The sequence below is a fragment of the Gordonia desulfuricans NBRC 100010 genome, from assembly GCF_001485495.1.
GTDB lineage: Bacteria > Actinomycetota > Actinomycetes > Mycobacteriales > Mycobacteriaceae > Gordonia > Gordonia desulfuricans.
Genome location: NZ_BCNF01000002.1, coordinates 1 through 57671, shown reverse-complemented (window position 1 = coordinate 57671; position 57671 = coordinate 1). Strand labels below are relative to the sequence as shown.

The 57671-nt window shown below is 69.3% G+C and carries 53 protein-coding genes, 3 tRNA genes and 1 other RNA gene (1 of these 57 running past the window's edge); 23 read left to right on the top strand and 34 right to left on the bottom strand.

Annotated elements, in window-relative coordinates; all coding sequences use genetic code 11:
* Positions 1–106, bottom strand: partial view of an ATPase gene (locus GD1_RS00355; RefSeq protein ID WP_059034919.1) — the start only. The gene continues 494 nt to the left of window position 1, outside the view; only the first 106 of its 600 coding nucleotides appear in the window; it begins with the start codon at positions 104–106; its stop codon lies off the left edge, out of view.
* Positions 103–555, bottom strand: coding sequence for a TA system antitoxin ParD family protein (locus GD1_RS00350; RefSeq protein ID WP_083533758.1), 453 nt, complete (start codon positions 553–555; stop codon positions 103–105). Before GD1_RS00350 ends, GD1_RS00355 begins: the two co-directional genes overlap by 4 nt.
* 372 nt (positions 556–927) lie before the next feature.
* Between GD1_RS00350 and GD1_RS00345 the strand changes: the two genes are divergently transcribed.
* A tRNA-Ile gene (locus tag GD1_RS00345) sits at positions 928–1001 on the top strand.
* A gap of 167 nt (positions 1002–1168) precedes the next feature.
* Positions 1169–1241: transfer RNA gene (locus GD1_RS00340), tRNA-Asn, on the top strand.
* 260 nt (positions 1242–1501) lie between these two features.
* Here the strand turns inward: GD1_RS00340 and efeO are convergent.
* The 4 genes from efeO to GD1_RS25320 all read right to left on the bottom strand — a co-directional run bounded on the left by efeO (position 1502) and on the right by GD1_RS25320 (position 5836).
* Positions 1502–2677: an iron uptake system protein EfeO gene (gene efeO, locus GD1_RS00335; RefSeq protein WP_157079332.1), complete on the bottom strand. Its 1176-nt coding sequence runs from the start codon at positions 2675–2677 to the stop codon at positions 1502–1504.
* Positions 2678–2722: 45 nt separating this feature from the next.
* Positions 2723–3619 carry an iron uptake transporter permease EfeU gene (efeU, locus tag GD1_RS00330; RefSeq protein WP_059034914.1) on the bottom strand — a complete coding sequence of 299 codons (897 nt, stop codon included), beginning with the start codon at positions 3617–3619 and terminating at the stop codon, positions 2723–2725.
* Between the two features lie 152 nt (positions 3620–3771).
* Positions 3772–5136, bottom strand: a complete 1365-nt coding sequence (gene efeB / locus GD1_RS00325; RefSeq protein ID WP_059034912.1) for an iron uptake transporter deferrochelatase/peroxidase subunit — start codon at positions 5134–5136, stop codon at positions 3772–3774.
* Between the two features lie 151 nt (positions 5137–5287).
* Positions 5288–5836 (bottom strand): hypothetical protein, encoded by a 549-nt coding sequence (locus tag GD1_RS25320; protein WP_059034948.1) that lies wholly within the window; start codon positions 5834–5836, stop codon positions 5288–5290.
* Between the two features lie 166 nt (positions 5837–6002).
* Here GD1_RS25320 and GD1_RS00315 point away from each other — a divergent pair, with 166 nt between their 5' ends.
* On the top strand, positions 6003–6431 hold the full coding sequence (locus GD1_RS00315) for a pyridoxamine 5'-phosphate oxidase family protein (protein ID WP_053777611.1): 429 nt from the start codon (positions 6003–6005) through the stop codon (positions 6429–6431).
* A 203-nt stretch (positions 6432–6634) separates the two neighbouring features.
* Here GD1_RS00315 and GD1_RS00310 read toward each other — a convergent pair whose 3' ends face one another.
* On the bottom strand, positions 6635–7375 hold the full coding sequence (locus GD1_RS00310) for a GntR family transcriptional regulator (RefSeq protein WP_083533757.1): 741 nt from the start codon (positions 7373–7375) through the stop codon (positions 6635–6637).
* Positions 7332–8471, bottom strand: a complete 1140-nt coding sequence (locus GD1_RS00305; protein WP_059034910.1) for an acyl-CoA dehydrogenase family protein — start codon at positions 8469–8471, stop codon at positions 7332–7334. Before GD1_RS00305 ends, GD1_RS00310 begins: the two co-directional genes overlap by 44 nt.
* A gap of 132 nt (positions 8472–8603) precedes the next feature.
* Between GD1_RS00305 and GD1_RS00300 the strand changes: the two genes are divergently transcribed.
* Positions 8604–9431 (top strand): Rv1363c family protein, encoded by an 828-nt coding sequence (locus GD1_RS00300; RefSeq protein ID WP_059034908.1) that lies wholly within the window; start codon positions 8604–8606, stop codon positions 9429–9431.
* Positions 9432–9502: 71 nt separating this feature from the next.
* Here GD1_RS00300 and GD1_RS00295 read toward each other — a convergent pair whose 3' ends face one another.
* Positions 9503–10717, bottom strand: a complete 1215-nt coding sequence (locus tag GD1_RS00295) for a TetR/AcrR family transcriptional regulator (RefSeq protein ID WP_307190328.1) — start codon at positions 10715–10717, stop codon at positions 9503–9505.
* 197 nt (positions 10718–10914) lie between these two features.
* Between GD1_RS00295 and GD1_RS00290 the strand changes: the two genes are divergently transcribed.
* The 5 genes from GD1_RS00290 to GD1_RS00270 all read left to right on the top strand — a co-directional run bounded on the left by GD1_RS00290 (position 10915) and on the right by GD1_RS00270 (position 16412).
* Positions 10915–11724, top strand: coding sequence for an enoyl-CoA hydratase-related protein (locus GD1_RS00290; protein ID WP_059034942.1), 810 nt, complete (start codon positions 10915–10917; stop codon positions 11722–11724).
* A gap of 116 nt (positions 11725–11840) precedes the next feature.
* A complete protein-coding gene (fadD5, locus tag GD1_RS00285) occupies positions 11841–13445 on the top strand; it encodes a fatty-acid--CoA ligase FadD5 (protein ID WP_020793112.1) in 1605 nt (534 codons plus the stop codon).
* Between the two features lie 221 nt (positions 13446–13666).
* On the top strand, positions 13667–14797 hold the full coding sequence (locus GD1_RS00280) for an NDMA-dependent alcohol dehydrogenase (RefSeq protein ID WP_059034906.1): 1131 nt from the start codon (positions 13667–13669) through the stop codon (positions 14795–14797).
* 40 nt (positions 14798–14837) lie between these two features.
* A complete protein-coding gene (locus GD1_RS00275; protein ID WP_338018347.1) occupies positions 14838–15665 on the top strand; it encodes a serine hydrolase domain-containing protein in 828 nt (275 codons plus the stop codon).
* Positions 15666–15893: 228 nt separating this feature from the next.
* Positions 15894–16412 (top strand): DUF3145 domain-containing protein, encoded by a 519-nt coding sequence (locus tag GD1_RS00270; protein ID WP_059034904.1) that lies wholly within the window; start codon positions 15894–15896, stop codon positions 16410–16412.
* Between the two features lie 167 nt (positions 16413–16579).
* Here GD1_RS00270 and GD1_RS00265 read toward each other — a convergent pair whose 3' ends face one another.
* From GD1_RS00265 to aceE, 5 genes are all read right to left on the bottom strand, one after another.
* The gene (locus GD1_RS00265) at positions 16580–17851 is read right to left on the bottom strand and encodes a KasA/KasB family beta-ketoacyl-ACP synthase (RefSeq protein ID WP_059034902.1); all 1272 of its coding nucleotides are present in this window, start codon (positions 17849–17851) and stop codon (positions 16580–16582) included.
* Entirely contained in the window at positions 17848–18153 is a 306-nt protein-coding gene (acpM, locus tag GD1_RS00260) for a meromycolate extension acyl carrier protein AcpM (protein WP_059034900.1), read from the bottom strand. The genes GD1_RS00265 and acpM overlap by 4 nt, the downstream gene beginning before the upstream one ends.
* Positions 18154–18281: 128 nt before the next feature.
* Positions 18282–19190: an ACP S-malonyltransferase gene (locus GD1_RS00255; protein WP_169798169.1), complete on the bottom strand. Its 909-nt coding sequence runs from the start codon at positions 19188–19190 to the stop codon at positions 18282–18284.
* A 195-nt stretch (positions 19191–19385) separates the two neighbouring features.
* Positions 19386–20657 (bottom strand): PucR family transcriptional regulator, encoded by a 1272-nt coding sequence (locus tag GD1_RS00250; RefSeq protein ID WP_059034937.1) that lies wholly within the window; start codon positions 20655–20657, stop codon positions 19386–19388.
* Between the two features lie 128 nt (positions 20658–20785).
* Positions 20786–23590, bottom strand: coding sequence for a pyruvate dehydrogenase (acetyl-transferring), homodimeric type (aceE, locus tag GD1_RS00245; RefSeq protein WP_157079330.1), 2805 nt, complete (start codon positions 23588–23590; stop codon positions 20786–20788).
* Between the two features lie 222 nt (positions 23591–23812).
* Between aceE and GD1_RS00240 the strand changes: the two genes are divergently transcribed.
* From GD1_RS00240 to GD1_RS00230, 3 genes are all read left to right on the top strand, one after another.
* Entirely contained in the window at positions 23813–24517 is a 705-nt protein-coding gene (locus GD1_RS00240) for an Rv2240c family protein (protein ID WP_238403494.1), read from the top strand.
* 137 nt (positions 24518–24654) lie between these two features.
* Complete coding sequence (locus tag GD1_RS00235; protein ID WP_059034897.1) at positions 24655–25095, top strand: DUF3052 domain-containing protein; 441 nt, start codon at positions 24655–24657, stop codon at positions 25093–25095.
* A complete protein-coding gene (locus GD1_RS00230; protein WP_053777538.1) occupies positions 25092–25586 on the top strand; it encodes a peroxiredoxin in 495 nt (164 codons plus the stop codon). Before GD1_RS00235 ends, GD1_RS00230 begins: the two co-directional genes overlap by 4 nt.
* Before the next feature lie 96 nt (positions 25587–25682).
* On the opposite strand, the gene GD1_RS00225 is transcribed toward GD1_RS00230, so the two are convergent.
* The 5 genes from GD1_RS00225 to GD1_RS00205 form a co-directional block, all read right to left on the bottom strand.
* Positions 25683–28400 carry an acyltransferase family protein gene (locus GD1_RS00225; protein WP_083533756.1) on the bottom strand — a complete coding sequence of 906 codons (2718 nt, stop codon included), beginning with the start codon at positions 28398–28400 and terminating at the stop codon, positions 25683–25685.
* Positions 28401–28630: 230 nt separating this feature from the next.
* Entirely contained in the window at positions 28631–29503 is an 873-nt protein-coding gene (locus GD1_RS00220) for an SGNH/GDSL hydrolase family protein (protein ID WP_059034895.1), read from the bottom strand.
* 114 nt (positions 29504–29617) lie between these two features.
* Entirely contained in the window at positions 29618–31729 is a 2112-nt protein-coding gene (locus tag GD1_RS00215) for a protein kinase domain-containing protein (RefSeq protein ID WP_059034893.1), read from the bottom strand.
* Between the two features lie 58 nt (positions 31730–31787).
* Complete coding sequence (locus GD1_RS00210) at positions 31788–34178, bottom strand: protein kinase domain-containing protein (protein ID WP_169798168.1); 2391 nt, start codon at positions 34176–34178, stop codon at positions 31788–31790.
* A gap of 239 nt (positions 34179–34417) precedes the next feature.
* On the bottom strand, positions 34418–35116 hold the full coding sequence (locus GD1_RS00205) for an alpha/beta fold hydrolase (RefSeq protein WP_059034889.1): 699 nt from the start codon (positions 35114–35116) through the stop codon (positions 34418–34420).
* 110 nt (positions 35117–35226) lie between these two features.
* Between GD1_RS00205 and GD1_RS00200 the strand changes: the two genes are divergently transcribed.
* Positions 35227–35796, top strand: coding sequence for a TetR/AcrR family transcriptional regulator (locus tag GD1_RS00200; protein WP_059034887.1), 570 nt, complete (start codon positions 35227–35229; stop codon positions 35794–35796).
* A 115-nt stretch (positions 35797–35911) separates the two neighbouring features.
* On the opposite strand, the gene GD1_RS00195 is transcribed toward GD1_RS00200, so the two are convergent.
* Positions 35912–36841 carry a DMT family transporter gene (locus GD1_RS00195; protein WP_059034886.1) on the bottom strand — a complete coding sequence of 310 codons (930 nt, stop codon included), beginning with the start codon at positions 36839–36841 and terminating at the stop codon, positions 35912–35914.
* A gap of 79 nt (positions 36842–36920) precedes the next feature.
* Here GD1_RS00195 and GD1_RS00190 point away from each other — a divergent pair, with 79 nt between their 5' ends.
* Entirely contained in the window at positions 36921–37760 is an 840-nt protein-coding gene (locus GD1_RS00190; protein WP_059034883.1) for a LysR family transcriptional regulator, read from the top strand.
* A gap of 13 nt (positions 37761–37773) precedes the next feature.
* On the opposite strand, the gene GD1_RS00185 is transcribed toward GD1_RS00190, so the two are convergent.
* The 10 genes from GD1_RS00185 to GD1_RS00145 all read right to left on the bottom strand — a co-directional run bounded on the left by GD1_RS00185 (position 37774) and on the right by GD1_RS00145 (position 45750).
* Positions 37774–37977 carry a hypothetical protein gene (locus GD1_RS00185; protein ID WP_059034881.1) on the bottom strand — a complete coding sequence of 68 codons (204 nt, stop codon included), beginning with the start codon at positions 37975–37977 and terminating at the stop codon, positions 37774–37776.
* Positions 37978–38069: 92 nt separating this feature from the next.
* On the bottom strand, positions 38070–39095 hold the full coding sequence (locus GD1_RS00180) for an asparaginase (RefSeq protein WP_059034879.1): 1026 nt from the start codon (positions 39093–39095) through the stop codon (positions 38070–38072).
* A gap of 72 nt (positions 39096–39167) precedes the next feature.
* Entirely contained in the window at positions 39168–39989 is an 822-nt protein-coding gene (locus GD1_RS25825; RefSeq protein WP_500683569.1) for a GTP-binding protein, read from the bottom strand.
* Between the two features lie 13 nt (positions 39990–40002).
* On the bottom strand, positions 40003–40110 hold the full coding sequence (locus GD1_RS25595; RefSeq protein WP_162128896.1) for a GTP-binding protein: 108 nt from the start codon (positions 40108–40110) through the stop codon (positions 40003–40005).
* Positions 40107–40418 (bottom strand): hypothetical protein, encoded by a 312-nt coding sequence (locus GD1_RS00170; RefSeq protein ID WP_059034875.1) that lies wholly within the window; start codon positions 40416–40418, stop codon positions 40107–40109. Before GD1_RS00170 ends, GD1_RS25595 begins: the two co-directional genes overlap by 4 nt.
* Before the next feature lie 26 nt (positions 40419–40444).
* Positions 40445–41347, bottom strand: a complete 903-nt coding sequence (locus GD1_RS00165; RefSeq protein ID WP_059034873.1) for a polysaccharide deacetylase family protein — start codon at positions 41345–41347, stop codon at positions 40445–40447.
* A gap of 489 nt (positions 41348–41836) precedes the next feature.
* Positions 41837–41911 (bottom strand) — tRNA-Val (locus tag GD1_RS00160).
* Positions 41912–41998: 87 nt separating this feature from the next.
* Positions 41999–42985 (bottom strand): helix-turn-helix transcriptional regulator, encoded by a 987-nt coding sequence (locus GD1_RS00155; RefSeq protein ID WP_059034870.1) that lies wholly within the window; start codon positions 42983–42985, stop codon positions 41999–42001.
* 60 nt (positions 42986–43045) lie between these two features.
* Positions 43046–44752 (bottom strand): serine/threonine-protein kinase, encoded by a 1707-nt coding sequence (locus GD1_RS00150; RefSeq protein WP_059034868.1) that lies wholly within the window; start codon positions 44750–44752, stop codon positions 43046–43048.
* An 11-nt stretch (positions 44753–44763) separates the two neighbouring features.
* Entirely contained in the window at positions 44764–45750 is a 987-nt protein-coding gene (locus GD1_RS00145) for a CE1 family esterase (RefSeq protein WP_244882437.1), read from the bottom strand.
* 165 nt (positions 45751–45915) lie between these two features.
* Between GD1_RS00145 and GD1_RS00140 the strand changes: the two genes are divergently transcribed.
* The gene (locus GD1_RS00140; RefSeq protein WP_059034866.1) at positions 45916–46740 is read left to right on the top strand and encodes a maleylpyruvate isomerase family mycothiol-dependent enzyme; all 825 of its coding nucleotides are present in this window, start codon (positions 45916–45918) and stop codon (positions 46738–46740) included.
* Positions 46741–46884: 144 nt separating this feature from the next.
* On the opposite strand, the gene GD1_RS00135 is transcribed toward GD1_RS00140, so the two are convergent.
* Positions 46885–47706, bottom strand: a complete 822-nt coding sequence (locus GD1_RS00135; protein WP_059034864.1) for a spermidine synthase — start codon at positions 47704–47706, stop codon at positions 46885–46887.
* A gap of 72 nt (positions 47707–47778) precedes the next feature.
* On the opposite strand from GD1_RS00135, the gene GD1_RS00130 reads away from it, so the two are divergent.
* Both GD1_RS00130 and GD1_RS00125 read left to right on the top strand, forming a co-directional pair.
* Entirely contained in the window at positions 47779–48411 is a 633-nt protein-coding gene (locus GD1_RS00130; protein ID WP_059034862.1) for a Type 1 glutamine amidotransferase-like domain-containing protein, read from the top strand.
* A gap of 17 nt (positions 48412–48428) precedes the next feature.
* Positions 48429–49376, top strand: coding sequence for a cobalamin biosynthesis protein (locus GD1_RS00125; RefSeq protein WP_059034931.1), 948 nt, complete (start codon positions 48429–48431; stop codon positions 49374–49376).
* Here GD1_RS00125 and GD1_RS00120 read toward each other — a convergent pair.
* The 3 genes from GD1_RS00120 to GD1_RS00110 are packed head-to-tail and all read right to left on the bottom strand — an operon-like array spanning position 49354 to position 51568.
* Positions 49354–50373 carry an SURF1 family cytochrome oxidase biogenesis protein gene (locus GD1_RS00120; protein ID WP_059034930.1) on the bottom strand — a complete coding sequence of 340 codons (1020 nt, stop codon included), beginning with the start codon at positions 50371–50373 and terminating at the stop codon, positions 49354–49356. The genes GD1_RS00125 and GD1_RS00120 overlap by 23 nt on opposite strands.
* A 45-nt stretch (positions 50374–50418) precedes the next feature.
* Entirely contained in the window at positions 50419–50892 is a 474-nt protein-coding gene (locus tag GD1_RS00115; protein ID WP_059034860.1) for a low molecular weight protein-tyrosine-phosphatase, read from the bottom strand.
* Entirely contained in the window at positions 50885–51568 is a 684-nt protein-coding gene (locus GD1_RS00110) for an HAD hydrolase-like protein (RefSeq protein WP_059034928.1), read from the bottom strand. The genes GD1_RS00115 and GD1_RS00110 overlap by 8 nt, the downstream gene beginning before the upstream one ends.
* A gap of 33 nt (positions 51569–51601) precedes the next feature.
* On the opposite strand from GD1_RS00110, the gene cobC reads away from it, so the two are divergent.
* The 6 genes from cobC to GD1_RS00085 all read left to right on the top strand — a co-directional run bounded on the left by cobC (position 51602) and on the right by GD1_RS00085 (position 57325).
* A complete protein-coding gene (gene cobC, locus GD1_RS00105) occupies positions 51602–52663 on the top strand; it encodes an Rv2231c family histidinol phosphate aminotransferase CobC (RefSeq protein ID WP_059034927.1) in 1062 nt (353 codons plus the stop codon).
* A gap of 42 nt (positions 52664–52705) precedes the next feature.
* Positions 52706–53845 carry a Nif3-like dinuclear metal center hexameric protein gene (locus GD1_RS00100; protein ID WP_059034859.1) on the top strand — a complete coding sequence of 380 codons (1140 nt, stop codon included), beginning with the start codon at positions 52706–52708 and terminating at the stop codon, positions 53843–53845.
* Between the two features lie 129 nt (positions 53846–53974).
* Positions 53975–54712, top strand: a complete 738-nt coding sequence (locus tag GD1_RS00095) for a zinc ribbon domain-containing protein (protein WP_059034857.1) — start codon at positions 53975–53977, stop codon at positions 54710–54712.
* On the top strand, positions 54712–55431 hold the full coding sequence (locus GD1_RS00090; RefSeq protein ID WP_169798167.1) for a bifunctional RNase H/acid phosphatase: 720 nt from the start codon (positions 54712–54714) through the stop codon (positions 55429–55431). Before GD1_RS00095 ends, GD1_RS00090 begins: the two co-directional genes overlap by 1 nt.
* Positions 55432–55466: 35 nt before the next feature.
* Positions 55467–55871, top strand: an RNA gene (rnpB, locus tag GD1_RS00375) — RNase P RNA component class A.
* A gap of 35 nt (positions 55872–55906) precedes the next feature.
* Positions 55907–57325: an RNB domain-containing ribonuclease gene (locus tag GD1_RS00085; protein WP_059034855.1), complete on the top strand. Its 1419-nt coding sequence runs from the start codon at positions 55907–55909 to the stop codon at positions 57323–57325.
* The last annotated feature ends 346 nt before the right edge of the window (positions 57326–57671 follow it).

Here is a 57671-nt window from a genome sequence, read left to right as displayed (position 1 = left end):
CGGCATTGACGAACGGTGTGTGCAGCAGGGGGAGAAGGTGGTGCTCGACGAGGGTGGTCTTGCCCGCCCCGTTGCAGCCCACGACCAGGTCGAGTCGGGCGTTCACTCCAGGACGACGATGCTGCCGTCGGGGCGGTACTCGACCATGCGTCCGGCATCGTCGACGGCGACCGACGCGAACCCGGCGGCACTGCGTTCGGCGACCAGGTCGGTCCGATCGAGACGCTCCTCGAGGAGGGCGTCGATCTCGGAGTCGAAGACGACGGTCTCTTCGTCGGTGAGGTCGGTGATCGGCAGTGTGCCGGCCAGGGCTGCCTCGACGCGGCGGCGCGCACCGCTGGTGCGCACGGAGACGCCGCGTCCGACGCGGGCCCAGTGTTCGAGTTGCTGGCGGGCCGAACGGTGCTCACGGGCGCCCTCGGCGCCTGCGGCGTCCACGAGTGCCGCCGAGAACCGGGTGACCTTGTCGGCCGTCGCCACCTTGTCGGCCGCCACCTTGTCGGCCGCCACGTTGTCCGTCGCCACCTTGCTGGTCGCCGCCTTGTTCGTCGTCATGGCCGCCTCCGTGTGTTGCATTCTGCTACACCGTCGAGCGTAGCAGAGTGCTACGGGTCCTGCGGGCGAGGTTTCGGCGACCGGGCGGCGTGGTGCAGAACGCAGCGCACCCGGCCCGACGCGAGAACGTCGGGCCGGGTGCGGTGTTGCTGTATCAGTCCTTGTTGCCAGGGATTCCGACCGCGAAACCCCATCCGATGACCACGCACGAAACCAGTGCCACGAGCGGCATAACCCACATTGCGTCCATGTCGGGGACGCTACGCGCGCGGTGGTCCGGCGGGGAGTGGTTTGGGCGATATCGGGACCTCCGGCAGCGAGGTCGGGACCTTGGTCGCGGCGAGGGCCGCTGCGATAGTGTTGTCGCCGCACGGGGAGTTAGCTCAGTTGGTTAGAGCCGTCGACTCATAATCGATTGGTCGCGGGTTCAAGCCCCGCACTCCCTACGCGTGGGCCCGGTCTGTGTCGCAGGACACCAGACCGGGCCCTTCTCGTTCGGATGGTCGGAAAAATGGCTTTGACCAGTCGTTTTGTGGTTGTTGCGAACGTTGCGCTAAAGTTCATTCTCGTTCGGGTGATGCCCCACAAGGGCCCCGCCGGAGCAGCCAAGCGGTCCCCCATAGCTCAATTGGCAGAGCATTCGACTGTTAATCGAACGGTTACTGGTTCGAGTCCAGTTGGGGGAGCAACGAAGGCCCCGCCACCAGCAGAGATGCTGGTGGCGGGGCCTTTCTCGTGAGATCCACCGGCCTGTGGAGGCAGCCGTGACCGGGCGTTCGGTTCGGGCACGGCACACTCGGTTCGCCGGTCGGTCGAGACCGATGGCGAACAGGTGTGCCTCGAGCAAGGTGTGCAGTGGAGAGCAGGGAGCCCGCCACCGACGTGGCGGGCTCCCTGTCGTCCTCGATGATCACTGGCCTCGACGATCACTGCCGGTGACCCCGGATCAGGACCCCAGGACGATGCCGGGTACCTCCGAGAGGGTGGCCGACAGGGCGTCGATCTTGTCCGACAGCGACTTTCGCTGCTCTGGGGTCACCTCGGTGTAGGGGACGTAGCCGTCCCCCTCACGGAACTGGTTGATCGCGGTGCGCACGTCGGCGAACTGCTCGGTGATCTTGTTCATCAGTTCCGGGTTCTTCGCGGAGATGATCGGCTGCATCTCGGCGATCAGCGTCTCGGCACCGTCGACGTTGGCGGCGAAGTCCCAGAGGTCCGTGTGCGAGTAGCGATCCTCCTCGCCGCCCACCTTGGTGGCGGCGATCTCGTCGATCAGCGCCTGCGGCCCCTGGACGAACTGCCGGTCCTCGAAGGTGAAGTCGGGCTTGTTCACCTCCTCCTTCAACTTGTTGACGTTGGCCAGCAGGTCGTCGGCGATCTTCTCGATGTTGGCCGCGGTGTCCTCGGTCTTGGCGTCGGCGGCGTCGGCCGGGGCGATCTGACCCTCACCGTCGCCGATCTCCTGCGGCTGCGGCGGCCACAGGTAGCGCTCGATGCGGTGGAAGCCGGTGAACGGATCTGCGCCGTCGCCGGTGTCGTCCCACCGCATGTCGATCGCGGGATCGAGCTCCGGGAAGGACTCGGCGACCGGCTCGACCCGCTCGTAGAAGGTGCGGACCTGACCGAACTGTGCCCGGGCGGCGTCGAGGTCGCCGGCCTTCACATGGTTGACGAAGATCTCGGTCTGGGCGGCCAGACCGTCGATCTGTCCGCGGACGTAGTCGAGGTAGCGTTCCTTGGCCGCGTTGACGTCGGCCGGGGCCTGCGACTTCTCCTTCTTCTCACCGGTGACGGTGATCTGCTTCTGGATTCCGGTGCCGACCATTCCGGGCTTACAGGCGACCGTGTAGGTCCCCGGGTCGACGACCTCCACCGTCAGGTTTCCCGACAGGCCAGGTCCGATGTTCTCCACCTCGCCGAGAACACGATTGTTCTGACCGTAGAGGTAGAACTCGGTGATCTTCGAGCCGTTGTTGGTGACCTTGAAGTTGATCAGCCCGGTGGTGGCCTCGGTGCTCGCCAGCTCGCAGGAGTCGTTGGTCGAGGTGACCGCGATCGCCTCGTCGTCGCTCTGCTTGGCGGTGCAGCCCGCAAGGACGACCGGCGCCGTCACCGCCAACATCAGCGCCGGGACGGTGATTCTCTTGTTCACCTTTGTGTATTCCTTTCAGATACCGGCATCGGGAGTTGCCGGGGTTTGCGACGGCGCATCGGACGGCCGGGCTGCTGGCCGAATCCGATTCGCACGGAGGAACAAAGTCAGTACGACCACCACGTAGAGGGTCCACGCCACGACCTGCGCGACCGTGGGATCGGGCCGGAAGTTGAAGATCCCGGCGACCAAGGTGCCGTACCAGGACGACTGGTCGTAGTGGGCGGAGATGTCGAAGGCGAGGTTCGCGCCGCCGGGCAGCCACCCGACGGTCTGCAGGGCGTGCACGCCGTAGCCGAGGATTCCGGCCGCGACGAAGATCAGGAAGATCCCGGTGTACAGGAAGAACTTGTGGAAGTTCAGGTGCACGGCTCCTCGATAGAGCAGCACCGTCACGCCGATGGCGACGAGTACACCGAGGAGCAGGCCCAGCAGCGGCCACAATCCGCCCGACACGCTCTCGGCATAGCCCACCATCAGCAGCGCGGTCTCGAAACCCTCACGCCCGACGGCCAGGAATGCCATCCCGGCGACCGCCCATCCGCCGCTGAGCAGCGCCGTGGACATCCCCGCCTTGAGATCCGACGAGATGTGCGCGGATGCCTTGCTCATCCACAGCACCATGAAGGTGACGATGGCGACGGCGAGCAACGACGCCAGCCCGGCGATCAGCTCGGCGGTCAGGGTGCTCACCGTCGACGTACCGAAATGGATGATCAGGAAGATCGCGACGACCATCGCGACGGCCCCTGCCACGCCGAGCCAGATCCATTTCACCGCATCCCGGCGATCGGATTTCACCAGGAATGCGATCAGGACCATCACGACGATCCCGGTCTCCAAACCCTCACGGACACCGATCAATCCGCTGCCGAACAACTGGGCAGGGATGGATGGACTGGCAAGTATCATCGCCGGTGGCATTCCTCTCGTGGTCTCGCCGGGAATTCATGCGGGTGGGAATTCTCACGGGTGGGCATACATACGGTGCGCATACATACGGTGGGCATTCATACGGATGCCCCCGCGCGCACGAGGGCATCCGCGAAAGGCCTTGCCGGTGTTCAGGACTCGAAGAGGGTCTGTCCCCACCAGTGCCCCGGAGCGACACCGGGCGGGCAGGCGAACAGGGCCGACCCGTTGTGGGTGATGTACTCGCCCAGGGCGTCCTTCGCGGCGAGTGCTTGCTGCATGGGGACGAACTGGTCGGCCGGATTGCGACAGAACGCGATGAAGAACAGTCCGGCGTCGAGGTGCCCGAAACCGTCACTGCCGTCGGTGAAGTTGTATCCCCGGCGCAGGATCTGGACGCCGTCGAGGTTGTCGGCGTGGGCGAGGCGCACGTGTGCGTCGCGTGCGATCACCGGGCTCCGACCATTGGTGAGATCGAAGTTGGGGGCATCGAACTCGCCGGACTGTCCGAGCGGTGCACCTTCTCCCTTGGACCGGCCGATCACCCGCTCCTGCTCGAACAGCGAGGCCCGATCCCATCGTTCGATGTGCATCCGGATCCGCCGGGCGACGAGGTAGCTGCCGCCGGTCATCCACTGTGCGGCGGCGGGATTGTCGGCGGGCTGGACCCACACCCATGTGTCGAGCTGCTCGGGTTCCTCGGCCTTCAGATTGGCCGTACCGTCCTTGAAGCCGAACATGTTTCGCGGTGTCTGCTGGTCGACGGAGGTACTCGACGTACGGCCGAAACCCAACTGGGACCAGCGCACACTGACCACGCCGAAACCCATCCGGGCGAGATTGCGGATCGCGTGGACCGCGACCTGGGGGTCGTCGGCGCATGCCTGGATGCAGATGTCGCCACCCGAGCGTGCAGGTTCGAGCTCGTCGAGGGGGAAGACCGGCAGCGGGGCGAGGGCGGCGGGCCGATGTGCGGCGATGCCGAACCGGTCGGGCCGAGTGGGGTTCTCGGCGTCGGGACCGAACAGGCCGGGGCCGAAGCCGATCGTCAGCGTCAGCGACGAGGCGGCCAGGCCGAGCGCTTCGCCGGTGTCGGTGGGCGGCCGATAGTCGCTGAGCCCGACCGCCCCGTTCTCGAAGGTCTCCTCACCCCGCGTCATCCGTTCGGCCGCCGTCGTCCACTGCTGCAGGAGGGCGACCAGCTGTGAGCGATCGGTGGTGATCACGTCGAAGGCGGCGAAATGCAACCGGTCCTGGGCGGCGGTGATGATCCCGGCCTGCCGGTCGCCCCGGAAGGCGACCACCTGCGACGGCGGCTGCGGGGTGCGCGTGCCGGCGATTTCCGTCGCGGTGACGCCGGCGGCGATTCCGGCTACGCCGGCACCAGCGGCCGCCCCGAGGAGTGCGCGCCGCGAGAACCGCGGTACCCGAGACCCGCTGGGAGCGTCCGGGGCCGCGTTCTCATTCACCGGGACAACCGGTCGTGGCGCCCGTCGCTGGCCGGCGGGGCGCACCATCGAACATTGAGGCCATGAGCGCATCCTGTCCCAACCATGCTTAGGGGATGCTTAGCGAGTGTGGCCATGCCCACGTTGTGCCGTGCCGACGGCGAACGCGATTCGGGTCAGGCGAGGGGATGGGCGCGCCCGGAAACCGGGGGTGCGAGAATCACGGACCCGCCGTCCAGGTGGTGCCGCCGCACAGGATCGCCCGTCCCTGCCGATCCCGTGAGACCCGGTCGACGCTGCTGTCACACGGCTCGCCGATGGTGTGGACCGAGTCGTCGTCCTCGGCATGCCGGACCCACCGGTGGCCGGCGTCGGCTCCCAGGAAAACGCATACGAGGCTGGTGCCGTCGGCGGCGGTACCGAATGAGCGGGCCTCGGACTCGAGGCACGGACTGCCCTCGGCGGCAACCGAACCGGTGGGCACCGCGGCGGTGGCGGTCTCGGTGACCGTCTGCGTGGGTGCCGGTGTCGGGGCGGGCACAGGCGATGCGCTCGCCGGGGAAGTGTCGGTGGAAGCCTTCCGCCCGTCGGAACCGCCCTGCGACACCGTCACGGTGGTCGCCGACGACGCGGCCCGGCCGGTGTCGTCACCGCGGGTGACGAGGTAGACGATCGCGACGGTCAGCGCCGCGACGAGCCCGAACGCCACGACGCCGAGTACCCACACGGTGCCGCGACCGTGCCGCGGCGCGGGTTCGGGGTGGGTCATCGTCATGCTCCCGGATCTGGTTCTTCGCGGATCGGTCCTCGGCGCCCGCTCCGTGGACATCATCCGGCACGGACACGACATCTGCTAAGCGCGACGCTCGCACGCCCGCTGCCGATGTGGCCGAAGGCGGACCCAGACGTCGGTGGACGCGCCTACCCTCGGGCCCATGGCACTGAGCACCGACGAACGACAAGCGTTTCTGGCCGAGCCCCATATCGGTGCGCTCTCGATCGCCGCAGGCCCGGACGCGGCGCCGCTGCTGATCCCGATCTGGTACGACTACAGCCCCGGCGGTGACCTCTGGTTCCTCACCGGCGCCAGATCTCGCAAGGTGGCACTGCTCGAGGCCGCCGGCAAGTGCACGATGATGGTCGAACGATGGTCGCCCAGCATCCGGTACGTGTCGGCGTCGGGAACCGTCGTCTCGACGACGCCCGCCACCCTCGCCGACCTCTCCACGATGGCCAACCGCTACCTTCCGGCCGAGGCGGTCGGCGGATACGTCTCCGCGGCATCGGCCGGGCTACCCGATCAGGTGCGTGTCACCGTTCGGCTCGACCACTGGCTGGGCGCGGACATGGGGCGCGTCTCGTGATCGCAGCGCCTGAGCGCGGCTGATCACCGGAACGTTCCGGCGACCGGTCTGATCGTGGAAGTGGTTGCGGGCGCGGTTGTCTCATCGGTTGTCGACCGACGGCCAGTGCTCGTCGGCGCCGGCTCGGTGATCGCGTGCCGTCGCGAGGGTGACCTGCGCAACCGGCGTCGGGCATGGTCTCGCCCGATCGCCGGCGGGGCGGGTCAGTCCCAGATGCCGGTCTGCTCGAGATGGTTGACCAGGCGGGCGGCGCCATCGGTGAACTGACGGCGGGTCTGGACGATCACCTCGTCGCGATCACCGGCACGGTAGGCGGCGATCAGCTTGTCGTGACTGTCCACGGCCACCGCGCCCCACTCCGGATCCGAGGCGTAGAGCTGCGTCGGGGTGTAGCGGGTCGCCGACAGCAGGAACCATGCCAGCTTCTTGCCCGCGGCGATCAGATTGTGCTGACGGTGGAACTCGAACTCGGCATCGGTGACCGCCGTCGAGTCGCCGGCGGTCACCGCCACCCGCAGTTTCTGGTTGCACCAGGCGAGCTCGTCGAGTTGCTCGGTGGTGATCACCTCGGCGGTACGCAGTGCGAGTTTGATCGCGATCTCGCCCTGTAGCCAGAACAGGTCGTCGACGTCGATGCGGTCGAGCTCGGACACCATGTAGCCGCGGTGCGGTTCGAGGCTGACCATGCCCTCGCCCCGCAGGGTCAGCAGCGCCTCGCGGACGGGGGTGACACTGACGTCCAGACGCTCGGCGGTGTCGTCGAGCCGGATGAACTCACCGGGCCTGAAGTCGGCGGTCATGATCAGATGCCGCAGGTGTGCGGCCACCTCCTCGGACAGCTGGGGACGCCGCCGCAGCCGGGACTGCCCCCGAGTCCCGCCTGCGCGCGTCTCCGAGCCGTCAGAGCCCGAAGGTTTTCCCGATGATGTCGCGCTGGATTTCATTGGTGCCACCGTAGACCGTCGAGATGATCGCGCCACGCATCAATCGCTCCGCGTCGAATTCCGTCGCATACCCGTAACCGCCCATCATCTGCATGGCGTCGATGGTCATCCGCTTGGACGTCTCGGTGGCCTTGAGTTTGGCCATCGATGCCTCGCGGGGCAGCAGCTTGTCGGGGTGCGCGTCGGCCTGCTCGGCCACCGAGTAGACCAGCAGGCGGGTGCACTCGATCTCGGTGGCCAGATCGGCCATCCGGTGTCGTAGCGCCTGGAACGTGCCGACCGGGCGACCGAACTGCTTGCGATCGGAGATGAACGCCAAGGTGTCGGCAAAGGAGCGCTCGGCCACACCCAACTGCATCGCGGCCAGGATCAGACGTTCGGAGTTGAGTCCGGCCATCAGCTGGTTCCAGCCGTTGCCCACCCGGCCGACGACCGCCGAGTCGGGTACCCGACAGTTGGTGAAGTACAGATCGTTGACCTCGCGCCCGCCCAGGGTGTCGATGCCCTGGATCTCCAGACCGGGTGTGCCGGCGGGGATGTGGAACTGGGTGAGCCCCTCGTGTTTCTGGGGTGTGCGTTCGGTGCGGGCGACCAGCAGGATCGACGTGGCGAAATGGGCGTTGGAACACCATGTCTTCTGCCCGTTGATGATCCACCCGCCGTCGACCTTCTCCGCCCGGCAGGTCAGGTTGGCCACATCGGAACCGGCCTCCGGCTCGGACATCGAGATCGACAGCGAATCACCGTTCGCGACGCCGGTGAGGACCTCCTTCTTGAGCTGCTCGTCGGCGAACTTCTGATAGGCCGCCGCCGTGATCAGGGTGGGGCCGATGCCGCCGATCGGCGCGTTGCCGCGCATGGCCTCCTCGAGCAGGATGCACATCTCGACGTTGCCCGCCCCGGCACCGCCGTACTCCTCGGGTACCAGGATTCCGGCCCAGCCGAGCGCGGCCATCTTCTGATACAGCTCCTGCGAGTGCAGTTCGGTGCCGCCGGCGGTGAGTGCGTCGCGCTGCTCACGGGTACCGGCCTCGCGGCGGCAGAAATCGGCGACGGCCTGTGCGAAGACGGTCTGTTCCTCGGTGAAGTTACCCATTCCGGTTCCCCTCGTCTCGGTGGTGGGTGGATCGATCCGCGGCCGGCGGATCGATCGTCGTCATTACAACACATATATTTGATATGAGTTTCGGTGACGGGCGACACAGTCGGGGCCGCTACATTGGTGGCCATGCCGAAGTCAGCGCCCTCGTCAGCGCACCCGGGGACCACGTCGAGTACGGAGACCGCCGTGACCGCCGACGAGAAGACCGGCGTGGACGAGAAGACCGGTGCGGACGAGCAGTCCGGCGATGTGACGCCCCTCGACGGCGACGACTTCCTGGCCGCCAACCGCCGCAACCGGGAACGTCATCGCGACGAGGCGGCACGTAAGTCCGCCCGCAAGGCGCGTCGGGGCGCGGCGCCGGAGCCTGCCGACGACCGGGTGCCCGGCAAGATCGCCGGTCCTCCCGGACGCTCTGCAGGCAGGCGCCGGCAGATCGCGGGCAGCCGGCGGTTGTTCGTGGCGGTCGGGATCCTCGTCGTCGCCGTGGTTGCCCTGGCCATCTCGACCGCGGTGCTCGCCGTGGCACTGCACGACGCCCGGTCGACCGTGGCGTCGACCCCCGACGACGCCGCGCGCCGCACGGCCCTCGACACCGCCGAGCGGTATGCGGTCACCCTCACCACCTACGACTCGGCGAACTACGCCGATCTGGATCGTCGGATCCGGGAGATCTCCACCCCGGAGTTCGCCCGCACCTACATCCAGTCGTCGCAGGACGCACGCGCGGGCAACACCCAGGCGAAGGGGACGTCCACCGCCGTCGCCGAGCACGCCGGGATCGTGTCGATGACCCCGGATCGGGCGGTGGTGCTCGTCGCCCTGGACCAGACCGTCACCTCGCCGGAGATCGGCAAGCAGGTGCCGGACGGGATTCCGTATCAGTCGCGGGTGCAGATCACGCTGGCCGAACGTGACGGCGAATGGAAGCTCGACGAGCTGTCGACGGTGTGATCTTCTAACGCAGGGTGATCTTCTGGCGCAGGGTGATCGGGTGGCGCGGGGCGGGCCGGTGGCGCAGGGCGTCAGGCGCCCAACAGGATTCGCTGTGCCAGCGGGCCGATCCGGGCCGGCTCGGACGAGCGATCCAGGCGGACCAGATCCGAGATCGCGGCCAGCGCGGCGTGCACCAGGTACCGGGCCCGGGCCGCACCGAGTTCGGGGCGGCTGCGCACCACCCAGGTGGTCCACTCCTCGACGTTGATGCGTTGCTGTCGGCGCAGCGCGGTCCGGCGATCGGGTTCCAGGTGCCCGATCTCCGAGGCGTAGACCATGATCAGATCGCGGTTGCCGCACCACACCTCGACGTAGCGGCGGACCAGCTCGACGATCGCCTCACGCGGCGTCGACGACACGGCGAGGGCATCGGTGATGCAGGCGGTGGTACGGTCGGAGGCACGCCAGAACGCGGCCTCCAGGATCGCCGCCTTGCCGCTGAAGTGCCGATACACCCCCGATGCCGGGACACCCGACGCGGCGCCGATCTCCTCGATCGTCACATCGTGGAAACCGCGGGCGGCGAACAGTGAGATCGACTCGGCGAGAATGATCTCGCGCTTGGCCGACGGGGCGAGACCCGCAGGCGCCGGGGGCTCGAGACGGGGTACGGGCAGCTCCACGTCGACCAGTCCCGCCGCCACGTCGCGCAGCAGCGTCTGGGCGTCCCGGATCGGCAGTGACGCGCGGTGCGTGGCCGGGCTGGCCACCACACTCGTCATCGCCGAGGTGATGAGATCGGCGTCGGCACGGGACAATTCGGGCCGGATCCGGATGAGTTGGGTACGCATCCGCCGGTGCTGGGTGATCACCACCGAGCGGACCGGCTCGGCATCCGAGCGATCCAGATACTGCGACTCCCATCGGTACAGGCCGCCGGTGCGCCGGTTGTCGATCGCGGTCGTGGCGATCGTCGCGAGTAACTCCGACAACTCGGTCCGGGGATCGGGCTGATCGGACTCGACGCCGGCGATCGCCACCGCCAGCCGTTCGGCGAGGCCGGAGGTGGTCTCGCAGAACAGCGCGTACTTGTTGGGGAAGTGCCGGTACAGCGCCGCGGCGGAGATCCCGGCATCGTCGGCGATCTGGTCGAGCCGGACCGCGTGGTAGCCGCCCTCGCTGAACGCGCGGGCGGCGGCGTCGAGGATCTGCTGCCGACGGTCGGCGGGCCGGCGCCGAACGGCCGTGGAGCGGCTGCGTCGGGGTCGGCCGCCGGAGGTGGACAGATCGTTGCGGGCGGTCACTCGAATTACCTTAGTCGGGTGTGGTGTTCCTCTGTTGGAAGATCGGTCATATTCGTAAAACTGCAGTACAGAGGCAGCTTATGCGCATATAAGTAAATCGATATTCTCGTGATCTGTGTCTCAGTGTGGTAGGAATTGGACATGGCACGCAGGTGTCGAGCCGTCTCGTGGGAGTCAGGGGAGCAGTGACCGCCAACATCGATGTCAGTGAGAACGCGAACGCCGGATCGGTCGACGGGATCGTGACGACCGTCGACCGTCATGGTGTCGCGCGACTGACCATCTCGCGTCCGGAACGGATGAACGCACTCGACACCGCCGCGACCCGCACGATCATGGAACGTCTGACCGCATGGTCGTCGGATCCGGCGGTGCGCGTGATCGTGATCGACGGCGCCGGGGGTAGCTTCAGTACCGGAGCCGACGTCGTCTCGATCGCACACGGCGGTGGGCTCGACGGACTCACCGCGGAATCAGCACGTGAAATCATCTCCGCCGGAACAGATCTCGCCCGAGCGGTGCGCGCGGTTCCGGTACCGGTGGTGGCCTCGGTGGACGGTGCCGCAGCCGGGATCGGGGCATCGCTGGCCTTCGCCTCCGACCTCGTCTACGCCACCGAACGTTCGTACTTCCTGCTCGCGTTCATCAACATCGGGCTGATGCCCGACGGTGGGGCGACGATGTCGGTGGCCGCTTCGGTCGGCCGCGCCCGCGCCAACGCCCTGGCCATGCTCGGTGAGAAACTCCACGCGCAGGCGGCATTCGACGCCGGGCTGATCACCGAGACCCTCGCCGACCGGGCCGCCCTCGACGCGAAGGTCGAGGCGGTCGCCGCCAAACTCGCCGTCACCTCGCCGGCCGCACTGCGACTGACCAAGGCCGCCGTCGACGCCCACACCATGGCGGGTATGGACGCCGCGCTCGAGCGGGAGCTGCGCGGGCAGACCGAACTCCTGCAGTCCGACGAGTTCCGGGCCGCGCTCGCCGCGTTCACCGGCCGACGCTGACCACCCCTGCCCCCGTTACCACCGCTCCCGTCACCACTGTTTTCATCGCCAACCGAACTCACCATCCCGCATCACCGGACCGCACGTCCGACCCGACGACCAAGGAGATCCTGCCGATGACCGCGACACTCGACAATCCCAACGACCTCACCACCGAACCGCTGCGTTCACGTCGGAACCACTGGAACAACCAGATCCGCCGGCATGCGTTCTCCAACCCGGACGGCCCGGCGCTGAAGTTCCTCGGTGCCGTGACCACCTGGAAGCAACTCGACGATCGGTCGCGGGCCTTCGGCGCCGCGCTGTCGCGTCGCGGCGTGCAGTTCGGTGACCGCGTCCTGCTGCTGATGCTCAACCGCAGCGAATACGTCGAGGCGGTCATCGGCGCCAACCTGATCGGTGCGATCGCCGTGCCGGTGAACATCCGGATGAGTCCGGCGGAGGTCGCATTCCTCGTCACCGACAGCGGTGCCAAGGTGATCGTCACCGAGACCCTGCTGGCCCCGCTGGCCGACGCCGTCGCCGCGTCGACCGGTGCGATCGACCACACCGTCGTCGTCGGGGACACCGCCGGTGAGGGACACCTGCAGTACGAGGCGCTGGTCGCCGAGGATGCGTCGGATCTCACCGACGTCGACATCCCCGAGGAGACCGTCTCGCTCATCATGTACACCTCGGGCACCACCGGAAAGCCCAAGGGCGCCATGCTGACCCACCAGAACCTGCAGGCGCAGGCGGTCACCTGTATGCAGGCCCTGAACACCCGGACCGACGACGTCGGGTCGTGCGTGGCGCCGATGTTCCACATCGCCGGCCTCGGGGCGATGACCCCGCTGTTCTACATGGGTGCGCTGTCGGTGATCCATCCGCTCGGTGCCTTCGACCCCGACGACATGCTCGACACCCTCGAGCGTGAGGGCACCACGTCGATCTTCCTGGTGCCGGCCCAGTGGCAGGCGGTGTGCGCTGCGCAGCAGGCGAATCCGCGCAAGCTCGACCTGCGGGTGATCAGCTGGGGTGCGGCCCCGGCGTCGGACACGGTGTTGCGCGCGATGAGCGAGACCTTCCCGGAGGCGCTCAACGTCGCGGTCTTCGGCCAGACCGAGATGTCGCCGATCACCTGTGTGCTCGAGGGCAAGGACGCCCTGCGCAAGCTCGGGTCGATCGGCAAGGCCGTCCCGGCGGTCACCGCACGTGTGGTCGATCCGCAGATGAACGACGTCGCGCCGGGTGAGGTCGGTGAGATCGTCTACCGCGGCCCCAACATGATGAAGGGCTACTGGCAGAACCCGCAGGGCACCGCCGACGCCTTCGCCGGTGGCTGGTTCCACTCCGGTGACCTGGTGCGCCAGGACGAGGAGGGCTTCCTCTACGTCGTCGACCGGGCCAAGGACATGATCATCTCCGGCGGCGAGAACATCTACTGCGCCGAGGTCGAGAACGTCCTGTTCGGCCACGAGAAGATCGCCGAGGCCGCGGTCATCGGACGCGCACACGAGAAGTGGGGCGAGGTGCCGGTCGCGGTGGTCGTCCTCGCCGCGGGAGTCGACGACCTCACCCTCGAGGAACTCGAGCCGTACCTGAACGAGAACCTCGCCCGGTTCAAGCACCCGAAGGACCTCGTGATCATCGACGAGTTGCCGCGCAACGCCGGCGGCAAGGTGGTCAAGCCGTCCCTGCGCAACAGCTACGGCAGCAAGGACGCCGGCCTCGCCAACTGAGCGTCGACGCCCGATCCGAGCATGACCGGAGGGCTCCGTCGGCCGCTGCGCGGCCGGTCGGGGCCCTTCGTCGTCTTCTGAGACGTTTGACCGAAAATGTTTCGTCCAGCTACTGGACGCAGAACTGCAACACGTTACAATTTTTGTGGGGCGTGACAGGGGTCACGTTCACTTAACCAACCGGTGGGGACACGTCGGCCGGTCATGAGTGGAGGATTCAGGTGAAGACCAAGGGCGCACTGCTGCGCGAACTCAACAAGCCGTGGCAGATCGAGGAGATCGAGATCGGCGACCCCAAGGCGCACGAGATCAAGATCCGCATGGAAGCGGCCGGTATGTGCCACTCCGACCATCACCTGATGACCGGCGGTATCCCGATGGGCGGCTTCCCGATCCTCGGCGGCCACGAAGGTGCCGGTGTGGTCGAGGAGATCGGTGAGAGTGTCACCGACTTCGAGGTGGGCGACCATGTCGTGCTGTCGTTCATCCCGTCGTGTGGCAGGTGTCCGTCGTGTAAGTCGGGGATGGCCAACCTGTGCGACATGGGTGCCATGTTGCTGCAGGGGGAGGCCGTCTCCGACAACACCTTCCGGATTCACACCGCTGCCGGCGAGAACGTCTACCCGATGACCCTGCTGGGTACCTTCTCGCCGTACATGGTGGTGCACGAGGCGTCGGCGGTGAAGATCGAGAAGGACATCCCGTTCGAGGTGGCCGCCCTGTGTGGCTGCGGTATCCCGACCGGATACGGCTCGTCCACCCGCAGCGGTGACGTCCGTCCGGGCGAGGACGTGGCGATCGTCGGTGTCGGCGGCGTGGGCACCGCGGCACTGCAGGGTGCGGTGATCGCGGGCGCGCGCAATGTCTTCGCCATCGACCCGGTCGAGTGGAAGCGTGAACAGGCACTGAAATTCGGTGCGACACATGCCTTCGCGTCGGTCGGCGAGGCGGCGATGACGATCGCCGAGGTCACCTACGGACATATGGCGCACAAGGTGATCGTGACCGTCGGGGAGGTGCACGGCAGCGATGTCGACACCTGGATGGGCATCACCGCCAAGGGTGGCACCTGTGTGCTGACCGGTATGGGCAACATGCTCGAGAGCGATGTGACCCTGAACCTGGCGATGCTGACGCTGCTGCAGAAGAACCTGCAGGGCACCATCTTCGGTGGCGCCAACCCCAAACTCGACATCCCGCAGCTGCTGTCGATGTACAAGATCGGCAAGCTCAACATCGCCGACATGATCACCCGCCAGTACCGACTCGACCAGATCAACGAGGGGTACCAGGACATGCTGGACGGCAAGAACATTCGCGGGGTGATCCGCTACACCGACGCGGATCGCTGAGCGGCGCGGATCCGGCGGACTCCCGTGGGCCGCGAGTAATGTGGCCGGGGTGTCTGCGCTTGCTGCCCTCGACGACTGGCCCGTGGAGAACGTCGCCGGGGCGGTGATCACCGCCTCCGGTGACATCACCGTCCACGGTGACGCCGACCGTCCATACGAACTCGCCTCGGTCACCAAACTGCTGGTGGCCGAGGCGGTTCTGGTCGCGGTGGAAGAAGGGGCGATCGATCTCGACGATCCGGCCGGTCCGCCGGGATCGACCGTCGCCCACCTGCTCGCCCACGCCTCCGGGCTCGCCTTCGGTACCCGCGACGTCGAGGCGCCGGTCGGCACCGCGCGCATCTACTCCAGTGCCGGATTCGAGGTCCTCGCCGAGACCGTCGAACAGGCCACCGAGATCGCCTTTCCCGACTACCTCGCCGGGGCCGTGTGCGAGCCGCTGGGCCTGACCGGCACGGCCCTCGAGGGGCCGGCCGGGCACGGCGCCGTCTCCACGGTCGCCGACCTCGCCGCATTCGCCGCCGAACTGCTCGCGCCGACGGTCCTGTCCGCCGGTCTCGCCGCACGCGCGACGACGGTGAACTTTCCCGGTCTGGACGGGTTCGTCCCGGGCTACGGCAAGCACCGCCCCAACGACTGGGGGCTGGGCTTCGAGATCCGCGGCCACAAGTCACCGCATTGGACCGGCACCACCAACTCGCCGTCGACCTTCGGGCACTTCGGCCAGGCCGGTACCTTCCTGTGGGTCGACCCGGAGCTCGGCGCCGCCGGGGTGGTGCTGACCGATCGCCGATTCGGTCCCTGGGCGAAGTCGCTGTGGTCGGGTTTCAACGACAGCGTGGTCGCCGAGCTCTCTGCCGGGCGGTGACGGTGCACCCGGACGGTGACATGGCGGGGGCGCCGGTCGCGGTGTCCGCCGGAGCGGTGTCCACTGGGGCATCGTGAATCACTGTTATCTCATCGGATGACAGAAATTGACACAAGAAACTGGCGCAACACGTGCATCGTCAGGCACAATCGAACCAAGGTATGTGCTATCCGGTGTCCCGAGGTGTGTTGGGGAAGACGTTCCTCGTCGACAACCGGAGGTGAAAAGGTGCGCAATCTGAACCAGTTTGCGGACGTGACAACGGGAGTGGTGTACATCCACTCGGCGCCGGTGGCGCTGTGCCCACATGTGGAGTGGGCTCTGTCGTCGACCCTGAACGCGCGAGCGAATCTCAAGTGGTCGGCGCAGGATGCCGAACCGGGGATGCAGCGTGCCACCGTCGACTGGACGGGCCCGGTCGGTACCGCGGCCCGGCTGGTCAACGCGCTGCGCGAGTGGTCCGGACTGCGGTTCGAGGTCACCGAGAACGCCAGCGACGGCGTCGACGGCGAACGCTTCTGCTATGTGCCCGGACTGGGTCTGTGGCGCGGTTCGATGGGCGCCAACGGCGATGTGATCGTGGGGGAGGCCCAGCTGCGCGCGATGCTCGACTCACAGCCCGACAGCGCCGGACTGGCCGCCGAGGTCGAGGCCGTCCTGGGCACCGCGTGGGACACCGCGCTGGAGGACTACCGGATGGGCGGCTACGGCGCCGAGGCCACCTGGCTGCAGCAGCGAGTCGGCTGACCACTCGGGTTCGCGCCCCGGCAACGCAAGTGGCCGGGTTGCGTCGCGCACCGTGATGCGCACGGCCGACGTCCCACCCGCCGCTTCCGGCGAGACGACACGAACAGCAAGGGCACCGCAGTAGTGGTGCCCTTGCTGTTCGTGTTCTGCGTCGTCCGACCGCGGGGTCAGTAGCGCCCGAAGGCGAGCGCCACGTTGTGACCGCCGAAACCGAACGAGTTGTTGATCGCGTAGTCGATCTGTCCGCGGCGCGGCTGCCCGTGTACGACATCGAGGTCGCACTCCGGATCCTGGTTCTCCAGGTTCAGCGTTGCCGGGATGATGCTCTCTTCCACCGACTTGATGGTCAGAACCGACTCCAGCGCGCCGACCGCACCGATCGAGTGGCCCAGCGCCGACTTCGGTGCGTACACCGCGGCGTGGTCACCGATCGCAGCCCGGATCCCGACGGCCTCGGCGGTGTCGCCGATGGGGGTCGAGGTGGCATGCGCGTTGACGTGGGTGATGTCGTTCTTCGTCAGGCCGGCCGTCTGGAGCGCGCGGGTCATCGCCCGTGCGTTGCCCTGACCACTGGGGTCCGGGGCGACCAGATGGAAGCCGTCGGAGGTGATCCCGGCACCGAGGACGCGGGCGTGGATGTGCGCACCACGTGCGACGGCATGCTCTTCGCGCTCGAGGATCAGCATCGCTGCCGCCTCGCCGAACACGAAGCCGTCACGGTCCTTGTCGAACGGACGCGAGGCGGCCGCCGGATCGTCGTTGCGGGTACTCATCGCCCGCATCATCGAGAACGCCGCGATCGGAATCGCATCGATGTGCCCCTCGACGCCGCCGGTGACGACCATGTCGGCATCACCCATGACGATGTGCCGCCATGCGTGGGCGATGGCCTCGGCACCCGACGAGCACGCCGAGACCGGCGTGATCACACCGGCGCGGGCGCCGATGTTGAGCCCGACCACAGCGGCCGGACCGTTGGGCATGGCCATCGAGACGGCCAGCGGGGAGACCTTCCGGTAGTTGCCGGAGGACTCCATCGCCTTGACCGCGTCGATCATCGCGTCACCGCCGCCCTGGCCCGTACCCAGGACCACCGCGAGGCGGTCCGGGTCGACCTCGGGCTCGCCGGCCTGCGCCCACAGGCGCTTGCTCATGACGTGCGCGATCCGCTCGACGTAGGCCATCCGGCGTGCTTCGACGCGGGTGACCTCTTCGGCAGGGTCGGCCAGCAGACGACCACCGACACGGCACGGCAGTTCGCCGTACTTGGTGACGAAGTCGTCGGTCAGCTCACGGATGCCCGTCTTACCGTCGAGCAGCCCCTGCCAGGTCGAGTCGAGATCGACGCCGAGGGAGGTGGTCGCCACCATGGAGGTGACCACCACGCTCGGGAAGTTCCCGCCCAGCGTGGAGTATTCGCGGAGGGACGGCGAGCTCACGAGTTCTGATCTGCCTCGATCTGCGCCTTGATGGCGGCAGCGGCCTCGGGGTTCTCTGCCTCGAGCTTCTGGATGTAGTTCACCGCGTCACCGACGGTGCGCAGGCCGGCGAGATCCTCGTCCGGGATCTTCACGCCGTACTTGTCCTCGGTCTGCACGGCGATCTCGACCATCGACAGCGAGTCGATGTCGAGGTCGTCGACGAACGACTTGTCCATCGTCACCTCGGACGGCTCGATGCCGGTGACCTCTTCGATGATCTCGGCGATACCGGCAATGAGTTGTTCCTGGGTGGCAGCCACTGGGTGGTTCCCTTCTTCCGATTCAGTTGGGTTGTTTCCGGAGCGGCGATGAGGCGTGTGATACCCACGCACGCTTGGACATCCGGCTGACGGCCGGACTTCCGGGGGTCGCGGACCAGCCGCGACCGCTATCCAAGTTCGATGACCTTCTCGAGGTCGTCCGGGGTCTTCCAGGCAACCGTGGGGGTGCCCTTCAGCTCGCGCTTGGCGATCCCGGCGAGCGCACCGGCGGGCGGCAGCTCGACGATCGCGGCGACGCCGACCTCACGCATGTGTGCCGAGCACAGGTCCCAGCGGACCGGGCTGCTGACCTGGGTGACCAGCTTCGACAGTGCCTCGGCACCGTCGGTGACCGGGCGGCCGTCGGAGTTCGACAGCAGCGTGCGGGTGGGGGCCGACGGGGTGATCCTGGCCGCTGCGGCTGCGACCGCGTCCTGCGCGGGAGCCATGTAGCGGGTGTGGAAGGCGCCGGCCACCGCGAGCTTGCGGGTGCGGGCCTTGGCCGGCGGGTTGGCGACCAGCTCGTCGATGGCGGCGACCGGGCCGGCGGCGACGATCTGGCCGGCGGCGTTGCGGTTGGCCGGGACCAGGTCGAGCTCGTCGAGGCGGGCGAGGACCTCGGCCTCGTCGCCACCGAGCACCGCGGCCATGGTGGTGGCCTCCTGGGCGCAGGCCTTGGCCATCTCGGCGCCACGGATGGCGGCCAGGGCCACGGCCTCGTCGGCGCTGATCACCTCGGTGATGGCGGCGGCGGCCAGCTCACCCACCGAGTGGCCTGCGACGACCGCGTCGGCGGGCAGTTCGCCACGCTTGCGGTACTCGTCGTAGGCGAGCAGAGCGGTCGCGACGACCAGCGGCTGGGTGACCGCGGTGTCGGTGATCTCCTCGGCGGTGGCGGTGGTGCCCAGCCGGATCAGGTCGAGCCGGGTGAGCTTCGACCACAATTCGAGCTGATCACGAACGCCGGGCAGTTCGAGCCAAGCCGTCAGCATGCCGGGGGTCTGTGAGCCCTGTCCGGGCGCGAGCATCGTGAGCACGTGACCAGAGAACACCCTCCGGGCCCGAAAAGTGGGTGTAGAGGTCAATGAACCTCACCGGACGGATTTGTAGGGTTCCCACAAAGGTAATCGTGGCGTCACCCGCATCGTCATCACACCGAGATTCGTTACGTAACCGTGTCCATATGGCCGCTGCCAGCGCAAACAGTATCTCCGTGATGTTACTGATGGGTTCTATGTGGCAGTTGTCGACGTTTCGTTCTTGAAGCGTGTCAAACGTCCGACGGTCGCCGCGATGCGTAGGACATACGCGTCGCGGGGGTTAGTTGGATCACGTCCTGTGATTTCTGCAATCTTCTTCAGTCTGTACCGGACGGTATTTGGATGGATATACAGTTCGCGCGCACATGCCTCGACCGAGCCGCCGCAGTCCAGATACGACTCGAGAGTGTGGTTCAACGTCGATCCGCCATGGGTCAGCGGTCGCACGAGCGTGTCGATGAGGGTCGCCGTCGCGGTGGAGTCGCCGTTGAGTGCCCGTTCCGGTAGCAACTCGAGACTGTGCACGGGGCGCGGCGCACCCGGCCAGCCCACCACCGCGGTCATCCCGGCCATCGCCTCGGTGGCGCTGGTGTGTGCGGCATTCAGGTTCGGCATCGTCGGGCCGATCACCACCGGACCGTCGGCGAAGTGGGTGAGCAGCTCCAGGGTGAAGCGATCGGTGGGACGGATCGGGCCGGAGACGATGGTCACCAGGAGGGTGCCCTGGACCACCGACAGCGCCGCCCTGTCGTGTCCCTTGGCGGTGTTGTGGATCGCCAGCGGGACCGAGACGTTCTGCTCGGGCGGGGGCGCCCCGATGATCACCGTCGCCGGGGCGTCGGAATCCCAGTTCAGCGCCGCGGCCCGCGACATCAGCTGCGGGCCGCTGTCACCACGGACCACCGCGTCGACGACGAGGGCCTCGAGGCGGGAGTCCCACGCGCCGCGCGACTCGGCGGCCGAGGCGTAGATGGCCGCCGCGGCGAAACCGATCTCCCGGCCGTACCGCAGCACCGACTCGGTCAGGGCACGTAGCTGCGCGTCGTTGCGGGCGAGCAGCGGCAACCACTTCTCGAAGAACTCCATCGCCACCCGGACCATCTCGACGGTCTGCAGCAGCGTGATGCGGCGGGCGAGGTCCTGGGGGACCACCTGGAATGCCTGCACCGTGAACTTGACGTTGCCCTCGGGATCCTGGATCCACTCGACGAAGTTCACCACCGCGGTCTGCACCACCAGCTGCACGCTGGCGCGCTGTGCGGCGTCGAGATCGGCGAAATAGGGCAGCTGATCCTGCATCGAGTGGATCGCCTCGGTGGCCAGCCGGCCGCTGTACTGCTTGACCCGGCGCAGCAGGGTGTCGGGCAGTGCGTCGTGCACCGTCGCCGGCGCGGGCACGTGGGCGCCGCGCTCCCCGAAGACGTCGGCCGGTGGTTGAGGCTGGTTCACCCGGGCATCGGACACCCATCCAATGTAGTCCGCGAGGCACTCCACCGGCCCCGACACGACGCCGTGGCAGTCCTCACCGGCGATCGGTGGGGACTGCCAGGGGCAGATCAGACGGGCCGACCCGTCGGATGGATGCCGACGACCTACGCGCTGCCGGTGTCGGCGTAGGACACCGCCGCCGCGTTGACGTCGGTGATCTTGTACCGCTCGGCGGCCGCGGCGGCCACCGATGCATCGACGTGTCCGTCGCGGGCCAGGGCGACCAGCACGGCCACCACGATCGACTCGGCGTCGACGTTGAACACCCGGCGTGCGGCCGGGCGGGTGTCGGAGAAGCCGAATCCGTCGGTGCCCAGCGTCAGGTAGGTGCCCGGCACGTAGGCCCGGATCTGCTCCTGGACGCCGCGCATGTAGTCGCTGACGCCGACGAACGGACCCGACGAGCGGCCGAGGACCTCGGTCACATACGGGGTGCCGGCCGCGGTGCCCGGCTCACGGACCGCCGCCCGGTCGATCTCCACGCCGTCGCGGGCCAGCTCGCTCCACGAGGTCACCGAGTACACCGATGCGCCGACATTCCACTCGTCGGCCAGCAGCTCCTGCGCGCGCAGCGCATCCGGCATGGTGACGCCCGAGACCAGGATGTTGGCCGGATGCTGCTTGCCCTCGGGGGCCGGACGGAACCGGTAGACACCCTTGAGCACGCCCTCGACGTCGAGGTCGGCCGGCTGGGCCGGCTGACTGATCGGCTCGTTGTAGACGGTGATGTAGTAGAAGACGTTCTCCGGGTCGTCGCCGTACATCCGCTTGAGACCGTCGGTCACGATGTGGCCGAGCTCGTAGGCGAACGCCGGGTCGTAGGCCACCACACCGGGGTTGGTGGCCGCCAGCAGCGGCGAATGGCCGTCGGCGTGCTGCAGGCCCTCGCCGGTCAGGGTGGTGCGGCCGGCGGTCGCACCGATCACGAAGCCGCGGGTCATCTGGTCGGCGGCGGCCCAGAAGCTGTCACCGGTGCGCTGGAACCCGAACATCGAATAGAAGATGTAGAGCGGGATCATCGGCTCGTCGTGGGTGGCATACGAGGTGCCCACGGCGGTGAACGAGGCCGCCGACCCGGCCTCGTTGATGCCCTCGTGCAGGATCTGACCCTCGCTGCTCTCCTTGTAGGCGAGCATCAGCTCGGCGTCCACCGAGGTGTAGAGCTGACCGTTGCGGTTGTAGATCTTGAGCGTCGGGAACCACGAGTCCATACCGAAGGTGCGGGCCTCGTCGGGGATGATCGGCACGATCCGCTTGCCGATCTCCGGGTCGCGCAGCAGGTCCTTGAAGATACGGACCAGCGCCATGGTGGTGGCCACCTGCTGCTTGCCCGACCCCTTGGCGGTGGTCTTGAGTGCCTTGCTCACATCCGGGTGCAGCGGCTTGGCGACGGTGCGACGGACCGGCAGCGACCCACCGAGGTGCTTGCGCCGATCGAGCATGTACTGGATCTCCGGCGAGTCCATCCCGGGGTGGTAGTACGGCGGCAGGTAGGGGTTCTCCTCCAGCTGCGCGTCGGTGATCGGGATGCGGGTGGAGTCGCGGAACGCCTTGAGATCGTCGAGCGTCAGCTTCTTCATCTGGTGCGTGGCATTGCGGCCTTCGAAGTGCTTGCCCAGCGTGTAGCCCTTGATGGTGTGCGCCAGGATCACCGTCGGCTGGCCCTTGTGGTCCTTCGCCGCGGCGTAGGCGGCATGGATCTTGCGGTAGTCGTGACCGCCGCGCTTGAGGTTCCAGATCTCCGCGTCAGTCATGTTCTTGACCAGTTCCTTGGTGCGCGGATCCCGGTTGAAGAAGTGCTCGCGGACGAAGGCGCCGTCGTTGGCCTTGTAGGTCTGGTAGTCGCCGTCGGGGGTGGAGTTCATCAGGTTGACCAGCGCACCGTCACGGTCGGCGTGCAGCAGCGAGTCCCACTCGCGGCCCCAGATCACCTTGATCACGTTCCAGCCGGCACCGCGGAAGAACGATTCGAGTTCCTGGATGATCTTGCCGTTGCCGCGCACCGGGCCGTCGAGCCGCTGCAGGTTGCAGTTGACCACGAAGGTGAGGTTGTCCAGGCTCTCGGTCGCGGCGAAGCTGGCGAAGCCACGCGACTCGGTCTCGTCCATCTCGCCGTCGCCGAGGAACGCCCACACGTGCTGGTCGGAGGTGTCCTTGATGCCGCGGTCGTGCAGGTAGTGGTTGAAGCGTGCCTGGTAGATGGCGTTCATCGGGCCCAGACCCATCGACACCGTCGGGAACTGCCAGAACTCCGGCATCAGCCGCGGGTGCGGGTACGACGGCAGGCCGCCGCCCGGTCCGGCGTGGCTGTGCTCCTGACGGAAGCCGTCCATCCGTTCGGCGCTGATCCGGCCTTCGAGGAAGGCGCGCGCATAGATGCCGGGGGAGGCGTGACCCTGGATGAAGATCTGGTCGCCGCCGCCGGGATGGTCGATCCCGCGGAAGAAGTGGTTGAAGCCGACCTCGTACAACGACGCCGACGACGCGTAGGTGGAGATGTGACCGCCGACGCCCACTCCGGGGCGCTGCGCGCGGTGCACCATGATCGCGGCGTTCCACCGGATGAACTGGCGGAACTGGCGTTCGACGGACTCGTCGCCGGGGAACCACGGTTCGTTCTCGGTGGGGATGGTGTTGACGTAGTCGGTGGACGTCAGCGAGGGGATCGCGACGTTCTGCTCACCGGCGCGTTCGAGCAGGCGCAACATCAGGTAGCGCGCTCGGGCGGGGCCGGCGTGGGCGACGAGCTGGTCGAAGGACTGCAGCCATTCGGTGGTCTCGTCTGGGTCGATGTCGGGCAGATACGACGCGACACCCTCGCGGATGACCCGGACGCGGGCGCCGGATGTCGCGGACGGGGCGACGCCGTGTGTGGCTGTCGCGTCGGTGGATTCTGCCTGTTCGGTCACGGTGATGCCTACTCCTCGATCTGGGCCGGCGTGGGGTTGTGCGCGGCGGTCGATGACACGCGGACACGGCTGCGAGGATGGTGTGCCCGCTCACGTGTCCACTCCTTATCGTGCCCCATGCGCCGAAGCTTGGCATCGGGTGAGTGGCGATTCGGTATCCGCGCGCTGACCTGCGGTAGCGTTCGCTCAGGCGTTACCGGCGAGTAAGTGAGGGGTGGCGAGATGCGGCACCGTGGTGGTCTGTCCTGCGTCGATGTGTCCTGCGCCGAAGCCCCGTGCACGGGTGTCCGCCGTGGTGACGCCGACAGCGGCGGTGTGGCCGGTGACGGTCCCACCCCGGCGACGCCGGTGCGGGGCACGCGCGGGCTCGCTGTGTCGTTGATCACTCTCGGCGTGGCACTGGTCGCGGCGGTGGTGAGCGGTTGCGCCACCTCGGTGACCGGATCGGGCACGGCGCCGTCGGATCAGCTGGCCCTCCACAGCTCGGAGGTGTCGGTGTCGGCGGCCTCGGCGCACCGGCACGACGCGACGGTCGCGCTGTGCCGGACGGCCACCTCCTCGATGGTCGTGATGGTCAAGGGGTACAACGACTTCCTCGAGGCACTCAACCGCTTCCACTCCTATGACAAGGTCGGTGACCTCGACGATCGTGCGCGCGCGGCGTTGATCGCGGGTGCCGACCGGATCCGTGACGCCCGCGATCCGGAGGTGCCGGCCGATCTCACGACGCCGGTGAACACCTTCCTGGCCAGTACCACCCGGCTCGAGGACGCGATCGGCGCGCACGAACTGACCGGACTCAACCCGGTGGCCACCCGCTGGAGCACCGACAAGCAGGCGGTCCTCGACGTGTGCGCCCGGTATCTGCCGCCGCCACCGGGGATCGCCACCCGCACCTCGGCGGTGGTGCCGGTACCGACCGGGTGATCGATCGGACGACAATCCGGGGGACGCGTCGCGATTCGCCGACGTAAACGGGCCGGTGGTGCACTACGCTGTGTGCTACGGCTGACACGGACGTGTCGCCCGACGACATGAACACAGATCTCAGGAGGTCTCGCGCGGTGGTAGCCGCCTCAGGGGGCATTGGCTCCGACGGCAGCAGTGCACAGAAGCTGGGCTTTGCCCAGGGCATGGTGGTCCAGGAACTCGGCTGGGACGAGGACACCGATGACGACCTGCGGGTCGACATCGAGGACACCATCGATGCCGAGATGGTCGACGAGGACGCTGACGATGTCGTCGACGTGGTGCTGCTGTGGTGGCGCGACGGCGACGGGGATCTGGTCGACCGGCTGATGGATGCGATCGGCCCGCTGGCCGACGACGGATATGTATGGGTGGTGTCACCCAAGACCGGCAACGACGGCTACGTCGATCCCAGCGAGATCGCCGAGGCGGCGCCGACCGCCGGACTCACCCAGACCTCGGTGGTCAGCCTCGGTGACTGGTCCGGGTCACGGCTGGTGCAGCCGAAATCCCGCACCACCGGCAAGCGCCCATGACCGTTTCCACGGGTTCGCCCGTCGGTCACCTGCGTGTGGGTGACATCGCTCCCGACTTCGAGTTGCGGGACCAGAACAACCAGCGTGTGTCGCTGTCGGCGTTGCGTGATGCCGGACAGAAGGTCCTGCTGGTGTTCTTCCCACTCGCATTCACCGGCACCTGCCAGGGCGAACTGGGCTACATCCGCGACCATCTGCCGGAGTTCGTCGACGACGAACTCCGGACCGTCGCGATCTCGGTGGGCCCGCCGCCGACCCACAAGGTGTGGTCGTCGGCGCAGGGTTTTCTGTTCCCGATCCTCTCCGACTTCTGGCCGCACGGTGCGGTCGCCGACGCGTACGGGGTGTTCAACGACACCCGCGGATACGCCGATCGCGGCACGTTCCTGGTCGATCCCGACGGCACCATCCGGTTCGCCGATGTGATGGAACCCGGCGAGGGACGCTCGGAGAAACTCTGGGAGCAGGTACTCGGGGTGGCACGGGCCTGATCCGGGCCGTTCGGTCCGACCGGCCGGACCCATCCGGGGCCGGCCGGGATCTGTCGTCCCGTGACCGCCGTCTGTTCTGCTGGGCCTATACCCGGCTCAGCCCTGTGCGCTCACCGGACGATCGGGGGCCGGTGCGGCCTGGCCGGCGTTCACCGGCGCAGGGGTCGAGGGACCCGGGGCCGGCCTGGTCGGTGACGGCGGCACCGCGGTGACGTCCGACGACCGCAGCAGACACCCACGCGGCGGGGCGTCCTCGGCCGGGAAGACCGTCGCCAGCGCGATCGAGAACCGGTAGGCCCGCTCGGTGTAGCCGGCCGGCGTGTAGTGGATGCCGTCGGAGAACCAGCCCGGCTGTGCTTCTGCCGCCCAGTCGTAGAGGCGAAGATTCGGGTATCGCTTGCACGCGCGCAGGAGTGCCTTGTCGAACTGCTGCATCGCCCGGTTGTCGTACGCCGGGTTCTCGTTGAGCGGGCTGGTGATCACCGTCGGCCACAACACCGGCTGCCCCTTGAGCGGCGCCAGCAGACGGTCGATCCGCATGTCCACCGGACCCGGTCCGCCCACCTCGACATTCGCCGTGTCGTTGATCCCCATCGCCATCACCCAGCAGCCCCGGACACCGCGGGCCAGTTGTCCCTCGATCGAGGTCACCGCGTTGGGCTCGCCGTTCACCGTCTCCAGGCTCGATCGGGCCCCGGCGATGTCGGTGATCACCGTCTTGGCCCCGACGGCCTTGTACCGGCCGGTGATCCGGTCGATCGGATCGGGCAGGGTGTCCGCACTGTTCATGCCGATCGACGTCGAGTCCCCGACGTGGACGACGGTGCTGCAATCGGTGCGCCGTTCGGTGACCGGCAGTGTCGGGCCTGCCGGTGCGGTGGTCGACGTCGGCGGCAGGTCCTCGGCGAGCGCCGCGGTGTCGAGCTCGCCGGGGGTGTCCGCGTCGAGGCTGCCCAGGGCGATGAGCCCACCGATCGCCAGGGCCGCGACCAGCACGATCGAGGCGAGCAGCTGCGGACGGCGTCGGCGACGCAGAGTCGGCGACGGGGTGCTCTGACCACGTGACCCCTGGCCGGGGCCGTGTGCGGAGTGCGGCGGGTGTGCCGGCCCGTGCGGCCCGGCGGCGACGGGGATCCGGCTGGTGTCGGTGTCGTCGTCGAAGACCTCGGTGCTGGTGTCGGTGTCGGTCCCGGTGGACTCGTCACCGGCGGGCGCGGCAGGACTTGTCGGAGACGTGCGGGGGGAACGGGCGTCGAGGGCCGCCTCCACCTCGGCGGGCAGGTCGTCGTCTGCGGGCAGCAGATCCGAGGGCAGTACCTCGGCCTCGGAAGCATTCTCGGAAGCTGCCTCGGCGTCGACCGCCGCGGTGACCTCGGTGTCGGTGTCTGCCACGGTCTGCATCGGCACCGTGCGGGCCCCGTCGGCCGGGGCCGTATCGGACACCCCGTCGGTCGAGTCGTCGCTCCCGGTGGCCTCGAGGTGGGGGACTTCGAGGTGGGGGGCCTCGTCAGGTGCGGCCGCGTCGGGCGGCGTGTTCGGTCCCGTGGTCTCCGGGGCGTCGGTCGTGCCCTCGGGGGCGGGTGAGGCCACGGACTCGGCGTCGGCCCGGCGCCGGGCGTCCATCCGTTCCTGCAGAACGGTCAGCCGGTCGGTGAACCGGGTGGTCAGCGCGATGAGCCAGGCGAGGAAGTGGTTCATGAGGGTGTCCTCCGGATCTCGCGGAGTGGTGAAGGCCTTACGGAAACCGAATCGGCGGATCGGGTCCTCGACGTAGCGCCACGACACCGCCGACAGGACGAGGGTCGTGATGATCACGACAGATGCGGTCGCGACGGGTTTCTCGGAGCGGAAGGCCGCCGGGAGGAACGCGATCACCGGCATGTGCCAGAGGTAGATGCCGTAGGAGCGCTCGCCGATCCACCGCAGCGGGGGGAGTGCGAGCACGGTGGCGACCAGGGTCTCCGGGACGACGGTGGCCATCAGTACGGCCATCGTCGCGAGGGTGAGCAGCACGATCCCGCTCCGGTAGAGCGAGATGTCGCCATCCGGTGTGGTGGCGATCAGATAGCCGATGAGGGCGAGCCCGCCGAGGGCCAGGACGTCGAGGGTGCAGCGGGCGTTGTGGCCGACCGTCCGTGCCCGCGCCGGCCACCAGAACGCCAGCGCCGCCCCGAGGAGCAGGCCGCCGGCCCGGGTGTCGGTGCCCTCGTAGGCGCGGGTGTTGTCGAATCCCGGATGGGCGATGCCGTTGAGCAGCAGGAACGATCCGATCGCGAGCGCGAGGATCGCCAGGGTGACCCAGATGCGTTTCTTGAGTACGGCCAGCAGTGCGGCGAGCAGCAGCGGCCACAGCAGGTAGAACTGCTCCTCGATCGACAGCGACCACAGATGGTCGAACGGCCCCGGGCCGCCGAACCGGTCGAAGTACGAGTCGGCCGACCCGATGTTGTACCAGTTGTTCACGTAGAACAACGCCGACAGCGCCTGCCACGAGTACTTCGCCACCTTGTCCGGTGCCACGACCGAGGCGGCGACCAGCGAGGTACCCAGCACCAGCACCACCGCGGGCACCAGCCGACGCAGGCGCGCCAGCCAGAAGCGCTGGAGCGCGAACCCTCCGGTGTGCTCGCGGGTGGCCAGCAGCAGTGAGGTGATCAGGAAGCCACTGAGTGTGAAGAAGACGCCGACGCCGAGGAGTCCGCTGCTGAACCCCGGCACATGGAGGTGGTAGAGGACGACAAAGCAGACCGCGAGCGCGCGGAGACCATCGAGGGCCGGGAGGTAGGTGGCTCCGGCATGAGTGGGACGTGGCATAGAGGCAGAGTGCGTCTTCGGGTCGGCGTCGGTGGGGGACAGCACAGCGCTGCTGTCGCGGTGCCGGACAGGGGCACCAGGCGCCCCGAGTCTAGCCCGGGCCCACCGGAGGACCCAGCCGCCACGTCGGCCGTGTCGTCCGGTTGTACGACGTTTTGCTCGGATTGCGTAACTTTTTGTGGCGCACCAGATCTGGTTGCGTAATCAACCACTGCCGGTGGCCCGCCCGATCAGCCTGCGACCCACCGGGTGGCGGGTGCGACGCCGGCTCGGGGCGGGAAGGCCGTGGCGAGTGCGTCGGCGAATCGGCGGTTGCGTTCGGCGGTCCCGGCGGCGGTGTAGTGGATGCCGTCGGCGAACCATGCCGGTTGTGCGGCCGCGGCCCAGTCGTACACGGCGAGGTTGGGATAGCGCGCCACGGCGCGACGCAGGGCGGCGTCGAACGCGGTCATCGATTCGGCGCGGTAGGCGCTGTTCGACGGATTCGACGTGGCCACGGTGGGCCACAGGACGGGCTGCCCGGCGAGCTGGCCCATGATGCGATCGATGCGCTCGTCGGCGTCCACCGTGCTGCCCACGGCGATGTTGGCGGCGTCGTTGACGCCCATCGCGATCACCCAGCATCCGCGGGCGCCGCCGGCCAGCTGTGTCCGGACCGCGTCCGCGGCGTTCGGCCGCCCGCCCACCTCCTCGACGATCGATCGGCCGCCGTCGGCGTCGAGGGTCACATGTGTGGCCCCGACCCGCTTGTACTGCGCGGTGAGGGTGTCGTCGGGGGTGGGTACCCGGGCGGCGTCGTCGACGCCCACCGATGTGGAGTCCCCGACCTGGATCACCGATGTGCAGCGGGTGGTGCCGGCCGCGCCGTCGGGACGGAGCAGGCCGTCGAGGCCGGGGATCAGGCCCAGGATCTCGTCGAGCGGGAGATCGGCGGACGAGGTGCCCAGTGCGCCGGCGAGATCCCCGAGCGGTTCGGCCGCGGCCGGGGACGCGCCGAGCACGGTGACGGCCGCAGCCATGCCGAGGGTCGCCGCGGCGACACGCCGCCGGAGCCGGCGGTGACGGTTACGCGGACCACGGGCGGGACGAAGACGCAGATACATAGTCACAATGGTCCCACTGAACTACACCGGTCACTTCTGTCGCAATCCAGCGGGGGATACAGCTTGATAACCGGGTGATCACGGTGAGCTCGGGACCGGTCGCGAGCACGGCGCCTATGCCGGGAACGTCACCTTTGTCGGGGCATTGCGCGTCTGGGTGGTGCCGTCGCCCACCTCGCCCTTCGAGTTCAGACCCCAGCAGTAGGTCTCGGCGTCGGCCACCGCGCAGACATTCGATCCGGACACCGCGAGCGTGGTCACATCGTGGAGGCCGGGGACCGAGGCCGGCCGGACCGTGTCGGCGCCGGTGGCGATTCCCACGCCGCCCCAGCACTTCAGTTCCCGGGTCAGGGTGATGGCACATGTCGCCTCGGCTGCGGCCGTGACCACGGCCAGCGCATCGGTCAGGACGGGCGTGGGCGTGGACCGGGCGGTCGTGGTGCCGTCACCGATCTGGCCCTGATCGTTGGAGCCCCAGCAGTAGGCGACATCGTCGACCTGGACGGCGCAGGTGGTGGCATTGCCGATGGTTCCGCCGGTGCTGATCGCGGGTGCGTACTCCACACCCTTGATCTGGGTGGGCGTGTGCCGGTCGACGGTGGTGCCGTCACCGAGCTGCCCGTTCTTGTTCGATCCCCAGCAATACGGGGCGTTCGCCGCGACCGCGCAGGTCACGTCGTCGCCGACGGAGATCGCGGTGACCCCGCTCAGGCTCTCGACCTTGGCCGGGGCGGTACGCGGGGAGGTGGTGCCGTCACCGAGCTGTCCGGAGCCGTTGGCGCCCCAACAGTAGAGACTGCTGCCGGCGATGGCGCAGATGTTGGACCCGTCGACGTCGACGTCGGTCACATCGGTGAGCCCGGCGACCTCCTTCGGGACCGTCGTCTGCTGCAACGTCGGCGATCCCCAGCAGTACAACGTGCGGGAGGCCACCGCGCAGGTGGTGGAGCCGCCGGTCGCGATGTCGGTGACGTCGCTGATCCCGGCCACCCTGGTCGGTGTGTGCCGGTCCACCGTGGTGCCGTCGCCGAGTTGTCCGTCGTCGTTCTGGCCCCAGCAATAGCCGACGGCGTCCCGGACCGCGCAGGTGGTGAACACGTCCACCGACAGCTCGGTGACCTGACCGGTGAGTGCGACGGGATCGCTCGCGGTGCTGTCGGAGCGACCGACGGCCAGCGTGACGCCCACCGCGACGGCGGCGACGACGACTGCGGCGACCAGGGTGAGCAGGGCCGGGAGCAGCCGTCGTAGGCGGGACGGTGTCGGCGGCCTCGGCAGGATCGTGTCGGCCGGGGCGGTCGTGTCACCGGAGTAGCGGGCCGCCTCGGCGGGGACCGCCGGTCCGGACGACGACGAGCGCGTCGGTGTGGGTGCCGCGATCGCGGCCTGCGGGCCGGCGTCGGAGGCACCCAGGACGCCCGAGAGGGCCGCGGCGAAGGACTGGCAGTCGGGGTAGCGCTGCGCGGGATCCTTGGACAGGGCGCGGGCGAAGACCGGATCGAGCGACGCCAGATCGGGGCGTCGTCCACTCAGCGGCGGTGCGGGCCGCGACAACAGGGCCGCCATCATCGCCGACGGGGTGGGTGCCTCGAACGGGGTGACACCGGTCAACAGTTCATAGATCGTGCAGGCCAGCGCATACTGATCGGTTGCCGGGCCGGCGGGCAGTCCGTCCATGAGCTCGGGCCCGGCATAGGCGAGGGTGCCGATGAAGGCCTGGGTGGCGGTCATCCGGGTGGAGTCCATCAACCGGGCGATGCCGAAGTCGAGCAGCACCACCTGGTCGATCACGCCGTCGTCCTCGCGCGTGACGATGATGTTCGCGGGTTTGATGTCGCGATGGATCACCTGGTGGCGGTGTGCGTAGTCGAGCGCCTCGGCCGACCGGACCGCGACCAGACCGATCTCGGCGTCGGAGAGCGGGCTCCGCGACAGGTCCTCGCCGTCGAGATAGGTCATGGTGAACCACGGGGCGCCGGCCTCCACGCCGTAGTGGTGGATCGCGACGATGCCCGGATGCCGGAGCAGGGCCACGGTGCGGGCCTCGTTGGTGAAGCGTTCCTGGAAATCGGCGTGATCGGCGGCGGTCACCGAGATCACCTTCATGGCCTCGCGCCGCAGCAGGTGCGGGTGCTCGACGAGGAAGACCTGTCCCATCCCGCCCTCGCCGAGCCGGGCGAGCACACGGTAGCCGGCGAACTCGGTGCCGGGATCGAGTCGGCTCATGGGCGGTGCCCTCTCGTCGTCGGGACCGGTGCGGGCGGCAGCATCGGCGGCGTTGCGCTCAAAACCGCACCTCGACGGGGTGGAAGGTGGAGTCGTCGGTTCCGATGCCCAGCTGCCCCTTGCGATTGAGGCCCCAGGCGAACAACCCGGCGTCGGTGCGCACGAACGTGGTACTCGAGTCGGTGACGACCCCGGTCACCGGGCCGAGCCGGCCGCCGAGGTCGTCCGGGCCCACCTCCACCGGTGCGGTCAGGTAGCCCCGCCGGTCGTCGGGCACCATGCTGTCGAGATTGTTGCCCCAGCAGAACAGGCGCTGGTCGGCGACCGCGCAGATCGCCTGGGTGTTTGTGGAGACCGCGGTCACCGGCGGGAGCCCGTCGACGCGAAGGGGAGTGCGTGCGTATCGGCGGGTCGCATCGCCCACCTGGCCGTATCGATTGTTTCCCCAGCAATAGAGTGCGGAATCGCTGATCACGCATGTGGTGCCCACCGCGGTGGTCAGCGCGGCGGCCCGGCCGAGTCCGGGGACGTGGGTGGGGGTGTGGCGGTCGGTGAACGTGGTGTCGCCGATGCCGCCGGATCGGTTGTAGCCCCAGCAGTACACATCGCCGGGGGCGGTCAGACCACAGGTGATCGCCGACCCGGTGTCGAGCACGGTGAAGTCGGCGGGGCCGTGCACGCGGGCCGGGACGAGTCGGTTCTCGGTGGTCCCGTCACCGATCTGCCCGTAGGTGTTGGCGCCCCAGCAGTACGCACCGCCGTCGGCCACCGCGCAGGTGGTCGATCGTGGTGTGATCTCGCCGTCGACGAGGTCGATGTCGGTACCGGTCGAGACCGAGGTGACACGGTGGAGCGCCTCGATCTTGGTCGGCGTGGTCCGGTCGTCGGTGGTCCCGTCGCCGATCTGGCCGTTCTCGTTGCCGCCCCAGCAGTAGAGCGAACCGCCGGCGATCGCGCAGACCGACGTCCACCCGACGGCGATGCTGGTGACGTCGGCCAGTCCGGGGACCCGGGTCGGGGCGTTGCGGTTCTCGGTGGTCCCGTCGCCGACCTCGCCGTGTGCGTTGTCGCCCCAGCACCAGACCGCACCGTCGTGGACGGTGCAGGTGGTGGCGTTGGCGATCGCGAGGCTCGACGTGGTGGTCTGGACGAGTGCGGGTTCTCGGGTGAGGGCGAGCGTGGTGCCCACCGAGACCAGGGCCACGACCAGCAGCAATACGATTCCGCCTGCGATCATGCCGACCGTGCGGGTGCTCCGACGCCGATGTGCGGGTTCGGTGATCGCACCGGACGCGGGGTCGGTGCTGTGGGTGCCGGAGGTGGCGACGGCGTGGGCGTCGGTCGGCGCGTCGGGGGCCGGTGGTGTCGGCCTGGCGGGCGGGGCTTGGGGTGGGAGCGTTCGGGGTGGGAGCGTGTCGCCGGAGGGGCGGTCGATTGCACCGCCGGCGGGGAGAACGGCAGAGGGTGACGCAGCAGGGGGTGGTGCAGCAGAGGGTGACGCGGCAGGGGGTGAACCGGCGGAGAGGCCACCGGCCGGTGGGAGCTCGGCCTGGATGCCGGTGCGCTCCGGGGCGTCGCCGTGTTTCGGGCTGCCGGTGTGTTTCGGGTCGCCGGTGGGGACGATCGTCGGCTGCGCCCGGCCACGGAGCGAGGGAACCGGGTCGTCGGCGACCGGGATCGTCGCCGAGCGCGCTGCCGTCACCGAGCCGATGAAGCTGCGGCAATCGGGGTAGCGGTGGGCGGGTGAGTCGGTCAGGGCGCGGGCGAAGATCGGGTCGAGCACGGTGAGATCGGTGCGATGGGCGCCGAACCCGGTGAACGTCGGACCGGGCGGCGTGCCGGTGAGCAGGGTGAACAGGATGGCGGCCAGCGAATACTGGTCGGCAGGAGCCCCGGCTGTGCCTCCCGCGCGTACTTCCGGGGCAGTGTAGGACGGCCCACCGGACAACGGGTTGGCCGAGCGGCGGGGCATCAGGCCGATGACGCCGATGTCGAGGACGACGACGCTTCCCGGAGCACCGGGCGGCGAGGCGGCGGTGAGCAGGATGCCCTCGGGTGCGAGATCGGAGTGCAGCACTCCGTTGCGGTGCGCGTGGTCGAGGGCGTCGGCGATCAGGGCGCCGACACCGAAGGCCTCGGCGTCGTCGCGGCGCCCGGGACCGAGCGGCGCGCCGTCCACGTGGGTGGTGGCGACCCATGCGTACTGCTGATCGATGCCGTGATGGGTGATCCGGGGGAGTCCGGGATGGTCGAGATGGGTGAGTGCGCGCGTCTGCGCACCGAATCGTGCGCCGGAATCGTCGGCGGTCGCCCCGGGAGGGAGGACGCGCACGTCCTCGCGTCGGGGCGGGGTGTCGTGGTCGCCGAGGAACACCTGCCCGATGCCGTCGATGCGTATCGGCCCGAGCAGGCGATAGCCCGCGATCGAGCCCACATACTCCCCGCTCACAGAAAACCGTCCCCTCGGCATGCTCCGCCCGTGCAGCCCGCGTCGACGATACCGAAATGGTGTGTCGCCGCGGTCGGACCCCGTCGTCGGGGCGCGATCATGGGGCCTGGTCATGGGGTCTGGTCATGGGGTCACCGGGGGGAGTGACCCCACGACCGTGGCGGACGGACCCGGGGAGCGGAAGCGGTCCGTGTGGGCGCGGTGCGGTCCGGGGGCGGTGTGGCGCCGGACCCGGCGGATCAGGAGACTGCGCGGGCGGCCTCGGCGATGATGTCGGCGACCGCCTCCGGGCGCGAGGTGGCGACGGCGTGCGATGCGTCGACCCGCACGATGTGCGACCCGGCGCGGGCGGCCATGAACTCCTGCTCCTTCAGCGGGATCGCATTGTCCTGGGTCGCGATGAGCGCCCACGACGGCAGCGTGCGCCACGCCGGCTCGCCTTCGAGGTCCGCGGTGAGCGCCTTCTGGGTGACGGGTCGCTGGATGGTGGCGCTGAGGCGGACGCGTTCGGATGCGACGTCACCGGCGATGACATCGCCGAAGCTGTCGGCGTTGACCCGCAGCTCGGGCTCGCCGGCGTGAGTGAGCACGGTGGAGGTCTCGGCGCCGAGCGCGGTTGCCCCGGACAATCCGAAGGCGTTCTCGCCGGTGTCCGGCTGGTAGGCGGCGATGTAGACCAGTCCCTTGACGTTCGGCAACTGCTGCGCCGCGCGGGTGATGACCACACCGCCGTACGAATGGCCGACGAGCACTACGGGTCCGTCGACGGCGCGCACGATCGAGGAGACGTACTCGGCGTCGCCGTTCACATCACGAAGCAGGTTCGGTGCGGCGACCACGTCGAAGCCCCGGCTCCACAGCTGCGGGATCACATCACTCCAGCTCGACGAGTCGGCGAACGCCCCGTGTACGAGAACGATGGTCGGGTTGCTGCTCATGAAGATTCCTCACTTGTAGAACGACCGGTCTCTCCGATGGTAGAAAGACTAGTCGTTCTACCAAGTGGTGCGCAAGCCAGAGATACCGGTCGTTCTCGTATGCTGGGCGGGTGACGACTTCTGAATCCGTGACGAGCCCCCGGGATCGGCTCCTGCGCACCGCCTCGCACCTCTTCTATACGGAGGGGATTCAGGCCGTCGGCGTGGAGCGTCTGGTGAAGGAGGCGTCGGTCACGAAGGCCACCTTCTACCGGCACTTTCCCAGCAAGGACGACCTCGTGTCGGCCTACCTCACCGACACCGCGCAGGGCATCCGCGCGTCGGTGGACGCCGCACGGGCGGGGAAGGCTCCGATGGAGGCCTTGCATGCGGTCATGGCCGCACTCGGGGACTCCACGCTCGAGGACGGATTCCGGGGATGCCAGTTCCTCAACGCCGCCACCGAGTACCCCGATCGGACGCACCCGGTGCGGGCCGTCATCGACGGACAACGGGCCTGGCTGTTCGGGGTGCTGCGCGAACTCGCCGTCGATCTCGACCACCCGGACCCCGACCATGCGGCACGGCTGCTCATGCTCCTGCACGACGGTGCCTTCCAGTCGGCCGAACTGGACGGACCCGCGCGCGTGCGCGAGACCCTGCGCCGGGCGGTGGACCAACTCTTCCCGGCGCCGCGCTGACCGGAGGTCGGCGCGGCTCCGGGAATCGGTGCTTCGGGAAGTGTTGTGCCACAGGTGTTCTGCTGATCCGTCCCGGCCCCGGTCCCGGTTTCGACGGACCGGTCGGGGCATCGGATCAGGCGTCCGTGGCGGAACCCCTCGTCGTTGTAGTGCGTACGAGAAGGGTGGGCTCGGGTCTCGGCGCGGGCGTCCGACTCTGCACGATGCAGGCGGCGGCTCCGAGCAGAAGGCCCCCGATGGCATACGGCGACAGGGTCTCACCCAATCCGACCCATGCCATCACGCTCGCGGCGGCGGGGATCACCGCGAAGAGGATCGACGCCGCGCGCGCTCCTGCCTGTCGGATGCAGGCGGCATACAGGGTGGTCGCACCGACCGAGGTCAGCACCGTCATGACGACGATGAGGACGATCGCACGTGGCCAGTTGCTGCACTCCACCGGACCGGTGAAGGTGAGGACCGCGGCGATGGGGGTGGATGCGGTGACACCGATGGCGGTGACCGTCCACGGATCGACGTCGGCGCAGTAGCGTCCCTGGTGGATGCCGCCGTAACACAATCCGAGCATCGCGACGACGACGGCGGCGACGGGGATGCCGATGGAATGGTCGGCGAGGAGTTTCGGAGTGCAGGCGAGCACCACCGCCGCGACGCCGAGAACCAGGGCGAAGGCACCCGAACGGCTTTCGCGATGCCCCAGCGTGACCGACATGATAAGTGCTGTGACAACGGGATTGAGCGCCACGATCAGCGATGCGAGTCCCGGTGAGACGCCGTTCGTCAGCGCCCAGTACAGGCTCAGGAACTGCACCGCCTGCGTCAGGACCCCGGCGATGACGGCATGCATGACCGCGCGCCGTGACGGACGGTTCGGGCGCCGGACGGCGACGATCACCCAGAGGATCACCGCCGACAGCGCGAACCGCAGGAGGACGACCAGACGCGGGGACATGATCGCCACGGTCGAACTGCCGAGGGGATATCCGGCGCCGTACAAGATGACGGTCGGGACGAGAAGCCGGGCGGACAGGGTGCTTGATCGCATGATCTAGATCGTCGTGGACCTGCCGAGGCAACCCCAAGACCAATCACGAATCGTGAATGGTTGTGGCACGCTGGGTGGGGTGACCACTCTGGATATCGTCCCGCTCCGGAGCTTCGACGCCGTCGTCGCGTTCTCCAGTGTTCGCTGCGCCGCGCAGGCGCTGCACCTGTCGCAGCCCGCGGTGTCGGGGCATCTTCGACGGCTCGAACGGCAGCTCGGCGCCGCGCTGGTGATGCCCCAGGGCCGCGGCATCACCCTGACCGGTGACGGCGAACTGCTCGCGACCTATGCGCGGTCCATCCTCGAACTCCACGACGAGGCCGTGCATGCGCTGACCCCCGCGGCCGACGGGGAGCTGATCGTCGCCGCGTCGGAGCATGCGGCCGACGGGCTGGTGCCGTCCCTGGTGTCCGCACTCCGCGCCGAGCTGCCCGACGTGCTCGTCCGTCTGCGCCTGACCCGAAGCGCCCGGGCACGGGAGATGCTGCACGACTCGAGGGCCGACATCGCGGTCACCCTGACCAGCCACGCGCAGGGCGGCGAGAAGGTCGCGACGGTGCCGCTGGAATGGCTGGGGGTTCCCGGTGCCCCGACCGACCGGGTGATCCTGTTCGAGCGGCCGTGTGCGGTCCGCGATCAGGCCGTCGCCTCCCGCCGTGCGGCCGACTTCCAGATCGTCCGGGAATGCTCGAATCTCACCGCGGTGGTGTCGGCGGTGCGCCACCGGGAGGGCATCACCCCGCTCCCGCGCATCGGTGCGCGCCCGGACGGGCTCGAGCGGGTGCGCGATCTCCCACCACTGCCGCCGGTACCCCTCTACCTGGCCACCGGACCACGGGTACCGGCCGCTGTCCGGGCTGCGGTGACGCGCCGCATCCGATCGGTGCTGCCGCCGCAGGACGTCATCGCCAACTCGTGAATCCGCTACCCGGTCAACGAATCTGGTGGCCGTTGCCGTTGTCGTTGCCGTTGCCGTTGTCGTTGCCGTTGCCGTTGTCGGGGCCGACGACCGGCCCACTCGGTGGGTGGCCCGGCGGCCGCCGGTCGCGGTTCTTGTTGAACACCACCGTCGCGATCGGGACGGCGACGGCGATCATCACGAGGATCAGGAGGAAGGCCGCGACGATGCCCAGCATGTGAAGCACCCTAGGGTGTTTCGGCGCACCGGTGGGCGAGGAGCGAGTCCGCGTCGGCGATCCGAATGAGGGTTCGCGAAGCGGCGATCACCTCAGATCCGGGTCGGTCCCGTCGTCGAACCGACCGACTGGAATGTGGTCGCGATGGCGTCCGCATCCAGATCGCCGGCGAGGCAGAGGGTCAGCAGCAGACGGGATTTGAGCCCGTCGAGGGCTCCGGCCCGGACCAGGCCCATCGCCATCAGCTCGATCTCCGAACCGGAGAATCGGTAGGTGGCGGTGAGAACCTCACCGGCCCCGGTGCGGGACGCGAGGACCACCGGCATCACCGCGACCAGGTCGGCGATCGCCGGCAGTGCGGCCACCGGGACGTGACCACCGCCGAACGCCTCGATCACCACCCCGCGATAGCCGAGGTCGGCGAGGGCCCGCAGCTGCCGGCCGTCGTCACCGAGTCCGAGCCGGACCAGCGCCACCGGCGGGACCGCAGGATCGTCGGGCAGGGTGAGGTGGTGTCGTGTCGCCGGGCGCAGGGCGATGACCGGTCGCCCCTCGGCGACCCACCCGATGGGTCCGAGACCCGGCGAGACAAAGGTGGCCGGGCTGGCCGTGTGGCCTTTGTGAACGTAACGGGCGGAATGGATCTCGTCGCCGAGACAGACGGTCACGCCGGTGCCGACGGCCTGCGCCGAGGCGGCCACCTGGACGGCGCCGAGCAGATTCACCGACCCTTCGGAACCCGGCAGCGACGGATTGCGCATCGCGCCGGTGAACACGATCGGCGGATCGCCGGACCACAGCAGATCCAGGACGAACGACGTCTCTTCGATGGAGTCGGTGCCCTGGGTGACCACCGCGCCGACGGCCCCGTCGGCGACTGCGGCCGCGATGGCGTCGCGCAGCCGGACGAGATCCTCGATCGTGATCTCCGGTGACGGTGTGAGCAGGAACTGGTGCGCCCGGACGTCGGCCACCTCGTGGAGGCCGTCGACCGAGTCGGCGATGTCCTGGGCGGTCAGGGTGGGGACCGCACCGGCGACGTCACCGCGGACGCTGGCGATGGTGCCGCCGAGGGCGAAGTAGTCGATGCGGGGCAAGCTGGACGATGCTGCGGTCACGATTGTCCTTCTGGGGAGATCACGGGTACGGCGGAGATCATCGGCGCGGCGCGGCCGGCGGTGGTCGAGGGGTCAGGGATCGGCGCTCAGCGCTCGGCGGTGGACGTTCCACGACTCTGCGACGGCATCGGGATCGAGGTCGCGGACGAGGACGAGCAGGCCGCAGTCGTCGTCGGTGACGTCGGCGTCGCGACGACGGGTGGGCACGCCGATGGCGCCGCGCGCGGCATGCAGGATCACCGGTCCGGCCGGGGTGCGCACGAGGCCCTTGATCCGCAGGATCTGCTGCGGGTGGGCGGTGACGAGGGCGCCGAGCCATAGTGTCAGTACGGTCCAGTCGACGGTGCGGGGGACCGGGATCCACCGCGAGCGGGGCGCGGACAGGTCGGTCGTCGCCGGTAGCGATACCGCGGCGGCCCCGTCGAACGATCCCATCGGTCGGAGGTCACCGAACGTCGCGGCCCGTATCGCTGCTCCGGGGTTCAGTGCGGTGACCGTCGCGGCCACCGTTGCGAGTGCGGCGGCGTCGACCAGGTCGGTCTTCGACACGATCACCGAGTCGGCCTGCTCCAACTGGACCCGGGCCAGCTGCTCATGCACCAGGTCGGAGAGCCCGCGCTCGGCATCGACGACGATGACGACGTCGGCGACGACCACATTCGATGACAGGACCGGATCTGCCTCGATCGCGTGCAGCACACCGGCGGGATCGGCCAGGCCGCTGGTCTCCAGGACCGCGCGCCGCGGCCCCGCACCGGAGTGTCGGGCTGCGCACAGGTCCCGGAGCAACTCCGCCAGCGCATCTCGTCGGTCACAACACGCGCAGCCGCCGAGCAGCGCGTACACACCGGTCGCCAGGTCGGGGGCTCGATCACCGGCGTCGTTGACGATGATCGCGGTGTCGGGGTCACGGTAGGCGGTCGACCAGGGTCGTCTTGCCCGAACCGAGGAAGCCGCCGACGACGGTCAGCGAGAGCCGGCGGTCCAGGTTGTCGACGGGGGTGTGGATGGTCATCGGTCGGCCGTTCCGAGCTCCCGCAGCCGAGCCAGCATGCCGGGGTCGAGGGGATCGAACGGCCGGCCGGGCAGTTCGGCGAGGGTCGGCCACACGGCCGCGAGATCGGACACCACGCGGCTGCGTCCGTCGGCCGAGCTGACGGTGTAGCCGATGCCGGCCAGATCGGCGGTCACCCGGACCGCCGACCCGGCCAGCATCGCGGCGAGGACCCGGACCGATGCCGCGCGGGCGCGGCGGCGCGCACCGGCGTCGTCGACGATGCCCGCCCCGCACCATTGCGGCGGCGGCACGGGTGTCCCGCACATCCCACACATTCAGCTGCTGCTGTCGATCAGTAGTCGACGGGGCGTTCGGTGCCGGCGAAGGGGAAGCGGCTGCGGAAGTCGGCGGCGGTCTCCTCCATGGTCATCCAGCGGACACCTTCGTGGCCGTTGATGTAGTCGATGAGGCGCTCGAGCATGAGCAGGACCTGCGGCCGGCCGGAGACGTCCGGGTGGATCGTGATCGGGAAGATCGCGTAGTCCAGTTCGCGGTACACCCAGTCGAACTGGTCACGCCAGAGCTCTTCGATGTCGCGCGGGTTGACGAATCCGTGCGAGTTGGGCGAGGCCTTCATGAACATCATCGGGGGCAGGTCGTCGACGTACCAGTTGGCGCCGATCTCGACCAGGTCGATCTCGGTGCCGTGCACCATCGGCTTCATCCAGTCGGCGGCCTGCTTGGAGTAGTCGATGCCGGTCCACGAGTCGCCCGAACGTGCGTAGAACGGGACGAAGTCCTTGAATCCCTGGCTGTGGTCGTACTCGAAGCCGTACTTGAGCAGCAGGTCCGGGGTGTTGGACGACAGCTCCCACCACGGTGCGACATATCCGCGCGGCGCCTTGCCGCTGAGCTCGGTGACCAGTTCCACCGCGCGGGCGAGCACGTCCTCTTCCTGGGCCGCGGTCATGGCGACGGGGTTCTCGTGGAGGTAGCCGTGCGCACCGATCTCGTGGCCGTCCGCGGCGACCATCGCGCACTCGTCCGGGAAGGTCTCGATGCTGTGGCCGGGGATGAACCAGCTGGTCCGGATTCCGTGACGCTTGAACATCTTGAGCAATCGCGGGACGCCGACCTGTCCGGCCCACACTCCACGCTGGATGTCGGACGGCGAGTCGGCGCCGCCGTACGAACCGATCCAACCCGCGACGGCATCGATGTCGATACCGAAGCTGACGATGATCTCCTTGGCCATGTCTACCTCGCACACTCGGGGGCGCATCCCGTCAGGGGGAGCGACCGAAAGCTGAAAGAACGATTGCGCAAACGTTCTTGCGAGACAGTAGGTGATCGCTGTTACAGCGGTCAAGGCGGGGTCGCCGACGACTCACTGCCGTGCGGGCAGCGGTGTCAGCGGCCGTCGACGATGATGCTGGCCGAGACCGGATACGGCCGAGAGCGGACCGTCTGGCCGGCGAATCCTGGTGCGGGATAACCGCAAGAAGGGCGTGAAGGGCATCCGTGCTGAGTCGATTGCTCGCCGCGAGTCCGAGGAGCTGGACAATATCGGCGACGGTGTCGCCGACGAAGAGGACGAGTAGTGAGCAATTGTTCGGAGAACCGGACGGATAAGGCCGTCTGAACGCGGGGCTCGCCAACCGTGCGTTGGCACACCCGCGGCACACTGCGGGGAATCGGGACACTGGTCGCGATCGTATGGACCGCCCGCTGCCTGCGTCGATGATGGTGCGCGCAAAGGGATTCGAACCCCTGACCGCTGGTGTGTAAGACCAGAGCTCTACCGCTGAGCTATACGCGCCGGGCGGACGTCGCGACGTCCGCACCAGTCAACGAATGTAGTCGCTGAACGGCGCAACTCCCAAACCGGCCGGAACCGGGCAGATCGTCAGGGGCCGTCGTGGTGGGCGGCCCGGCGGTATCGCGCCGCGAGTTCGTCGTGATAGTCGGCGACACTGCGGCATTCGTCGCGCAGGGCGTCGGGCTCCATCACGGTGAAGTCGACACCGAAGGCATACATCCAGCGGGCGATCGAGGTGAGCGACGACGAGTACATGCGCAGTTCACAGCTCGACTCGTCGCCGGCCTCGATGGTGCCCCAGGAATCCGACATCATCGGGGCGATGGTCTCCAGCGGTGCGTGCATCCGCACCCGCGCCGACACCGCACGGTAGACCGCGCCGATACTGCGTTCGAGAAATGCCGACGCCCCGCCCTCCGGCAGCTCGCGGGGGACGAATCGGGGACCGGTCGGGGTCTTGGGGACCATGCGGTCGATCCGGAACGACCGCCAGTCGTCGCGGTCGGGGTCGAAGGCGACCAGATACCAACGCATCCCGTTGCGGACCAGCCGGTACGGCTCGACATCACGCCGGGACTCGGTGCCGTCGTGACGCCGATAGTCGAACCGCAGTCGCTCGTACCGATGGCAGGTCGTGGCGATGTCGGTGAGCACCTCGGCCGACACGTCGGCGGCCCGCGGCTCGTGGGGGATGGCTTCGAGTGCGAGCGCGTCGAGCCGATGCCGGAGTCGGGACGGCATCACCTGCCGCAACTTGGACAGTGCGCCGGCCGACGCCGCGGCCATGTCCGACACCGGACCGGTGGTCACCGCGTCGAGACCGAGCGCGACGGCGAGAACCTCCTGGTCGTCGAGCAGCAGCGGCGGCATCTGGGCGCCCGCTCCGAGCCGATACCCGCCGCCGACGCCGACCGTGGCGTCCACCGGATAGCCGAGTTCACGCAGTCGGTCGATGTCGCGCCGCACCGTGCGCGTGGTGATCTGCAACCGGTCGGCGAGTTCCTGTCCCGACCATTCGCGTCGCACCTGCAGCAGCGACAGCAACTGCAACAGTCGGGCCGAGGTCTCCAGCATGGCGTCCATCGTGCCGGACATCGCGGACAGCCGGTGTCCGCATTGGGCAGAGCCTCCCGCTCAGGCACCGCACTGACTGGGCGTGATGAACGTGGTGGGGTCGGTGGTGTTGTCGAGCCACTTGCCGTAGGACTCGCCACCGAGCTGGTTGCGCACCCGGCAGATGTCGGCGAGCGAAGACCCGGCCACCTGGTAGACGGCATAGATCACGTTGCCGTTGTCGTCATGGTCGCGCAGGGACCCGCACGACTCGTCGGTGCGCAGATAGTTCGACCCCGGGTACTGGTCGAGGATGCGCTGGATGTCGGCCGGGTACTGGCCGGGGGTGACGGCATTGCCGACGACGACGATCCCGGTGCCGTCGCAGGCGGGGTGACTGATCGGGGTGGTCAGCCCCAGGTCACTCGAGCTGCGCGCCTGCGTCGTCGGTGTGGCCGTCTGGGTGACGGTGGCGGTCGCGGTCTCGGTGGGGGCGGAGGTCACGGTGGTGGCCTCGGTGGTCGCGGCCGTGGCGGGAATCTGCGCGTCGGAGCCGCCCGACGCCGCAGTGCCCGACGACGAATCCCCCGACAGCAGCACCCAGCCGCCGATCCCGATCCCGGCCAGCAGCAGCACCGCGACCACGCCCAGTGCGATCGCGGCCGCCGAGCCGCGCCTCGGTTGTGCGGGGGCCACCGGATAGGGGTAGGAGGCGGGCGGATACGGAACCTGGCCGGTCGGCGCGTAGGCGCTGGTCGATCCGGTGACCGGACGCGGACCCGACGGATACGACGACGGTGGCAGCGTGGGTGTGGTGGACGGAATCCGCCCGGACGGCGGCGGGGGCGTGGCCGATGGAATCCGTCCGGACGGCGGGGGCGTCACCGTGGGAAACCGCTCCGACGGCGGCGGGGGAGTCGGCGCCGGCGGCACGACGGTGGGCGGCGAGACGGCCGAACCGCCCTGTGGGGCCGGTGCTTCGAGCGCCGCGCGGGCCGCGGCGATCAACTCGCCGGCGGTGGCATGGCGCGCGGCGGGATCCTTGGCCATGCCGCGGGCGATCACCGGGTCGAGCGGGGACCCGGTGACCGGCGGCTGTTTGTGCAGATGGGCGGTGATGAGCTGTTCGATATTGGTCGCCGACGCGAACGGCTGTGTGCCGGTGACACTTTCGAACAGGACGCACGCCAGGGCGTAGATGTCGCCGGCGGCACCCACCTCGTCGGAGCCGAACCGTTCGGGTGCCATGTAGCCGAACGACCCGATCGCCGCACCGGTGGAGGTCAGCCGCGTATCGGAATCGGCTTGGGCCAGACCGAAATCCGCGAGATAGGTGAAGTCGCGGACATCGACCAGGATGTTGTCGGGTTTGACGTCCCGATGGACCAGCCCGCTCTCGTGTGCGGCGTCGAGGGCGTCGGCCACCTGACCCAGGATCATCACCGCCCGTGCCGGATCCAGCGCCCCCGAGTCGGTGAGCAGCCGGCGCAGGTCGGCTCCGCCGACCAGCCGCATGTCGATGAACAGCAGTCCGTCGATCTCACCCCAGTCGTGGATCGGCACCACATGCGGCTCGTTCAGCCGTGCGGCGACCCGCGATTCCCGGAGGAACCGGTCGCGGAAGTTGCTGTTGCCGGCCAGCGTCGAATGCAGCAGTTTGAGGGCGACGACGCGACCCTTGCGGGTGTCGGTGGCGCGGTAGACCTCGCCCATGCCGCCGCGGCCCAGCAACTCCTCGAGCCGGTAGTGCCCGAGCGTGGTTCCCGAGCGATCGTCGGGGTGACTCATCGGTTCCTCCGTCAGAACGCGGGGTGGCGGCCGAAGAACTGCCAGATCAGGGACGTCGCGGAGATGCTGTCGCTGGGTCCGGTACGACTGGTGCGCACCGCCGAGCCCGGCCACAGATGGCTGCCACCGGAGATCCGGTAGTGCACGATCTCCTCTCCGAGCGACGAGCACAGCGGCCAGTTCTCACGCACGACGACGCCGTTGACCGGAGTGGTGATCGGCACCGGCACACATCCGGCGCGGCGGGCCCAGGTCTGCGTCGCGTCGGCGATCCCGGTGTAGCGCGACCCGAATCGCACGCCGCCGGCGTAGTGGATCACCGGGTCGGCGGTGCCGTGGAAGCTGATCACCGAGGCCGGCGGGGCACTCGGACACGCCCGCCAGGTCTGGGCGTACAGCGCGGGGTTGACCACGGCGTAGGCGGCGAACTCGCGGGGCAGACGACACGTCAGCATCGACACCAGCCCGCCCCCGTTGGAGCGGCCCACCGCGTAGGTCCGCGCCCGGTCCACGCACGCCAGGCCGCGGACCTCGCGCAGGATGGCCGAGGTGAAGGCGATGTCGTCGGCCTTGGGCGCCGAATACGGTGCGCCCTGCCACGAGGAGGTGCCGTCGGTGCCGGCCAGGCCGGTCGGATACACCACGATGGCCGGCAGCCGTGACAGTCCGGTGTAGCGCTCGAAGGCCGCGGTGTTCTCGGCATGGCCGTGGTAGGCGAGGATCAGCGGATTGGCCCGGGAACGGTTGTAGCCCTGCGGGATGTGCAGCCGATAGCTGCGCTTGACGCCCTTGACCTTGGTGGTGCGCACGGTGGTGCCCGGGGCGAGTGCGGTGCGCGTGGTGCAGGCGGCGACCTCGGTCACTGCGCCGGCCGGCGAGGCCGCGGCGGTGGCACCGAGTCCGGCGACGCCGAGTCCCGAGATGCCGAGCACCGAGACCACCACGCCGAAAACGACGACGACACCACACCACAGGGAACCGACCCGACGCACACGCACCGGAACAGCCTAAAGGGTGCGACCGCCGTTTCTCTCACGATGGTCGGTGGTCGGCCCTAGGGTTGGGGACAACGGCCTCACCACACATGACCCAACAGCCCCACCGGCACTCAGACCTCACAGAACTCAGCCCTCACAGAACTCAGACCGAACCGGAGAACGTCCATGGCACGCACGATCGTCCCCGTCGTCGAGATCACCGGCGCCCTGATCGCCCAGTGGGCCACGATCCGGGAGGTCGCGGCACGGCTGTCGGCGCAGCAGTGGGCCGCACCGTCGATCCTGCCCGGCTGGTCCGACGCCGACATCGTCGCCCACGTCATCGGCACCGAGTCGATGCTCGCCGGCCGCGACGTCGACGCACCGGCCGGCCTCGCCGACCGCGACCACGTCCACAATCCGATCGCCGAACTCAACGAGAAGTGGGTGGAACACTTCCGGGGCCACACCCAGGCCGACGTGCTCACCGCACTCGACGAGATCACCGCGGTTCGGACCGCCGCACTCCAGGCGATGACGCAGACCGACTTCGACGCCGAGTCGCTCACCCCGGCGGGCCCCGACACCTACGGCCGGTTCATGCGAATCCGGGTGTTCGACTGCTGGTTCCACGAGATCGACCTGCGTGACGGCAGCGGCGCGGGGACCCCCACCGACCCGGTTCCGGCCGGATTCGCCCTCGACGAACTCGCCGCGTCGTTGCCGTTCGTCGTCGGTAAACGGGCCGGGGCACCCGACGGCAGCCGCGTGGTGATCGAGGTGACCGGTCTCGCACCGCGCACCGTACGGATCGCGGTGGACGGCCGGGCCGGCCTGGTGGAGGCATTCCCCGGTGGCGACGCCACCGCCGACGTCACGCTCACCGTCGACGGCGTGGATCTGGCCCGGCTCGCCGGCGGACGCCGCAGCGCCGACCCCGCATCGGTGACCGTGACCGGGGATGCCGACCTCGCCGCAGCCATCCTGGGCACGCTGAACTACACGATCTAGCCGAGCTAAACGATCGAGCCGAGCTAAACGATCGAGCCGAGCTACAGGAGCTAGCCGAGCTGGCCGAGCTAGCCGAACCAGCCGAGCCACACGAGTCAGGAGCCGGTCGTCCGGCTCGCCGCAGGAGCCGGTCGGGGACTCGATCTAGCCGGTCGGACCAGTCGGATCGTGGCGTGCCTGTCCGCGACCGAACGCCCGGGCGTCGTCGCCGGCGACGGTGTGTGCCGGCAGCGGATCGGAGAGCAGCCGCCGGACCAGCGCCGCCGACGGGTCGAGCGGGGCGTCGCTGCCGACGATCACCACATTGCCGGTGCGTCGGCCCTTGAACATCGCCGGATCGGCCACCAGCAGCACATGAGCGAAGACCTCGGCGGTCGCGGCGACGTCGGCACGGACATTGCCCAGATCACGCGAGTCCCCGCAGTTGGCCAGGTACAGCCCGCCCGGCGCCAGAACCCGGTGCACGGCGGTCACGAACTCCACCGTCGTCAGGTGTTCGGGAGTGCGGTCACCGGAGAAGGCGTCGCGCACCACCACATCCCGTGACTGCGGCTGCAGCGACTCGACGACGGCGCGGGCGTCGCCGACCCGGATACGCAGCCGTGGGGCGCGCGGCAGGTCGAACCACTCGCGGACCAGCCGCGCGAGTTCGGCGTCGATCTCCACCGCCACCTGCCGCGACGACGCGTACCGGTGCGCGAGATAGCGGGGGAGCGCACATGCCGCCCCGCCGAGATGCAGTGCGCGCAGATGGGCGTCGGCGGGATGGCGGTCCTCGATCACCGCGGCCATCTGCCGCAGGTACTCGAAGTCCAGGACGGTCGGGTCGTCGGGATCGATGTGCGAGGAATGGGTGCCGTTGATCTGCAGCAACCAGCCGCCCGACACCGGGTCGGGTGCGAGCTGGGCGGTCCCGCAATCGATCGGGTACTCGCCGGCGACGGGGGTGGGGTGTGGTCGGGCCATCGGGGACGCAGTCTATGCGCCCGCGCGGTTCACCTGTCGGGGGCTCCCGGCGGCACCGGTAGCGTTGCCGGGGTGAACCTGCTGCTGTTGTCGCTGGGATTCGGTGCGGCGCACGACTTCCTGACCGTGGCCACCGGCCGTGCTCCCGAGGCACTGACCATCGGCTACCTCGGCGACGCCCAGATCCCGTATGCCGACGCCCCGTGGGTGCATTCCGAGCGGGCCCGGCTGGCCGAACTCGGCTGCGCGGTGGTCGACGTGTCGGCGGCCGAGCTCGGCCTCGACGCGTTCACCGCCACCCTCGACACCGCCGACGCCGTGTACGTCTCCGGCGGCAACACCTACGCCCTGCTGTGGGCGTTGCGCCGGGCCGGTGCCGCCGACGTCCTCGCCGAGCGTGTCCGCGCCGGTCTGCCCTACATCGGGTGCAGCGCCGGATCGGTGATCGTGGGCCCGTCGATCGCACCGATCGGCGACATGGACGACCCGGCCGAGGCGCCCGGACCGGTGGACCCGCGCGGGCTGGGCCTGATCGACCACGTCGTCATCCCGCACGCCGACGGACAACTGCCGTGGTATCCGCCGGAACGGATCGACCGGGTCCGCACCGAGTTCGGCGACCGGTTCGCGCTGGACTTCGTCGGCGACGAGCAGGCGGTGCTGGTCCGGGACGGCCGGACGACGACGATCGTGTCGGGGTTCTGATGAGCCGGGTGACCCGAATGATGTGGCGGGCGTTGCGACCGTCGCCGACCGGCCTGGCGGTGGGCCTGCTCGCCGACCGTGTCCTCGGGGATCCGCGCCGATTCCATCCCGTCGCGGGGATGGGGCAGGGTGCCGCCGCGCTGGAGGCCCGGCTCTACGCCGACCGTCGCGGTGCCGGTGTCGTGCAGGTCGCGGTATGCGTCGGAGCCGCTGCCGGAGTCGGTGGACTCACCGCGGCGGTCGTGTCCTCGCATCCCGGCGCCCGCATCCTGGCGACCGCCGCCGCGACCTGGGCGGTGTGCGGCGGGACCACCCTGGCCGGGGTCGGCGGACAGATGGCCGACGCCCTCGACGCCGGTGACCTCGAGGCCGGTCGCGCGCTGGTGCCCAGCCTGTGCGGACGAGATCCGCAGGCCCTCGACGCCGCGGGGATCTGCCGGGCCGCCACCGAATCGATCGCCGAGAACACCGCCGACGCCACCGTCGGACCCCTGGTGTGGGGTGCGGTCGCCGGCCTGCCCGGTCTGCTCGGCTACCGGATGGCCAACACCCTCGACGCCATGATCGGCCACCACAATCGGCGCTACGAGCGGTTCGGGTGGGCCGCAGCACGGTTCGACGACGTACTCAACCTGGTGCCGGCCCGGCTGTCGGGGCTGCTGGTGGTGGCGCTGGGGCCGGACCGTCGCGGTGCGCTGCGCGCCTGGCGAGACGACGCGGCCGCACACCCGAGCCCCAATGCGGGGGTGGTGGAGGCGAGTTTCGCCGGGGCCCTCGGTGTGCGTCTGGGCGGCGAGACGGTGTATCCGCATCGGGTCGAACAGCGGCCGGTGCTCGGCGACGGCCGACCACCGGGAACCGCGGATCTCCGGGCGGCGGTGGCACTGTCGCGGCGGGTGCAGCTCGGTGCGCTGGCGGTGTCGGCGGGGGTGGCGGCGCTGCTCAGCCGCCGTAGCGCTGGGTGAGTTTGTCGCGGACCACGCCCTCGGCGTGCTCGGTGTCGGGTCCGGCGCCGATGCCGACGGGCATCGAGGTGTCGTCGGCCTCCGCCTCGGGCGCGGCGGTGCTCCCGGCGTTGCGGAGTTCGGCGCGGAGTCGTTTGCGCCGGTCGGACCGGCTGAGACCGCCCGCGTCGGCCACGGACACACCGGCTTCCGAGGTCTCGGCACCGGATGTCGCCGCCACGGCGGGGGAGCTCGCGGCCGCGGCCGCGGCGGCGGCCTTGGACCGACGGCGCTGACGGATCTCCGAGTACAGGAAGTACCCCACGCCGAGCGGCGCCATGATGCCGAAGGCCAGCCACTGCAGGCCATAGGAGAGATACGGACCGGAATCGAGCTGGGGGAGCGCGATCTCGCCCAGCGAACCCGGCTGATCCGGTGACAACTGCAGATAGAACGGGTCCATCGCGGTACCCGTGGCCTTCGACAGTTCGGCCGGGTCGATCGTGTAGACGGTCAGCGAGCCGTCCTCGACGCGGGCGCCACGGCCCTCCGACGTCCCCTCGCTGGCCCGGATGCGGGCGGTGATCGTGGTCTGCCCGGCGGGCGGGGCGGGGATCACCGGCGTCTGGCTCTGGTAGGGGCGGACGAAGCCGCGGTCGACGGCGAGGACCCGGTCGGTGCCGGCGACCCGGAACGGGGTGAGGACCTCGATCGCCGGGCGCTCACCGGCCGAACGCAGCCGCACCAGGGCCTGCTCGTCGGTCAGATAGGTGCCGGTGAGGGTGACCTCACGCCATTCGGTGGACCTCACGAACGGCACCCCGGCGGGGGCGACCTCGTCGATCGGGGCCGGTCCGGTCGCGACCGCATGTTTGATCAGGTCGTTGCGTTCGGAGGTGGACGCGTTCTTTCCCAGCTGCCAGGGGGCGAGGATCATGAAACAGGCCGCCGCGAACGCCACGACCACGATGACCAGGGCGATCCAGCCCGGCCGGAGAAGGGTCCGCAGCACGCGCATACCCACCACGGTACTCAGGTGCACCGGGGTGGGCGGGTGACGGGTTCAGTCGTCGAGTTGTTCGCGTACCCAGAGCAGCAGACCGGGCACCGCGGCCTCGATCTGTCGGCGGGTGGCCGCGAAATCCTCGGGTGTCCCGTAGTACGGGTCGGCGAGGTCGAGATCGTCACCGGCCGCCGGGTCGAAGCTGCGCAGCAGCCGGACGCGGTCGCCGAGACGTTTGCGTTCGAGTTCCTTCACATGACCGGCATCGGCGGCGACGAACAGGTCGGCCTCGATGTGTTCGCTGCCGAGCTGGCTGGCGGCATGCCCGTCCGGGTAACCGTTGGCCAGCAGTTCGGTGCGGGCCCGGTTGTCGGCCGGCTCGCCGACATGCCACCCGCTGGTGCCGCAACTGCTGACCTCGACGCGGTCGGCCAGACCCTCGTCGGCGAGCAGTTTGGCAAAGATGTTCTGGGCCATCGGTGACCGGCAGATGTTGCCGGTACACACGAAACAGATATGGAGTAGATCAGACACCGAGTACCTCGCGCAGATGTGCTGTGGACTCGACGCTCCAAGCGGCAGCGTCGCGCTCCCCCGGCAGAGCGTAACCCCACTGCACGTGGATCGTGGGGATACCGAATTGTCCGGCTCCCTCGATGTCGTGGGATCGGTCGCCGATCATCACCACCGGCCGAGCCGGCCGGCGGGTCTCCGGGTCGAGCGATATGTCCAATTGTGCCAGCGCATGGGCGATCACGTCGGGCTTGTGGCGGCGCACACCGTCGTCCCCGGCGCCGGCGACCACCCGGAAGTGGTCGACCAGACCGAAATGTTCCAGGATGCGATGGGCGGTGGTCTGGTTCTTCGACGTGGCGATCGCCAGGGTGCGGCCGGAGGCGTCGAGATCGGCGAGCAACTGTCCCATCCCGTCGAACACCGAGTTCTCCAGCCATCCGACGTCGGTGTAGCGGGCGCGGTAGGCGGTCATCGCGGCGTCGGCGGTGGCCTGCTCGAGTCCGAGCCCGAGCAGGGTGTCGATCATCGGGGGTCCGGCGATCCCGGCGACGACGGATTCGGGGGCCGGTGGAGCGCCGACCTCGGCGAGGGCATGCCGGAAACTGTTGGCGATTCCGGCGAAACTGTCGGTGATCGTGCCGTCGAGATCGACGAGCAGAACGGTGGTGGGATCAGCGGGGTCCGGTCGCGACATCACCTCACCATCGTGCACGTAGGCTCGATGTCCATGACATCGGGGCTGTTCGCACTCGACCGGCACGGCGACCGGGACTGGGCGCCGGGAATGCTCGATTTCGCCGTCAACGTCCGGGGCGCGCCACCGGGGTTCGTGCGGTCGGCGATCGCCGCCACGCTCGACGACCTGGCGCGATACCCGTCGTCGGAACTGTTCGATGCCGTCACCGCGCAGATCGCCGCACTGCACGGGCGCGACCCCGGCGAGGTACTGCTGCTGGCCGGGGCCTCCGACGGATTCGAGTTGCTCGGCCGGCTCGGTGCGCGCCGGGCCGCGCTGCTGCAGCCGTCGTTCACCGAACCGGAACTGGTGCTGCGTGCTGCGGGCGTGCCCATCGTGCAGGTGCCGCTCGACCCCACCCGGCCGCTCGATGCGCGTGCGGCGGCGAGGATCCCCGACGACGCCGATCTCGTCGTGATCGGCAACCCCACCAATCCGACGTCGGTGCTGCATCCGCGGACCGCGATCGAGGCACTGTGCCGGCCCGGGCGGATCGTCGTGGTGGACGAGGCGTTCGCCGATCTCACCGTCGACGAGGTCACCGGGATGCGTGAACCGGAATCGCTGGCCGGTGTGCGGCTGCCCGGGCTGGTGGTGATCCGCAGTGTCACCAAGACCTTCGGACTGGCCGGCCTGCGCGCCGGATATCTCCTCGCCGACCCGGCGCTCGCGGCCCGGTTGTCGGCGGGCCGGCGGGCCTGGCCGATGTCGACCCCGGCACTGGCCGCGCTCGCCGCCTGCTGCGGGCCGGAGGGGGAGAGCCACTGCGACGAGCAGGCCCGGCTGGTGGCCGTCGAGCGCGACGCCATGCTCGCCCGGCTCGCCGACGTCGGGTGGCGACCTGTCGCCGACCCACGCGCACCCTATGTCCTGTTCGAGGTGGCGAATGCACTCTCGGTGCGGGAAGAACTGCGGCGCACCGGTATCGCGGTGCGAAGCTGCGCGAACTTCGTCGGCCTGACCGACGATCATCTGCGCCTGGCGGTACGGTCCGACGATCAGGTGACCCGCCTGGTCGAGGCCCTCCGTCGGGTCCCGACGGAGGTGAAGTGAGTGACTACCGACAACTCTTCTGGCACGGACGTCTCGGATTCGGTGACGGGTGCGGGCTCGGTGGCGGTGTCGACGGTGCTCGACGTCCTCGACGCCGCCTACCCGCCACGGCTGGCCGAGAGCTGGGATTCGGTCGGCCTGGTCTGTGGTGACCGCACCGAACCCGCGCGCCGGGTGCTGGTCTGCGTGGACGTCACCGCCGACGTCGTCGACGCCGCGATCGCCGGCGGATACGGGCTGATCCTGGCCCATCACCCGCTGCTGCTGCGCGGGGTGGACTCGGTGGCCGCCGACACCGCGAAAGGGTCGGTGCTGCACCGGCTCATCCGCGCCGGGATCTCCCTCTACAGCGCCCACACCAACGCCGACCGGGCCCGCCCCGGCGTCTCCGACGCCCTCGCCGAGGCGCTCGGCCTGGTCGACCTGCGCCCGCTGGAGCCTGCGCCTGCCGCCCCGCTCGACAAGTGGGTGGTGATGGTCCCCGAGGGCAACGCCGAACAGGTCAGCGAGGCGATGTTTGCCGCCGGTGCCGGGGCGATCGGCGACTACCGCGACTGCGCATGGTCGGTGGTCGGCGTCGGACAGTTCGAGGCGCAGGACGGCGCCAACCCGACGATCGGGGAGATCGGTGTCCGCGAACGTGTCGACGAGTCGCGGGTCGAGATGGTCGCCGCGCGCGGCCTGCGCCCGGCGGTGCTGGCCGCCCTGCGCGGTGCCCACCCGTACGAGGAACCGGCCTTCGACGTGCTCGAACTGGCCGCCCTGCCCACCGATCTCGGGCTCGGCCGGATCGGCCGGCTGCCGGTGCCGATGACCTTGCGTGACTTCGTCGACCATGCCGCGGCTGCTCTCGGCGGGCCGTGGGGGGTCCGCGGGGCAGGTGACCCGGCGCGCATCGTCGAGCACGTGGCGGTGTGCGGCGGCGCCGGGGACTCGTTGCTGTCGACGGTGCGGGGTGCCGGGGTGGACGTCTACCTGACCGGCGACCTGCGGCATCACCCGGTGGACGAGTCGTTGCGCACCGGCGGGCCCGCCCTCGTCGACGCCGGGCACTGGGCCACCGAGTTCCCGTGGTGCGCGCAGGCCGCGGCACTGATCACCGAGCACACCGGGCTGACCGCCGACGTCCACCGCCCGACCACCGACCCGTTCGTCGTGAACGGTGCAGCGCCGACGGCATGAGAACGGCCGCCGCGGGCGGCCGGTACCTGACGGCGTCGGTGGGCGCGTAACGTGGTCATCTCATCCCGGCCACTCCGACAGCCCTGCTCCGGACACCGGTGATTCACCCCACGACCGAGGAGACACTCGATGAAGGTCGATGCCGCCCGGCAACGACTCCTGCTCGAACTGGCCGACGCCGACGCCGCTGTGGCCCGACTCGACCACCGTGCCCGGACCCTGCCCGAGGATGCCGAGATCGCCGAGGCCACCAGCCGGATCGAGGCCGCGCGTGAGGATCTGGTGCGCGCCGAGATCTCCGCGGAGGATCTCGACCGCGACTATCGCAAGATGGACAGCGAGATCACCGGCATGCGTGACCGCGAGCAGAAGGACTCCGCACAGCTGACCGCCGGCGGACTGGCGCCGCGGGCCCTCTCGGAGCTGCAGCACGAACTGAACGGACTCGGCCGGCGCCGATCGGCACTCGAGGACGACATGCTGCAGCTGATGGAGCAGCAGGAGGCCGTGGCCACCGAGCAGGAGCGCGCCTCGGCGACCGTGGCCCAGCTCCAGGAACAGGTCGACACCCTGCAGGCCCGCCGCGCCGAGTCGCTGGGTGCGGTCACCGCCGACCGCGAGGTGGCCGCGCAGCGTCGCGCCGGGATCGCCCAGGACGTGCCCGCCGAACTGCTCGCCATCTACGACCGCCAGCGCGCCGACAACCGGATCGGTGCCGGACTGCTGCGTCAGCGCCGGTGCGGGGCATGCCGGATGGAGATCGACCGCGGCACCCTCACCCGGATCGCCGCCCTCGCCGACGACGACGTGGTGCGCTGCGAGGAATGCGGTGCGATCCTGGTCCGCAACCACGAGTCCGGTCTCTGATGAGCACCGACGCCACCGACACGGCTGACGCGGCCACCGGCGAGGGCCGGCCGGCCGACGCCGCCGATGCGGGCAGGGCACAGCCGACCTGGCAGGGGCAGCGCGCCACCCCCACGCGTGTGATCCTGTTGCGCCACGGGCAGACCCCGTTGTCGGTGCAGCGTCGGTACTCCGGCCGCGGAAATCCGGAACTGACCGAACTCGGTCTCGCCCAGGCGGCGGCGGCCGCGCGCCGCGTCGCCCGGGAGACCGACATCGCGGCCATCGTGTCGTCGCCGTTGACCCGCACCCGCCAGACCGCCGACGCCGCGGCCGCGGCACTCGGTCTCGACGTGGTGACCGACGACGGGTTCATCGAGACCGACTTCGGGCGATGGGAGGGACTGACCTTCGCCGAGGCCGCCGGTCGCGATCCGGACCTGCACACGCACTGGCTGTCGGACACCTCGCTGCCCGCCCCGGGCGGGGAGAGCTTCGACGAGGTGGCGCGCCGCGTCGTCGAGGCCACCGATCGGCTGCTCACCGAGTACGCCGGGCAGACCGTGCTCGTGGTGTCGCATGTGACCCCGATCAAGTCGTTGCTGCGTCATGCCCTCGACGTCGGACCGCAGCTGCTGTTCCGGTTGCACCTGGATCTGGCGTCGGTGTCGATCGCCGAGTTCTATCCCGACGGCGGTGCCGCGGTGAAGGCGGTCAACGAGACCGCACACCTGTTCTGAGCGCTGGGACGCGCAGCGTATCCTGTACAGGCGAACGAGTCGGCCGGGCGGCCGCGGCGCGCGGGACGGCCAGTCACTGGACACGCCGCTCGCCGAGGAAAGTCCGGACTCCGCAGAGCAGGGTGGTTGTCAACGGCAACCCGGGGTGACCCGCGGGACAGTGCCACAGAGAACAGACCGCCGGCCGTCAGGTCGGTAAGGGTGAAACGGTGCGGTAAGAGCGCACCAGCGATACGGGTGACCGCATCGGCTAGGTAAACCCCACCCGGAGCAAGGCCGAAGCACGGACCGTCAGGTGCGTGTGCGCGGATGTATGAGGGCTGCTCGCCCGAGTCCGCGGGTGGGCCGCTCGAGGTACCCGGCGACGGTGTGCCCAGATGGATGGTCGCCACCGACCCTCGTGGTCGGGACAGGATCCGGCTTACACGCCGACTCGTTCGCCCCACACCCCGGCCGCTCTGGCTAGGGTCGGGGAGTGCAACGCAGACTCTCCGCCCCCGACATCGACTTCGACGCCATCCGTGGCGAACTCGGCGTCGACGCGAACTACGGGCAGGACGCGCTCACCGAGGCCGAGAACGCCGTCGACCGGCATGCCGCCGACCGCATCGACCGCACCGACATCCCGCTGGTCACCATCGATCCGCCCGGTTCGATGGACCTCGATCAGGCGGTGTGCCTGCGCGCCGACGATGACGACATCGTCGTCGACTATGCGATCGCCGACGTCGCCGCGCTGATCGAACCGGAGGGCGCCCTCGACTCCGAGAGCCGACGCCGCGGCGCCACCATCTACTTCCCGGACCGGTCGGTGCCACTGCATCCGCGGGTGCTGTCGGAGGGTCGCGGATCGTTGCTGCCCGACGTCGAGCGTGCTGCGGTGCTGTGGACCATGCGGGTCAGCGGTGCGGGTGAGGTCGTCGAGGTGAGCGTCGCGCGGGCCCGGGTGCGTTCACGAGCGCGCCTCGACTACGCCGGAGTGGCCGCCGACGCCGCAGCCGGGCGACTGCACCCGTCGATCGTCGACCTCCCGCGGTTCGGGGAGCTCCGCCGCCGGACGGCGTTGGCGCGCGGGGCGATCGAACTCGACCTGCCCGACCAGGAGGTCGTGCGCTCACCGTCGGACGGTCCGTGGACGCTGCAGATCGCGCCCCGCACTCCCGCCGACATGTGGAACTCGCAGGTGTCGCTGATGACCGGGATGTGCGCGGGCACGATCATGGCCGACGCCGGAATCGGTTTGCTGCGGACGCTGCCACCCGCCCCGGCAGATGCCGTCGAGCAGTTGCGGGCCACCGCCGCGGCGTTGCGGGTGCCGTGGCCCGACGGGGCGACGCCGGGGGAGTTCCTGGCGGGTCTGCCGCAGGATGCGCCGTCGACGCTCGCGTTGATGAGCCACGCCGGGACGCTGATGCGCGGTGCCGGATACAAGGTGCTCGACGCCGGGGAACCCGAGCTGACCCACGACGAGATGGTGCATGCGGCGATCGGGGGGATCTATGCGCATGTGACCGCCCCGCTGCGGCGCCTCGGCGACCGGTTCGCCACCGAGGTGTGCCTGTCGGTGTCGGCGGGCCGCCCCGTCCCCGACTGGGTGGTCCGGGCCCTGCCGACCCTGCCGAAGATCCTGCGGTCGGCGGACTCGCTCGGGTCGTCGGCGGACCGGGAGAGCATCGACCTGACCGAATCGGTGGTCCTGGCGGGCCGGGTGGGCGAGCGGTTCGACGCGGTGGTGTTGTCGGCGGGCACGGACAAGCGCCCGGCCAAGATCTTCGTCACCGAACCCCCGGTGATCGCCGCGTGCAGCGGCACCCCCGACGCCGCCGTCCGGTTGCCCGTCGTCCTCGCCGCCGCCGACCCGGACACGCGCAGCGTCGAGTTCGCGCCGGCGTGATGGTGGGATGTGGTCGCCGCTACCTCGGTGATCGGGCAGGGACCGGCTCGACCAGCGGTTACCTCGGTGATCGAGCCGGGACCGAGCCCGGTAGGGCGAGGACCCTTGTCGAAATCTGGTGGGGTGACGGTGTCGGTGACCGGCTCGGGGGTGGTTGCCGTGGGTGGTCGGGTGGCGGAGGTTTCGACTCGTCTCGTCGCTGGCGCTCCTCGTCGGCTCAACCATCGGGGGCTCGTCGTTCGTCGGGCGGGGTCCAGGCTCAACCAGCGGGTACCTCGATGACCGGGGCGGGGTCGAGGCTTGACCAGCGGTTACCACGGTGATTGAGCCGGGACCGAGCCCGGTA

Coding starts and splice junctions, on each gene's coding strand:
- GD1_RS00350 (WP_083533758.1), bottom strand. CDS start 555: ATGACGACGAACAAGGCGGCGACCAGCAAGGTGGCGACGGACAACGTG.
- efeO (WP_157079332.1), bottom strand. CDS start 2,677: ATGTTGGCGGTGACGGCGCCGGTCGTCCTTGCGGGCTGCACCGCCAAG.
- efeU (WP_059034914.1), bottom strand. CDS start 3,619: ATGATACTTGCCAGTCCATCCATCCCTGCCCAGTTGTTCGGCAGCGGA.
- efeB (WP_059034912.1), bottom strand. CDS start 5,136: ATGGTGCGCCCCGCCGGCCAGCGACGGGCGCCACGACCGGTTGTCCCG.
- GD1_RS25320 (WP_059034948.1), bottom strand. CDS start 5,836: ATGACCCACCCCGAACCCGCGCCGCGGCACGGTCGCGGCACCGTGTGG.
- GD1_RS00315 (WP_053777611.1), top strand. CDS start 6,003: ATGGCACTGAGCACCGACGAACGACAAGCGTTTCTGGCCGAGCCCCAT.
- GD1_RS00310 (WP_083533757.1), bottom strand. CDS start 7,375: ATGAAATCCAGCGCGACATCATCGGGAAAACCTTCGGGCTCTGACGGC.
- GD1_RS00305 (WP_059034910.1), bottom strand. CDS start 8,471: ATGGGTAACTTCACCGAGGAACAGACCGTCTTCGCACAGGCCGTCGCC.
- GD1_RS00300 (WP_059034908.1), top strand. CDS start 8,604: ATGCCGAAGTCAGCGCCCTCGTCAGCGCACCCGGGGACCACGTCGAGT.
- fadD5 (WP_020793112.1), top strand. CDS start 11,841: ATGACCGCGACACTCGACAATCCCAACGACCTCACCACCGAACCGCTG.
- GD1_RS00240 (WP_238403494.1), top strand. CDS start 23,813: ATGCGGCACCGTGGTGGTCTGTCCTGCGTCGATGTGTCCTGCGCCGAA.
- GD1_RS00230 (WP_053777538.1), top strand. CDS start 25,092: ATGACCGTTTCCACGGGTTCGCCCGTCGGTCACCTGCGTGTGGGTGAC.
- GD1_RS00225 (WP_083533756.1), bottom strand. CDS start 28,400: ATGCCACGTCCCACTCATGCCGGAGCCACCTACCTCCCGGCCCTCGAT.
- GD1_RS00220 (WP_059034895.1), bottom strand. CDS start 29,503: ATGTATCTGCGTCTTCGTCCCGCCCGTGGTCCGCGTAACCGTCACCGC.
- GD1_RS00215 (WP_059034893.1), bottom strand. CDS start 31,729: ATGAGCCGACTCGATCCCGGCACCGAGTTCGCCGGCTACCGTGTGCTC.
- GD1_RS00205 (WP_059034889.1), bottom strand. CDS start 35,116: ATGAGCAGCAACCCGACCATCGTTCTCGTACACGGGGCGTTCGCCGAC.
- GD1_RS00195 (WP_059034886.1), bottom strand. CDS start 36,841: ATGCGATCAAGCACCCTGTCCGCCCGGCTTCTCGTCCCGACCGTCATC.
- GD1_RS00185 (WP_059034881.1), bottom strand. CDS start 37,977: ATGCTGGGCATCGTCGCGGCCTTCCTCCTGATCCTCGTGATGATCGCC.
- GD1_RS25595 (WP_162128896.1), bottom strand. CDS start 40,110: ATGACCATCCACACCCCCGTCGACAACCTGGACCGCCGGCTCTCGCTG.
- GD1_RS00170 (WP_059034875.1), bottom strand. CDS start 40,418: ATGTGCGGGACACCCGTGCCGCCGCCGCAATGGTGCGGGGCGGGCATC.
- GD1_RS00165 (WP_059034873.1), bottom strand. CDS start 41,347: ATGGCCAAGGAGATCATCGTCAGCTTCGGTATCGACATCGATGCCGTC.
- GD1_RS00155 (WP_059034870.1), bottom strand. CDS start 42,985: ATGCTGGAGACCTCGGCCCGACTGTTGCAGTTGCTGTCGCTGCTGCAG.
- GD1_RS00150 (WP_059034868.1), bottom strand. CDS start 44,752: ATGAGTCACCCCGACGATCGCTCGGGAACCACGCTCGGGCACTACCGG.
- GD1_RS00140 (WP_059034866.1), top strand. CDS start 45,916: ATGGCACGCACGATCGTCCCCGTCGTCGAGATCACCGGCGCCCTGATC.
- GD1_RS00135 (WP_059034864.1), bottom strand. CDS start 47,706: ATGGCCCGACCACACCCCACCCCCGTCGCCGGCGAGTACCCGATCGAT.
- GD1_RS00125 (WP_059034931.1), top strand. CDS start 48,429: ATGATGTGGCGGGCGTTGCGACCGTCGCCGACCGGCCTGGCGGTGGGC.
- GD1_RS00120 (WP_059034930.1), bottom strand. CDS start 50,373: ATGCGCGTGCTGCGGACCCTTCTCCGGCCGGGCTGGATCGCCCTGGTC.
- GD1_RS00110 (WP_059034928.1), bottom strand. CDS start 51,568: ATGTCGCGACCGGACCCCGCTGATCCCACCACCGTTCTGCTCGTCGAT.
- cobC (WP_059034927.1), top strand. CDS start 51,602: ATGACATCGGGGCTGTTCGCACTCGACCGGCACGGCGACCGGGACTGG.
- GD1_RS00095 (WP_059034857.1), top strand. CDS start 53,975: ATGAAGGTCGATGCCGCCCGGCAACGACTCCTGCTCGAACTGGCCGAC.
- GD1_RS00090 (WP_169798167.1), top strand. CDS start 54,712: ATGAGCACCGACGCCACCGACACGGCTGACGCGGCCACCGGCGAGGGC.